At 30.7% G+C, this 56,101-nt stretch carries 63 protein-coding genes and 1 pseudogene; 34 read left to right on the forward strand and 30 right to left on the reverse strand.

The window, feature by feature from the left end:
* Positions 1-915 (forward strand): methyl-accepting chemotaxis protein (locus AJ886_RS00725; protein ID WP_002934477.1); only part of this gene is annotated, 915 nt, incomplete at its 5' end.
* 120 nt (positions 916-1,035) lie between these two features.
* Here the strand turns inward: AJ886_RS00725 and AJ886_RS00730 are convergent.
* Genes AJ886_RS00730 through ilvE form a run of 4 tightly spaced genes read right to left on the reverse strand, consistent with a single transcriptional unit; the run spans position 1,036 to position 4,100 of the window.
* The gene (locus AJ886_RS00730) at positions 1,036-1,545 is read right to left on the reverse strand and encodes a DUF2393 family protein (protein WP_002861050.1); all 510 of its coding nucleotides are present in this window, start codon (positions 1,543-1,545) and stop codon (positions 1,036-1,038) included.
* Positions 1,545-2,075: a DUF2393 domain-containing protein gene (locus AJ886_RS00735; protein WP_002861051.1), complete on the reverse strand. Its 531-nt coding sequence runs from the start codon at positions 2,073-2,075 to the stop codon at positions 1,545-1,547. Before AJ886_RS00735 ends, AJ886_RS00730 begins: the two co-directional genes overlap by 1 nt.
* A 12-nt stretch (positions 2,076-2,087) precedes the next feature.
* A complete protein-coding gene (locus AJ886_RS00740; protein WP_044780358.1) occupies positions 2,088-3,173 on the reverse strand; it encodes a prohibitin family protein in 1,086 nt (361 codons plus the stop codon).
* Between the two features lie 12 nt (positions 3,174-3,185).
* Positions 3,186-4,100 carry a branched-chain-amino-acid transaminase gene (ilvE, locus tag AJ886_RS00745; RefSeq protein WP_044780359.1) on the reverse strand — a complete coding sequence of 305 codons (915 nt, stop codon included), beginning with the start codon at positions 4,098-4,100 and terminating at the stop codon, positions 3,186-3,188.
* A gap of 175 nt (positions 4,101-4,275) precedes the next feature.
* On the opposite strand from ilvE, the gene AJ886_RS00750 reads away from it, so the two are divergent.
* The 12 genes from AJ886_RS00750 to AJ886_RS00805 all read left to right on the forward strand — a co-directional run bounded on the left by AJ886_RS00750 (position 4,276) and on the right by AJ886_RS00805 (position 15,672).
* Positions 4,276-4,482 carry a 4-oxalocrotonate tautomerase family protein gene (locus tag AJ886_RS00750; RefSeq protein ID WP_044779567.1) on the forward strand — a complete coding sequence of 69 codons (207 nt, stop codon included), beginning with the start codon at positions 4,276-4,278 and terminating at the stop codon, positions 4,480-4,482.
* Positions 4,479-4,934 carry a thioredoxin-dependent thiol peroxidase gene (gene bcp, locus AJ886_RS00755; protein WP_052858462.1) on the forward strand — a complete coding sequence of 152 codons (456 nt, stop codon included), beginning with the start codon at positions 4,479-4,481 and terminating at the stop codon, positions 4,932-4,934. Before AJ886_RS00750 ends, bcp begins: the two co-directional genes overlap by 4 nt.
* Positions 4,934-6,025 carry an epoxyqueuosine reductase QueH gene (locus AJ886_RS00760; protein ID WP_070233695.1) on the forward strand — a complete coding sequence of 364 codons (1,092 nt, stop codon included), beginning with the start codon at positions 4,934-4,936 and terminating at the stop codon, positions 6,023-6,025. Before bcp ends, AJ886_RS00760 begins: the two co-directional genes overlap by 1 nt.
* A 94-nt stretch (positions 6,026-6,119) precedes the next feature.
* The gene (gene fabZ / locus AJ886_RS00765) at positions 6,120-6,560 is read left to right on the forward strand and encodes a 3-hydroxyacyl-ACP dehydratase FabZ (RefSeq protein ID WP_002851782.1); all 441 of its coding nucleotides are present in this window, start codon (positions 6,120-6,122) and stop codon (positions 6,558-6,560) included.
* Positions 6,560-7,351 (forward strand): acyl-ACP--UDP-N-acetylglucosamine O-acyltransferase, encoded by a 792-nt coding sequence (gene lpxA, locus AJ886_RS00770; RefSeq protein WP_002861057.1) that lies wholly within the window; start codon positions 6,560-6,562, stop codon positions 7,349-7,351. Before fabZ ends, lpxA begins: the two co-directional genes overlap by 1 nt.
* On the forward strand, positions 7,344-8,567 hold the full coding sequence (gene clpX, locus AJ886_RS00775) for an ATP-dependent Clp protease ATP-binding subunit ClpX (protein ID WP_032582598.1): 1,224 nt from the start codon (positions 7,344-7,346) through the stop codon (positions 8,565-8,567). Before lpxA ends, clpX begins: the two co-directional genes overlap by 8 nt.
* Before the next feature lie 10 nt (positions 8,568-8,577).
* Entirely contained in the window at positions 8,578-9,618 is a 1,041-nt protein-coding gene (locus tag AJ886_RS00780) for a rod shape-determining protein (protein WP_002861059.1), read from the forward strand.
* Complete coding sequence (gene mreC, locus AJ886_RS00785; RefSeq protein ID WP_002864583.1) at positions 9,608-10,357, forward strand: rod shape-determining protein MreC; 750 nt, start codon at positions 9,608-9,610, stop codon at positions 10,355-10,357. The genes AJ886_RS00780 and mreC overlap by 11 nt, the downstream gene beginning before the upstream one ends.
* Positions 10,358-10,617: 260 nt before the next feature.
* Complete coding sequence (carB, locus tag AJ886_RS00790) at positions 10,618-13,884, forward strand: carbamoyl-phosphate synthase large subunit (protein ID WP_070278330.1); 3,267 nt, start codon at positions 10,618-10,620, stop codon at positions 13,882-13,884.
* The gene (locus AJ886_RS00795; protein ID WP_070278328.1) at positions 13,881-14,732 is read left to right on the forward strand and encodes a DNA-methyltransferase; all 852 of its coding nucleotides are present in this window, start codon (positions 13,881-13,883) and stop codon (positions 14,730-14,732) included. The genes carB and AJ886_RS00795 overlap by 4 nt, the downstream gene beginning before the upstream one ends.
* Positions 14,729-15,250, forward strand: a complete 522-nt coding sequence (locus AJ886_RS00800; RefSeq protein WP_070233690.1) for a PD-(D/E)XK nuclease superfamily protein — start codon at positions 14,729-14,731, stop codon at positions 15,248-15,250. Before AJ886_RS00795 ends, AJ886_RS00800 begins: the two co-directional genes overlap by 4 nt.
* A complete protein-coding gene (locus AJ886_RS00805) occupies positions 15,250-15,672 on the forward strand; it encodes a hypothetical protein (protein WP_002861062.1) in 423 nt (140 codons plus the stop codon). Before AJ886_RS00800 ends, AJ886_RS00805 begins: the two co-directional genes overlap by 1 nt.
* Here the strand turns inward: AJ886_RS00805 and AJ886_RS00810 are convergent, their stop codons facing one another.
* The 11 genes from AJ886_RS00810 to AJ886_RS00860 all read right to left on the reverse strand — a co-directional run bounded on the left by AJ886_RS00810 (position 15,673) and on the right by AJ886_RS00860 (position 25,856).
* Positions 15,673-16,650: a transaldolase gene (locus AJ886_RS00810; protein ID WP_070233689.1), complete on the reverse strand. Its 978-nt coding sequence runs from the start codon at positions 16,648-16,650 to the stop codon at positions 15,673-15,675.
* Complete coding sequence (gene serB, locus AJ886_RS00815) at positions 16,650-17,273, reverse strand: phosphoserine phosphatase SerB (protein WP_070233688.1); 624 nt, start codon at positions 17,271-17,273, stop codon at positions 16,650-16,652. Before serB ends, AJ886_RS00810 begins: the two co-directional genes overlap by 1 nt.
* A complete protein-coding gene (locus AJ886_RS00820) occupies positions 17,273-17,794 on the reverse strand; it encodes a chemotaxis protein CheW (RefSeq protein WP_002826355.1) in 522 nt (173 codons plus the stop codon). Before AJ886_RS00820 ends, serB begins: the two co-directional genes overlap by 1 nt.
* Before the next feature lie 4 nt (positions 17,795-17,798).
* Complete coding sequence (locus AJ886_RS00825; RefSeq protein WP_070233687.1) at positions 17,799-20,108, reverse strand: chemotaxis protein CheW; 2,310 nt, start codon at positions 20,106-20,108, stop codon at positions 17,799-17,801.
* A 3-nt stretch (positions 20,109-20,111) separates the two neighbouring features.
* On the reverse strand, positions 20,112-21,068 hold the full coding sequence (locus tag AJ886_RS00830) for a chemotaxis protein (RefSeq protein ID WP_002934096.1): 957 nt from the start codon (positions 21,066-21,068) through the stop codon (positions 20,112-20,114).
* Positions 21,061-21,819 (reverse strand): UDP-2,3-diacylglucosamine diphosphatase, encoded by a 759-nt coding sequence (locus tag AJ886_RS00835; RefSeq protein WP_350223087.1) that lies wholly within the window; start codon positions 21,817-21,819, stop codon positions 21,061-21,063. The genes AJ886_RS00830 and AJ886_RS00835 overlap by 8 nt, the downstream gene beginning before the upstream one ends.
* A 9-nt stretch (positions 21,820-21,828) precedes the next feature.
* Positions 21,829-22,314, reverse strand: coding sequence for a transcription elongation factor GreA (gene greA, locus AJ886_RS00840; protein WP_070233686.1), 486 nt, complete (start codon positions 22,312-22,314; stop codon positions 21,829-21,831).
* Between the two features lie 11 nt (positions 22,315-22,325).
* A complete protein-coding gene (gene lpxB / locus AJ886_RS00845) occupies positions 22,326-23,420 on the reverse strand; it encodes a lipid-A-disaccharide synthase (protein ID WP_070287015.1) in 1,095 nt (364 codons plus the stop codon).
* 226 nt (positions 23,421-23,646) lie between these two features.
* Positions 23,647-24,219, reverse strand: coding sequence for a cytochrome c oxidase subunit IV (locus AJ886_RS00850; RefSeq protein ID WP_044779556.1), 573 nt, complete (start codon positions 24,217-24,219; stop codon positions 23,647-23,649).
* A gap of 14 nt (positions 24,220-24,233) precedes the next feature.
* Positions 24,234-25,040 carry a cytolethal distending toxin subunit B family protein gene (locus tag AJ886_RS00855; protein ID WP_070239959.1) on the reverse strand — a complete coding sequence of 269 codons (807 nt, stop codon included), beginning with the start codon at positions 25,038-25,040 and terminating at the stop codon, positions 24,234-24,236.
* Between the two features lie 15 nt (positions 25,041-25,055).
* The gene (locus AJ886_RS00860) at positions 25,056-25,856 is read right to left on the reverse strand and encodes an RICIN domain-containing protein (RefSeq protein WP_070233683.1); all 801 of its coding nucleotides are present in this window, start codon (positions 25,854-25,856) and stop codon (positions 25,056-25,058) included.
* 481 nt (positions 25,857-26,337) lie between these two features.
* Here AJ886_RS00860 and surE point away from each other — a divergent pair, with 481 nt between their 5' ends.
* From surE to blaOXA, 3 genes are read left to right on the forward strand one after another with little or no spacing between them, the layout of a single operon-like run.
* Positions 26,338-27,114, forward strand: a complete 777-nt coding sequence (gene surE / locus AJ886_RS00865; RefSeq protein ID WP_070239961.1) for a 5'/3'-nucleotidase SurE — start codon at positions 26,338-26,340, stop codon at positions 27,112-27,114.
* Positions 27,104-27,769, forward strand: a complete 666-nt coding sequence (locus tag AJ886_RS00870; protein ID WP_074470129.1) for a ThiF family adenylyltransferase — start codon at positions 27,104-27,106, stop codon at positions 27,767-27,769. Before surE ends, AJ886_RS00870 begins: the two co-directional genes overlap by 11 nt.
* Positions 27,766-28,539, forward strand: a complete 774-nt coding sequence (gene blaOXA, locus AJ886_RS00875) for an OXA-184 family class D beta-lactamase (protein ID WP_070287016.1) — start codon at positions 27,766-27,768, stop codon at positions 28,537-28,539. Before AJ886_RS00870 ends, blaOXA begins: the two co-directional genes overlap by 4 nt.
* Here the strand turns inward: blaOXA and AJ886_RS00880 are convergent.
* Genes AJ886_RS00880 through AJ886_RS00910 form a run of 7 tightly spaced genes read right to left on the reverse strand, consistent with a single transcriptional unit; the run spans position 28,495 to position 33,671 of the window.
* Positions 28,495-29,376 carry a sulfate/molybdate ABC transporter ATP-binding protein gene (locus AJ886_RS00880; RefSeq protein WP_070282942.1) on the reverse strand — a complete coding sequence of 294 codons (882 nt, stop codon included), beginning with the start codon at positions 29,374-29,376 and terminating at the stop codon, positions 28,495-28,497. The genes blaOXA and AJ886_RS00880 overlap by 45 nt on opposite strands.
* A complete protein-coding gene (gene modB / locus AJ886_RS00885) occupies positions 29,373-30,047 on the reverse strand; it encodes a molybdate ABC transporter permease subunit (RefSeq protein ID WP_044793916.1) in 675 nt (224 codons plus the stop codon). The genes AJ886_RS00880 and modB overlap by 4 nt, the downstream gene beginning before the upstream one ends.
* Entirely contained in the window at positions 30,040-30,441 is a 402-nt protein-coding gene (locus AJ886_RS00890) for a molybdopterin-binding protein (RefSeq protein WP_002861084.1), read from the reverse strand. The genes modB and AJ886_RS00890 overlap by 8 nt, the downstream gene beginning before the upstream one ends.
* Entirely contained in the window at positions 30,438-31,187 is a 750-nt protein-coding gene (gene modA, locus AJ886_RS00895; protein WP_070287017.1) for a molybdate ABC transporter substrate-binding protein, read from the reverse strand. Before modA ends, AJ886_RS00890 begins: the two co-directional genes overlap by 4 nt.
* A gap of 50 nt (positions 31,188-31,237) precedes the next feature.
* A complete protein-coding gene (gene bioC, locus AJ886_RS00900) occupies positions 31,238-31,924 on the reverse strand; it encodes a malonyl-ACP O-methyltransferase BioC (protein WP_070287018.1) in 687 nt (228 codons plus the stop codon).
* Positions 31,921-32,532 carry a pimeloyl-ACP methyl esterase BioG family protein gene (locus tag AJ886_RS00905; RefSeq protein ID WP_070287019.1) on the reverse strand — a complete coding sequence of 204 codons (612 nt, stop codon included), beginning with the start codon at positions 32,530-32,532 and terminating at the stop codon, positions 31,921-31,923. The genes bioC and AJ886_RS00905 overlap by 4 nt, the downstream gene beginning before the upstream one ends.
* Positions 32,529-33,671, reverse strand: coding sequence for an aminotransferase class I/II-fold pyridoxal phosphate-dependent enzyme (locus AJ886_RS00910; RefSeq protein WP_070283898.1), 1,143 nt, complete (start codon positions 33,669-33,671; stop codon positions 32,529-32,531). Before AJ886_RS00910 ends, AJ886_RS00905 begins: the two co-directional genes overlap by 4 nt.
* Positions 33,672-33,738: 67 nt before the next feature.
* Here AJ886_RS00910 and AJ886_RS00915 point away from each other — a divergent pair, with 67 nt between their 5' ends.
* Complete coding sequence (locus AJ886_RS00915; protein ID WP_070283896.1) at positions 33,739-35,022, forward strand: adenosylmethionine--8-amino-7-oxononanoate transaminase; 1,284 nt, start codon at positions 33,739-33,741, stop codon at positions 35,020-35,022.
* On the opposite strand, the gene AJ886_RS00920 is transcribed toward AJ886_RS00915, so the two are convergent.
* From AJ886_RS00920 to AJ886_RS00930, 3 genes are read right to left on the reverse strand one after another with little or no spacing between them, the layout of a single operon-like run.
* Positions 35,009-35,614 (reverse strand): dethiobiotin synthase, encoded by a 606-nt coding sequence (locus AJ886_RS00920; RefSeq protein ID WP_070287020.1) that lies wholly within the window; start codon positions 35,612-35,614, stop codon positions 35,009-35,011. The genes AJ886_RS00915 and AJ886_RS00920 overlap by 14 nt on opposite strands.
* A gap of 9 nt (positions 35,615-35,623) precedes the next feature.
* A complete protein-coding gene (locus AJ886_RS00925; RefSeq protein WP_052949496.1) occupies positions 35,624-35,938 on the reverse strand; it encodes a DMT family transporter in 315 nt (104 codons plus the stop codon).
* Positions 35,939-35,940: 2 nt separating this feature from the next.
* A complete protein-coding gene (locus AJ886_RS00930) occupies positions 35,941-36,279 on the reverse strand; it encodes a DMT family transporter (RefSeq protein ID WP_002880510.1) in 339 nt (112 codons plus the stop codon).
* A 133-nt stretch (positions 36,280-36,412) separates the two neighbouring features.
* Here AJ886_RS00930 and AJ886_RS00935 point away from each other — a divergent pair, with 133 nt between their 5' ends.
* The 17 genes and pseudogenes from AJ886_RS00935 to AJ886_RS01015 all read left to right on the forward strand — a co-directional run bounded on the left by AJ886_RS00935 (position 36,413) and on the right by AJ886_RS01015 (position 53,201).
* On the forward strand, positions 36,413-36,949 hold the full coding sequence (locus AJ886_RS00935; RefSeq protein WP_002791314.1) for a 50S ribosomal protein L25/general stress protein Ctc: 537 nt from the start codon (positions 36,413-36,415) through the stop codon (positions 36,947-36,949).
* Positions 36,946-37,491, forward strand: coding sequence for an aminoacyl-tRNA hydrolase (gene pth, locus AJ886_RS00940; RefSeq protein WP_002854409.1), 546 nt, complete (start codon positions 36,946-36,948; stop codon positions 37,489-37,491). Before AJ886_RS00935 ends, pth begins: the two co-directional genes overlap by 4 nt.
* A 1-nt stretch (position 37,492) precedes the next feature.
* Positions 37,493-38,551: an LptF/LptG family permease gene (locus AJ886_RS00945; RefSeq protein ID WP_070287021.1), complete on the forward strand. Its 1,059-nt coding sequence runs from the start codon at positions 37,493-37,495 to the stop codon at positions 38,549-38,551.
* A 43-nt stretch (positions 38,552-38,594) separates the two neighbouring features.
* Entirely contained in the window at positions 38,595-39,803 is a 1,209-nt protein-coding gene (gene lysA, locus AJ886_RS00950) for a diaminopimelate decarboxylase (protein ID WP_070287022.1), read from the forward strand.
* Position 39,804: 1 nt separating this feature from the next.
* Positions 39,805-40,566, forward strand: coding sequence for an HAD-IIA family hydrolase (locus AJ886_RS00955; protein WP_070239980.1), 762 nt, complete (start codon positions 39,805-39,807; stop codon positions 40,564-40,566).
* Positions 40,560-41,633, forward strand: a complete 1,074-nt coding sequence (gene pheA / locus AJ886_RS00960) for a prephenate dehydratase (protein ID WP_070239982.1) — start codon at positions 40,560-40,562, stop codon at positions 41,631-41,633. The genes AJ886_RS00955 and pheA overlap by 7 nt, the downstream gene beginning before the upstream one ends.
* On the forward strand, positions 41,623-42,717 hold the full coding sequence (gene hisC, locus AJ886_RS00965) for a histidinol-phosphate transaminase (RefSeq protein ID WP_070287023.1): 1,095 nt from the start codon (positions 41,623-41,625) through the stop codon (positions 42,715-42,717). Before pheA ends, hisC begins: the two co-directional genes overlap by 11 nt.
* Positions 42,718-42,770: 53 nt before the next feature.
* Entirely contained in the window at positions 42,771-44,453 is a 1,683-nt protein-coding gene (gene fliF, locus AJ886_RS00970) for a flagellar basal-body MS-ring/collar protein FliF (protein WP_002861099.1), read from the forward strand.
* Positions 44,453-45,481 (forward strand): flagellar motor switch protein FliG, encoded by a 1,029-nt coding sequence (gene fliG, locus AJ886_RS00975; protein ID WP_002854670.1) that lies wholly within the window; start codon positions 44,453-44,455, stop codon positions 45,479-45,481. The genes fliF and fliG overlap by 1 nt, the downstream gene beginning before the upstream one ends.
* A gap of 7 nt (positions 45,482-45,488) precedes the next feature.
* Complete coding sequence (fliH, locus tag AJ886_RS00980; protein ID WP_002880502.1) at positions 45,489-46,319, forward strand: flagellar assembly protein FliH; 831 nt, start codon at positions 45,489-45,491, stop codon at positions 46,317-46,319.
* Positions 46,312-48,159 carry a 1-deoxy-D-xylulose-5-phosphate synthase gene (gene dxs / locus AJ886_RS00985; RefSeq protein ID WP_044779538.1) on the forward strand — a complete coding sequence of 616 codons (1,848 nt, stop codon included), beginning with the start codon at positions 46,312-46,314 and terminating at the stop codon, positions 48,157-48,159. The genes fliH and dxs overlap by 8 nt, the downstream gene beginning before the upstream one ends.
* A gap of 85 nt (positions 48,160-48,244) precedes the next feature.
* On the forward strand, positions 48,245-48,655 hold the full coding sequence (gene perR, locus AJ886_RS00990; RefSeq protein WP_002861102.1) for a peroxide-responsive transcriptional repressor PerR: 411 nt from the start codon (positions 48,245-48,247) through the stop codon (positions 48,653-48,655).
* A gap of 45 nt (positions 48,656-48,700) precedes the next feature.
* Entirely contained in the window at positions 48,701-49,897 is a 1,197-nt protein-coding gene (locus AJ886_RS00995) for a hypothetical protein (RefSeq protein ID WP_002870744.1), read from the forward strand.
* A 2-nt stretch (positions 49,898-49,899) separates the two neighbouring features.
* A complete protein-coding gene (ubiE, locus tag AJ886_RS01000; protein WP_002870745.1) occupies positions 49,900-50,607 on the forward strand; it encodes a bifunctional demethylmenaquinone methyltransferase/2-methoxy-6-polyprenyl-1,4-benzoquinol methylase UbiE in 708 nt (235 codons plus the stop codon).
* On the forward strand, positions 50,604-51,767 hold the full coding sequence (xseA, locus tag AJ886_RS01005; RefSeq protein WP_002870746.1) for an exodeoxyribonuclease VII large subunit: 1,164 nt from the start codon (positions 50,604-50,606) through the stop codon (positions 51,765-51,767). Before ubiE ends, xseA begins: the two co-directional genes overlap by 4 nt.
* 9 nt (positions 51,768-51,776) lie before the next feature.
* On the forward strand, positions 51,777-52,853 hold the full coding sequence (serC, locus tag AJ886_RS01010) for a phosphoserine transaminase (protein WP_070287024.1): 1,077 nt from the start codon (positions 51,777-51,779) through the stop codon (positions 52,851-52,853).
* Positions 52,850-53,201, forward strand: a pseudogene (locus AJ886_RS01015) (RidA family protein). Before serC ends, AJ886_RS01015 begins: the two are co-directional and overlap by 4 nt.
* Here the strand turns inward: AJ886_RS01015 and AJ886_RS01020 are convergent.
* The 5 genes from AJ886_RS01020 to ndk are packed head-to-tail and all read right to left on the reverse strand — an operon-like array spanning position 53,198 to position 56,094.
* Positions 53,198-54,172 (reverse strand): beta-ketoacyl-ACP synthase III, encoded by a 975-nt coding sequence (locus AJ886_RS01020; RefSeq protein ID WP_052949500.1) that lies wholly within the window; start codon positions 54,170-54,172, stop codon positions 53,198-53,200. The pseudogene AJ886_RS01015 and the gene AJ886_RS01020 overlap by 4 nt on opposite strands.
* On the reverse strand, positions 54,165-55,151 hold the full coding sequence (gene plsX, locus AJ886_RS01025; RefSeq protein WP_070287025.1) for a phosphate acyltransferase PlsX: 987 nt from the start codon (positions 55,149-55,151) through the stop codon (positions 54,165-54,167). The genes AJ886_RS01020 and plsX overlap by 8 nt, the downstream gene beginning before the upstream one ends.
* A gap of 5 nt (positions 55,152-55,156) precedes the next feature.
* On the reverse strand, positions 55,157-55,303 hold the full coding sequence (gene rpmF / locus AJ886_RS01030) for a 50S ribosomal protein L32 (protein WP_002862578.1): 147 nt from the start codon (positions 55,301-55,303) through the stop codon (positions 55,157-55,159).
* Between the two features lie 23 nt (positions 55,304-55,326).
* Entirely contained in the window at positions 55,327-55,680 is a 354-nt protein-coding gene (locus AJ886_RS01035) for a hypothetical protein (RefSeq protein WP_070287026.1), read from the reverse strand.
* Positions 55,681-56,094 carry a nucleoside-diphosphate kinase gene (gene ndk, locus AJ886_RS01040; protein ID WP_002870750.1) on the reverse strand — a complete coding sequence of 138 codons (414 nt, stop codon included), beginning with the start codon at positions 56,092-56,094 and terminating at the stop codon, positions 55,681-55,683.
* Positions 56,095-56,101 lie beyond the last annotated feature (7 nt).

Consider the following 56,101-nt stretch of genomic DNA (forward strand, 5'->3'; position numbering starts at 1 on the left):
ATCAACGAAAACATCCTTGCTACTAAAAAAGGTTTAGAACAAGACAATCAAGCTGTTAAAGAATCAGTTCAAACCGTATCAGTTGTAGAAGGTGGTAATTTAACAGCAAGAATTACTGCTAATCCAAGAAACCCACAACTTATTGAACTTAAAAATGTTCTAAATAAACTTCTTGATGTTTTACAAGCTAGAGTAGGTTCTGATATGAATGTTATTCATAAAATATTTGAAGAATACAAAAGCTTAGATTTTAGAAATAAAATCTCTAATGCTTCAGGAAGTGTTGAATTAACTACTAATGCTTTAGGTGATGAAATAGTTAAAATGCTAAAACAAAGTTCAGACTTTGCTAATGCTTTAGCTAATGAAAGTGGAAAATTACAAACTGCTGTTCAAAGCTTAACCACTTCTTCAAATTCTCAAGCTCAATCTTTAGAAGAAACTGCAGCAGCTTTAGAAGAGATCACTTCTTCTATGCAAAATGTTTCAGTTAAAACTAGTGATGTTATCACTCAATCTGAAGAGATTAAAAATGTTACAGGTATCATAGGTGATATTGCAGATCAAATCAATCTTTTAGCTTTAAATGCAGCTATTGAAGCGGCTCGTGCTGGAGAACATGGTAGAGGCTTTGCTGTTGTGGCTGATGAAGTTAGAAAGCTAGCTGAGAGAACTCAAAAGTCTTTATCTGAAATAGAAGCTAATACTAATTTACTTGTTCAATCTATCAATGATATGGCAGAAAGTATTAAAGAACAAACTGCAGGTATTACTCAAATCAATGATAGCGTAGCACAAATTGATCAAACTACTAAAGATAATGTTGAAATTGCTAATGAATCAGCTATTATTTCTAGTACAGTAAGTGATATAGCTAATAATATCTTAGAAGATGTTAAGAAGAAGAGGTTTTAATCTTAGATGACTAGCTAAAAAGCTAGTTATCTCTATAAAATAATATATGTTTAATTCTTTAAGATTTAATGAAATGTGATATAGACAAATTCTAATTATTAATATTAAGTATTTTCTAAATCAAATACATTTTAGAGTGTGATAAAATTCAGGGTTATCAAAACTTGGAGGAAAAGGAACACTGGCTCTAAATTCTTTATAAGTATTACCCGGAAGTTTGTCTATAATTTCTATAGTGTAAGAAACACTTGTATTTTGCATTTTGGCATTGCGAATATTTTTATCATTGAAAATTTCTCCCCCTACTTTTTTTTGGTTTAATATGCTAAGTATCAAATAGCATTTTCTGATTTCAAATTTAGTAAGATTTTGAACCTTTCCGCTCACGATAACACTTTCATGTCTTAGATCTCTTGTATAGGTTAGTTTGCTAAGATCGGCTTGAGTGGTGAATTGATTGATTGTTAGAAAAATAGAATATATCAAAAGTGCGGTAAAAATAGTAGCTATGGTATAAGAAATTAAAGCCATTTCTTTCTGTTTGACTTTTAGAAAGATTAAAATACAAATCAAGGCAAAGCAAATAAGTAAAATGATAAAAGCTATAATATGGAAAATCGTAAAATGCATTAAAAACACTCCGAAACTAAGCGTATGGTATAGTTATTTTCATAGTTAAAATTTTCAAAAGCAATTCTTTGAACTTGGGTTGCGTTTTTCTTTAGATCTTTAATTTCTCTACTTTTTTGTCTAAAAGGGATAAATTTCTTTTTATATTCTTCTATGATATTATCATTAGGTATTTTATCCGCAAAAATTTTAGCTGTAATTTTACATTCTTTAAAATTATTTTTTGAATTATTTGTAATGTTAAAATCAACAATTAAATCATTTGAGCTTTGTATTATTTTTTGATCCGTAATAGCGGTTTTTCGAGTTCTTACTTCATTGTCTATTAGTTTATACCCATAGATATAAACTAAAAAACAAATAATAATATCAAATGCAATAATAAAAAGTGCTGCTATAGGTCTATGGCGTAAAAATACACAAAGAAGTAAAACACAAGTGAAGAGAAAAAAAACTAATAAAATCAGCATATAATCCACTAAATATAAATGAGTAGTGTAAAAAAGCACGATTTCTCTTAGTTTTTCCACTTGCGTATCCTTTTAGTTCATGTTGGCAGAACTTTGCTTTTTAGCATCTTTGGTATCAACCCAAATGTTTGGTACTGCTCCACCTGGAGTTAAGAAAATTTTAGCATCTTGATTGACTTTTAAAGCTTCATTAAATTCTTTTTGAGTTTCAATTTGCTTTAAATTTAGTAAAGGAGTGTTTAAGCTGTTTGCGATTTCTTTATTAGAATAAGCTTGTGCATCTGCTTCTATTTTAACAGCCATAGCTTTACCTTTAGCACTAATTATGGTTGCGTTTGCTTCCCCTTCAGCTAAGGCGGCTTTTTTTAAGGCTTCTTGATTAGCTCTTTCTACTTCATACTTAGTTCTTTCAGCTTCTTGTTTTGCAATTTGTACGCGTTCGATTTGCTCTTTTACTTTTGAAGGTAAAATAATTTCTCTAAGTTGTACAGCACGAAGTTCTACAGGTTCATTTGGTTGAGCTTCTATAGTTTTTCTTATGCCTTCTTCTATTTGAGCGGCTATTGTATTACGATTAGTAGGAAGTTCCTCGGCTGTATATTTTCCTACAACACTTCGCACTACATCACGAACAACTGGATCGATAATTTTATTTTCCCAATTTAAGCTCCAAGTAGCTATGGTTTGAGGAACTTGCAAAGGATTTAAACGGTATTGCACTGTAACATCAATAGATACAGGCAATCCACGAGAGTCAAGTACAGAAATACTATTTTTATTAATAACACCTGAACCTGAAGATAAATTTTCATTACTTCCCTCTATAGAAGCATAGTTGATTTGTCTTACTCTAGTATCGATTATGGTTATTTTTTGTACAAAAGGCAAGAAAAAGTGAAGTCCTGGTTCTAATGGATTTGGGTCATATTTACCTGTTGTTGATTTAATACCCATTTCTCCAGAATTTATTACCATAAAAGGTTTTGCAACGATTAAAAATAAGATAATAATAATCACCCCATAAATAAGCGGAGAAAATTTTCCAAAACCTTTAAAATTAAATTCTGGTGCTTTGAAATTGAAATTTTGACGGTTGTTTCCGTTATTATTAGAATTTCCATTTTTTTTATTGAAATAATCATTCAAATCAGCTGGCATTTATTTCCTTTTTTAAATATAAGTTAGCATAGATGCGTATTTTTGATTGCGTCCATAAACTACATCAAAATAAGCATCTTGAAGTTTTTTAGTTACAGATCCTCTTAAACCATTTCCTATTATTCTTGCATCAATATTGTTAATAGGTGTGATTTCAGCGGCTGTTCCGGTAAAAAATGCTTCATCAGCAGTATAAACTTCATCTCTTGAAATTCTTTGGCGAAGCACAGTGACACCAAGATCATGAGCGATTTTAAGCACTGTATCTTGAGTAATGCTTTTTAAAGAAAAATCATTTGGAGGTGTGATTAAAACCCCATCTTTTACAATAAAGAAACATTCTCCTGTTCCTTCTGCGATAAAACCTTCTTCATCAAGCATTAAAGCTTCTTCATAACCTGCTTCAATAGCTTCAAATTTTGCAATTTGAGAGTTAAGGTAATTCGCGCTTGCTTTAGCTTTTCCCATGCATGATTTAACACTATTTCTTGCAAAAGACGAAATTTTTACTTTTATGCCTTTTTCTAAGCCTTCTTCTCCAAGGTAAGCGCCCCATTCCCAAGCTGCAATTCCAACTCTTACAGGAGCTTTTATATGATAAAGTCCCATAACTCCATCGCCTAAAAAAATCAAAGGGCGGATATAGACATTGCTTTTAAAATTGTTTGCTTTTAAGAGTTCAATTTGTGCATTTTCAAGCTCTTTTTGAGAAAAAGGACAATTTAAAAGAGTAATTTTTGCAGACTCTAAAAGTCTTTTGGTGTGATCTTCAAGTCTGAAAATTGCTAAGCCTTTATCTGTTTTATAGGCTCTAGTTCCTTCAAAAACAGCATTGCCATAATGTAAAGAATGGGTTAAAAAGTGCAAAGTTGCATCTTTAAAATCAACTAATTTTCCATCCATCCAAATTTTATCTGCTGAGATCATTTTTTTACCTTTTATAGTTGTTTATTTCTTAAAAAATATTATTTTAAGAATAAATCGGGATTTTATCAAAAATATACTAACAATAAGCTTTTATTAAATTAAGGTTTTTTGTTAAAAAAAATATTAGGTATTTTTTGAAATAATTATGAAAAATTATCGTTAAAAAGGAGAAATTATGCCATTGGTAAATATTAAATTAGCAAAGCCGTCTTTAAGCAAGGAACAAAAAGCGGAGCTTATAGCTGATATTACCAAACTTTTAAGCACGAAATATAATAAAAGTAAAGAAAGAGTTGTGGTGGTTTTAGAAGATGTAGAAAGTTATGACATAGGCTTTGGCGGAGAAAGTGTAGAAGCTATCAAAGCAAAGGCAAACAAATGAGTTTAAATATAGGAGATAAAGCGCCTCAGTTTGAGCTTTTAAATCAAGATGGGGTAAAAATAGCATTAAAAGATTTTATTGGTAAAAAGGTGATTTTGTATTTTTATCCAAAAGATAATACTCCAGGTTGCACTACAGAAGCTTGTGATTTTAGTTTAAATTATGATAAATTTGGTGATAAAAATGCAGTGATTATCGGTATCAGTCCTGATAGCGTGGCAAGTCATGAAAAATTTATCTCTAAATTTGATTTAAAGCATATTTTACTTAGTGATAGCGAAAAAGAAGTTGCTAAAGCTTATGGAGCTTGGGGGATTAAGAAAAATTACGGAAAAGAATACGAAGGTCTTATCCGATCTACTTTTGTTATCGATGAAACAGGTAAGATTGCTCAAATTTATAGTAATGTTCGTGTAAAAGATCATGCTTTAAAAGTACTTGAAAGTCTTTAATGTTAGTGCATATTTGTTGTAGTGTGGATAGTCATTATTTTGTTGAAGAACTTAGAAAGACCTATCCTGATGAAAAAATCATAGGGTATTTTTATGATCCAAATATCCATCCTTTAAGCGAATACGAACTAAGATTTTTAGATGTAAAAAGATCTTGTGATAAACTTGGTATTAAGTTATATAAGGGCGAGTATGAGTATGAAAAATGGCTTAATGCTGTGCGTGGTTATGAAGATGAGCCTGAAAAAGGTGCAAGGTGTGAAATTTGTTTTGATGTAAGAATGGGATCTAGTGTTAAATTTGCTGCTAAAATAGGAGAAAAAAAGCTTACTACTACGCTTTTAACCAGTCCTAAAAAAGATTTAGAACAGTTAAAAAATGCTTTGCAAAAAGAATGTGAGCCTTATGGAGTAGAGTTTTTAGCTCCTGATTTTCGTAAAAATGGCGGCACTCAAAGGCAGTTTGCTTTAGCAAAAAAAGAAATGCTTTATCATCAAAACTATTGTGGTTGTATTTATGGGCTTAAAAAACAAAAACAAGATAAGAATTTTATTGATGAGTTAATATCTCCTGTAAATAAGCAAATTTTACCTGCAAGTATAGAAGCAAGAATAGCTTTTTATAAAAAAGTAGTTTTATGGGAAAAAAAGGGTATAAAATTTGAAATTTTAAGAGAGAAATTTTTAAATTATCGTCTTTTAAGCGCTTTGATAAAATTAGACAAAAAGCCTGTTAAATCTCATATTTTATTTTATTCGCATTTTAAAAACGTTTATACAAGATTTTCTTTGGATGAGGAAAAATTAAAACAAAATTTAAAAGAAGGCTTTTATAGAAGTACTAAAGATGAAATGGTTTTTGTGGAATTTTGGCGTTTTAATGCATTTTTTAAAAACAAATGGAAAAATTTTGAAGATTTTTTAAAAAGACCTTTGAGTGTTCAAGCAGAAATTAAATGGCGTAATAAATTGTTTGGAGCTTATAATCTTAGCCCTATTATCATCCTTGAAAATATTTTACCTTCAAGATATGAAGTGATAGCAAAAAGTGAAATTTATCATGATAATCAAGAGATACTTGTAGAAATTTAAGAAATTTATTAAGAAAAACTTTTTTTGTTAATATAATTTTTAATGATTTTTTTATATAATAAAATTTTTAATTGTTTTCAAGGTTAATTTAATAATGATAGATGTAATGCAAATTCAAGAAATCTTACCACACCGTTACCCTTTTTTACTAGTAGATAAAATTACAGAATTAAAAGTTAAAGAAGTGGTTCGAGGATATAAAAACATCAGTATAAGTGACCATGTTTTTATGGGACATTTTCCAGGGCATCCTATTTATCCTGGAGTTTTGATTTTAGAAGGTATGGCTCAAACAGGCGGAGTTTTAGCTTTTGAAAGTATGGAAGATAAAGTGGATCCAAAAAGTAAAGTAGTTTATTTCACAGGCATAGATGGAGCAAAATTTAGAAATCCTGTGCGTCCTGGAGATAGGCTTGATTATGAAATGAGCGTGGTTAAAAATCGTGGTAATATGTGGATTTTTAAAGGGCAAGCTTTTGTAGATGGAAATTTAGTTGCAGAGGCTGAGCTTAAAGCTATGATAGTGGATAAATAATGAAAAAAATTCATCCAAGTGCGGTGATTGAAGAGGGTGCACAACTTGGTGACGATGTTGTAATAGAAGCTTATGCTTATGTAGGTAAAGATACTAAAATAGGTAATGATGTTGTCATCAAACAAGGTGCTCGAATTCTTTCAGATACAACTATAGGTGATCATTCTCGTGTATTTTCTTATGCTATAGTAGGCGATATTCCTCAGGATATATCTTATAAAGAAGAGCAAAAAAGCGGTGTTGTTATAGGAAAAAATGCAACTATTAGAGAATTTGCAACGATAAATTCAGGTACAGCTAAAGGAGATGGTTTTACTCGTATAGGCGATAATGCTTTTATTATGGCTTACTGTCATATTGCTCATGATTGTCTTTTAGGTAATAATATTATTTTAGCTAATAATGCAACTTTAGCAGGACATGTAGAGCTTGGAGATTTTACGGTTGTAGGCGGGCTTACACCTATTCATCAATTTGTCAAAGTAGGTGAGGGTTGTATGATAGCAGGAGCTAGTGCACTCTCTCAGGATATAGTACCGTTTTGTTTAGCAGAAGGAAATCGTGCAAGTATTAGAAGTTTAAATTTAGTAGGTATTCGTCGTCGTTTTGATAAAGATGAAGTAGATAGACTTAGCAGAGCTTTTAAAACTTTATTTAGACAAGGAGATTTAAAAGAAAATGCTAAAAATTTGCTTGAAAATCAAGAAAGTGAAAATGTTAAAAAAATGTGCCATTTTATATTAGAAACAAAGCGCGGAATTCCTGTCTATAGGGGTAAAAATAATGCCTAGAAAATGTAGTTTTTGCAATGAAGTGGAGAATCCACAAAGAAGAATTTTAGCAAATGAAAATGATGATGCTTTTATTTGTGAATATTGCGTTGAAGGTGCTTATAGTATTATTTATGGAGAAGAAAAAGAATTTAAAGAACCTAAACAAAGCCATAATACAGAATTTAAAGATATCACTCCAAAAGAATTAAAAGCTTATCTAGATCGTTATGTCATAGGACAAGATAGAGCTAAAAAAGTTTTTAGTGTTGGAGTATACAATCATTATAAAAGACTTTTTAAAGCCGAACTTCAAGATGATGATACAGAGCTTTTTAAGTCAAATATTTTACTTGTTGGGCCAACAGGAAGTGGAAAAACTTTATTGGCGCAAACTTTAGCTAAATTTTTAGATGTACCTATAGCAATTTGTGATGCAACTTCTTTAACTGAAGCAGGATATGTAGGTGAGGATGTGGAAAATATTTTAACACGTCTTTTGCAAGCTGCAGATGGAGATGTGCAAAGAGCTCAAAAAGGTATAGTGTTTATTGATGAGATTGATAAAATTGCTAGAATGAGTGAAAATCGTTCTATTACTCGTGATGTAAGTGGAGAGGGTGTGCAACAAGCTTTACTTAAGATTATCGAAGGAAGTTTGGTAAATATTCCACCAAAAGGGGGAAGAAAACATCCAAATCAAGAGTTTATACAAATTGACACTTCAAATATTTTATTTGTTTGTGGTGGAGCTTTTGATGGTTTGGAAACTATCTTAAAAAGAAAACTTGGCGATAAAGTTGTGGGCTTTTTTGATGATGCAAAAGAAGAAAATAAAGCTTTGCTTGAGAAAATCGAACCTGATGATTTGGTGCATTTTGGTTTGATTCCTGAGCTTATAGGTCGTTTGCATGTGATTGCATCTTTAAATGAGCTTAATGAAGAGGATATGGTAAGAATTTTAACTGAGCCTAAAAATGCCATTATTAAACAATATCAAAAGCTTTTTGCTATTGATGAGGTAAATTTAAAATTTGAAGAAGATGCTCTAAGAGCTATCGCGCAACTTGCATTGGAGAGAAAAACAGGAGCTAGGGGACTTAGAAGTATTATAGAAGAAATGATGGTAGATTTAATGTTTGAGTTACCAGAGTATAAAAATTATGATATTGTAATAACTAAAGAAGTTGTTAAAGACAATGCAAAAGCATTATTAATAAAAAGAAAAATAAGTTAAAAGGATAGAAATGATATTAGATCAACTTATAGGATTTTTTTCTAGTGATATGGGGATTGATTTAGGAACAGCTAATACGCTAGTTTTGATAAAAGATAAGGGTATAGTGATAAATGAGCCTTCTGTTGTGGCAGTTGAAAGAGAAAGGTATGGTTCCAAAGCAAAAATTTTAGCCGTAGGTAAAGAAGCTAAAGATATGGTGGGAAAAACTCCAGGCAATATCGAAGCTATTCGTCCTATGAAAGATGGCGTGATTGCAGATTTTGATATGACTGAAAAAATGATCCGCTATTTTATAGAAAAAACACACCGTAGAAAAAGTTTTTTACGCCCTAGAATTATCATTTCTGTTCCTTATGGTTTAACTCAAGTAGAAAGAAAAGCGGTAAGAGAAAGTGCTTTAAGCGCAGGTGCAAGAGAGGTATTTTTGATTGAAGAGCCTATGGCAGCAGCTATTGGTGCAAGTTTACCTATACAAGAGCCTAAAGGAAATTTGGTAGTAGATATAGGGGGCGGAACTACTGAAATTGGAGTGATTTCTTTGGGTGGACTTGTGATTTCAAAGTCTATTCGTACGGCTGGAGATAAGCTTGATATGAGTATAGTTAATTATGTAAAAGAAAAATACAATCTTATCATAGGTGAAAGAACAGGCGAAGAGATCAAAATCACTATAGGTTCAGCAATACAACTTCCAAAAGAGCTTTCTATGGTGGTAAAAGGACGCGATCAAGTAAGTGGACTTTTAAGTCGTATTGAACTTACAAGCGAAGATGTAAGAGAAGCGATGCGTGAGTATTTAAAAGAAATTGCTGATGCTTTAAAAATGGTTCTTGAAATGATGCCGCCTGATTTAGCAAGTGATATAGTAGAAAATGGTGTAGTTTTAACAGGTGGCGGAGCATTGATTCGTGGTCTTGATAAATACTTAAGTGAAATTGTACGTTTGCCAGTTTATATCGCAGATGAACCGCTTTTAGCTGTAGCAAAAGGAACAGGTAAAGCTTTAGAGGAAATTTCATTATTGCAACAATTAACCAATGAAGAATAAGATTTTTTATGTTCTTGTCTTAGCCTTTTTGGTTTTTATATCTTTTTATTATGGAGGACTTATTAAGCAAAATGTTCTCCGTGTTAATGATTTTGTTATAGGTAATTTTTATAATATTAAAGATTATTTGGGAGAAAAAATTTCAGAACACTTTAATCAAGCAAATCAAATTCAGCAACTAAAAGCTAGAAATAAAGAATTAGAAGATATTGCTGTAAAGGTAACTAGTTTTGCAAATCAATTAAATCGTATTTTAGAGGATCAAAATTCTACAAAATATTTACCTCAAGTTTCTTTAACTAGAGTTATTTCTTATGTTCAATTGAATGATTATAAAAAATTATGGTTAGATTGGAGCAAAATTCCCGTTGGTAAAAACCGTGGTTTGATATATCAAGGATATACTGCAGGTATAGCTATTAATAAAAATGGTAGAGCAATGGCTCTTTTACAAGGTGATGATCAGTGTGTTTTTTCTGTTTATATAGGAAAATCCAAAGCTCCAGGTTTAATCCAGGGTGAAGATGGCAGGATTGTGGTTAAATTTATTCCAAAATGGGCAAAAATTAATACCGGAGATGAAATTTTAACAAGTGGACTTGATAATATTTTCTTTTCAGATATACCTGTCGGTATTGTGAATAGAGTTAATGATGAAGATATGTATCAAAGTGTAGAAGTAAAGCCTTATGTTAAGATTAGTATTCCTGCTTATTTATATGTAGTTGATAATTTATAAGTCAAGGATTAGACTTTTTAAAAATTTTCTATATTTTTGCTAATTATTATAACTTTGTTTAATGCTAAAAATTTTGTTAAATTATCAAATAAATGTTTATAATTGAATGAGAATTTTATAAAAAATCTTAAATTTCTTTATGTATTATTTCCTAGATTAAAAGCAGAGTGTTTATTTTTTAAAATTATATCGATAATTTCAAAGTTTATAAAACTAATTTTTGTTATAATCAGCCCAAATTTATGCTCTTAGGAAAATTTATGCCAAAACGAACAGATATTAAAAGCATTTTACTTATAGGAAGTGGTCCTATTGTGATAGGACAAGCTTGTGAATTTGATTATTCTGGAACTCAAGCCGCAAAGACTTTAAAAGAATTAGGATATCGTGTAGTATTAATCAACTCAAATCCTGCAACCATCATGACAGATCCCGAATTTGCAGATGCGACTTATATAGAACCCATAACAAAAGAAAGTATTTTAAGTATTATTAAAAAAGAAAAAATTGATGCAATTTTACCAACCATGGGTGGACAAGTAGCGTTAAATGTTGCTATGGAAGTTTATGAAAGTGGACTTTTAGGAGATGTGAAATTTTTAGGTGCAAACCCTGAGGCGATTAAAAAAGGTGAAGATCGTCAGGTCTTTAAAGAATGCATGAAAAAAATCGGCATGGATTTACCAAAATCGATGTATGCGTATAATTATGATGAAGCTTTAAAAGCTGTAGATGAAATTGGCTTTCCTTTGATGATCCGTGCTTCTTATACTTTAGGAGGTGCTGGAAGTGGTGTGGTTTATAATATGGACGAATTTAAAGAACTTGCCAATACTGCTTTAGCTTTATCGCCTATCCATGAAATTTTGATTGAAGAAAGTTTGTTGGGTTGGAAAGAATATGAAATGGAAGTTATGCGTGATAGAGCGGATAATTGTATCATAGTTTGTAGTATAGAAAATATCGATCCTATGGGAGTTCATACAGGAGATAGTATTACAATAGCTCCAGCATTAACTTTGACGGATAAAGAATATCAAGTTATGCGTAATGCTTCTTTTGCTATTTTGCGTGAAATTGGCGTAGATACAGGCGGAAGTAATGTGCAGTTTGCTATCAACCCAAAAAATGGAAGAATGATAGTTATAGAAATGAATCCAAGAGTTTCAAGATCAAGTGCTTTAGCTTCTAAGGCAACGGGCTATCCTATAGCAAAGGTTGCGACACTTTTGGCAGTAGGCTTTAGTTTAGATGAGATTAAAAATGATATTACAGGAACTCCTGCATCTTTTGAGCCTGTGATTGATTATATTGTAACAAAAATTCCTCGCTTTACTTTTGAAAAATTTCCAGGGGCAAACACAACTTTAGGTACAGCTATGAAAAGTGTGGGTGAGGTGATGGCTATAGGACGTACTTTTAAAGAAAGTATACAAAAAGCACTTTGTTCTCTTGAGCGCTCTTTGAGTGGTTTTGATAGAGTAAAATTTGAAGATAGAAATGATCTTGTTTTTAAAATTCGCAATGCCAATGAAAAGCGTTTACTTTATATTGCTCAGGCTTTTAGGGAAGGTTTTAGTGTAGAAGAACTTCATGAGCTTTGCAAAATAGATCCTTGGTTTTTAACACAGATTAAAGAAATTGTAGATTTTGAAGAGCAAATTGATATGGATATTTTAAACAATAAAGCTCTTTTGAGAAAAGCAAAAACTATGGGCTTTTCAGATAAAATGATAGCCTTGCTTGTAAATTTGAAAGATAATTTAGAATTAAGCCAAAATGATATTTATTATGCAAGAATGAAGCAAAAAATCATCGCAGAATTTAGTGAAGTGGATACTTGTGCGGGTGAATTTGAAGCCTTAACTCCTTATCTTTATTCAAGTATCAATGTAAGCGAACTCACTCAAAGTAAGAGTGAAACTAGGGATAAAAAAGAAAAAAAAGTGATGATTATAGGTGGGGGGCCAAACCGCATAGGACAAGGTATAGAATTTGACTATGCTTGCGTACATGCTTCTTTTGCGCTTAAAGATATGGGTATTAAAACCATTATGTATAATTGTAATCCTGAAACCGTTTCGACTGACTATGATACAAGTGATATTTTGTATTTTGAACCTATTGATTTCGAACATTTAAGAGCGGTGATTGAGCGTGAAAAACCTGATGGAGTGATTGTGCATTTTGGTGGACAAACTCCTTTGAAATTTGCTAAGCGTTTGAGTGCTTTTGGAGCTAAGATTATAGGTACTAGTGCAAGAGTAATTGATATGGCAGAAGATAGAAAGAAATTTGCCGAATTTATTACAAAGCTAGGTATTAATCAGCCAAAAAATTCTACCGCGACAAGCGTAGAAGAAGCGGTGCTTAAGGCTAGTGATATAGGATATCCTGTGCTTGTAAGACCAAGTTATGTTTTAGGTGGGCGTGCGATGCGTGTGGTAAATGATGAGTCTGAACTTAGACTCTATATGCAAGAAGCTGTGGATGTGAGTGATAAAAGTCCTGTTTTGATCGATCAGTTTTTAGACAATGCTACAGAAATTGATGTTGATGCGATTTGTGATGGCAAAGATGTTTATATGGCAGGAATTATGGAGCATATAGAAGAAGCAGGAATTCATTCAGGCGATAGTGCTTGTTCTTTACCACCTTGTAATATCGATGAAAAAATGCAAGAATTTATTGCACAAAAAACCGCAGATATTGCTTTAAATTTAGGAGTTGTAGGGCTTTTAAATATACAATTTGCTTTACATAATAATGAGCTTTATATGATAGAAGTAAATCCTAGAGCTAGTCGTACTGTGCCTTTTGTTAGTAAAGCTACGGGTATTCCTTTAGCAAAAGTGGCAACGCGTGTGATGTGGCAAGGAAATTTAAAAGAAGCTTTAAAATTTTATGATACTTTCAAAGTGGTTAATTTTGATACTAAAATTTTACGCCCTAAAACTCCAAAATATATGAGTGTAAAAGAAGCAGTATTTCCATTTGCAAAACTTAGCGGAAGTGATTTAGAATTAGGCCCTGAAATGCGTTCAACGGGTGAAGTTATGGGTATAAGCAAGGATTTTGCAAATTCTTATGCAAAAAGTCAAATCGCATCGTTTAATCATCTTCCAGAGCAAGGCGTGGTATTTATCTCCTTAAAAGATAAGGATAAAAAATATACCAAAAAAATCGCCGCAGAATATGTAAAGCTTGGCTTTAAACTTATGGCAACTGGGGGAACTTGTAAGGAAATTTTAGAAAGTGGTTTTGAGTGCGAACTTGTACATAAAATTTCAGAAGGACGCCCCAATGTTGAAGATAAATTGAAAAATGGGGAAATTCATTTAGTTATCAATACAAGCGATAGTCACAGTTTTAAAGGTGATACGAAAAAAATTCGTGAAAATATCATTCGTTTTAAAATACCTTATTTCACAAATTTACGTTCGGCTTTAGCAGGTGCAAAATCGATTAAAGCTATACAAAACGAAAGTTATTTAGAAGTAAAAAGCTTGCAGGAGTATCTTAAGTGAATTTAAAAGAAAAGTTTATTTTCGCTAGCAAAGATAAAAATTTTACCCTTTATCAAAATGATTGTAATAAATTATTGCCCAAATTTGAAAAACAATTTGATTTGATTTTTGCTGATCCGCCTTATTTTCTTTCAAATGATGGTTTAAGTATTCAAAATGGTAAAATAGTTAGTGTAAATAAAGGAAACTGGGATAGGGGTGATGATATTGAAAAAATAGATAAGTTTAATTTAAAATGGCTATCTAATGCAAAAATAGCACTTAAAGATACTGGAAGTATTTTAATTAGCGGGACTTACCATAATATTTTCTCACTTGGTAGAATTTTGCAAAAACTTGATTTTAAAATTTTAAATATCATTACTTGGCAAAAAACAAATCCTCCGCCAAATTTTAGCTGTCGCTATCTTACGCATTCGACAGAGCAAATTATTTGGGCTAGAAAAAGTCATAAACATAAGCATATTTTTAATTATGAAATTTTAAGATTTTTAAACAAGAATAAACAAATGCGTGATGTTTGGGCTTTTAATGCTATTGCCCCTTGGGAAAAAACAAATGGAAAACATCCCACACAAAAACCTTTAGCCTTGCTTGCTAGACTTATTTTAATGGCAAGCAATGAAAGCTCATTAATCTGCGATCCTTTTAGTGGGAGTTCAACTACGGGCATTGCGGCGAATTTATTAAATAGAAAATTTATAGGTTTTGAGAAAGAAAGTGAATTTATTGAAATATCAATAGCTAGAAAAAAAGAATTAGAAAATAATTTTAATACTATTAAAAATAAAATTAATGATTTACGATTATTGGAAAAAAATAATTTATTTCAAGGAGATTATTTATGATTACAGGTGGAATTGGCGGAAGTAATACTCAAACTGGATTAGTATTTGAGGGAAGAGTGGATTTAGCAACCTTTTTGTCGCAACAAAATGGTTATACTCTTAATGAAAAACAAGAAGTCTTTTTTAATAATAAAAAAGTAGCAAGAATTTTTAAAAAACACAAGCTTTATGAATTTTTAGAAGAATTGAAAATTAATTGGAAAGAGTGCATTTCTAAAAAACTTTTGCCAGATGATAGTATTTATGTGATTATTAACAATACTTTGCATATTATTGAGTGTAAATTTCAAAGTGTGCCTGGATCTGTAGATGAGAAACTGCAGACTTGTGATTTTAAGAAAAAGCAATATCAAAAACTATTTTCTAGGGCAAATATCGAAGTAGAATATATTTATCTTTTAAATGATTGGTTTATGAAGCCTGAATATAAAGATGTTCTAGACTATATTATTAGTGTACGTTGTCAATATTATTTTGAGTATATTCCTTTGCAAAAATTAGGCTTACCAGTTCCTTGATGATTTATTTAGCTCAAACAGATACTACGGTAGGATTTTTAAGTAAAAATTTAGAAGAGATTAATGCTTTAAAAGGTAGAGGTAAAAATCAACCTTGCTTAATCACTTCTGCGAAATTTTGCGAGTTAAAAAGTTTAGCAAGAATTCCAAAATCTTTTAAAAATTTAGTACGTCGTTCTAAAAAAACAACTTTTATCTATCCAAATAATCAGGCCATTCGTATTGTGAAAGAGTGTAAACATGCGAATTTTTTAAGTAAAAATGGCTATTTTTATTCATCTTCGGCAAACAAGCATGGAAAAGAATTTGATGAAGAATGGGCTAGAAGTGTTGCTGATATAATACTTGATGAGAAATTTTTCGAAAATATCCCATCAAAAATATTAAAACTTTCAAAGAATAAAATGATAAAAATACGTTAATTAAAGAGCTTTTAAAATATCTTCAAAAGCAATACAAAATTGCTCTAGGCCATCACTTAATAAATCATTGCAAGCTTTTTCTCGTTCACTTTGAGAAATGATTTGATTAAGTTCTGTATAAATTTCAAAATTCATTAAAGGTTTTTTAAAATCCATTTTTCCTTTAAATACCTCTATTGCATCAAGAGGAGCAGTATTAACAGAATTCTCAAAAAGAAGTTCTTTGATATAATAGTCTTTTGGCAGATCATCTCCTTTAACTCCAGTGCTTGCAAACAAGGCGCGAATATTAGGTTCATTTTTTGAGTAGATATTGTTATAAGCTAAATTTGCATTTAAAATTCCAATACGATTTTGCTCTTTGGCTTTAGGATTTAAAAGTCTATCAAAACGACTTACAAAAATACTTATAACAGCTTGTGGTGTTCTAGTATTTTGTTCTTTTAAGGCTATATTGTTTTTTCTAAATTCGACTAAACCTGCATTTAAAGCTTCAAAACATTTTTGACTTTGTTCAAGAGAAAAAATTAAGGTAGCATTGACGCTAATACCATTTTTCATAAGTTCATACATTACTTCATAAGAAGCTTTTGTAGCTGGAATTTTAATCATTACATTTTCTTTGCTAATAGCACTATAAAGTCTTTTAGCTTCGCCTAAACTAAGAGTCGTGTTATCATGAAGTCTTGGATCTATTTCAATACTTATAAATCCATCGTTTTTTTGATAAAAAAGAGGAGCTAATTTATCGGCTGTTTTTTGAATATCGGAAATTGCTAATTCTTCATAAATATCTTTTGTTTTTTTTCCTTTTAATTTAAGAATTTTATCTTTATAAATCGGAGAATTTAAAATAGCATTTTTAAAAATAGCAGGATTTGAAGTAGCACCATTAATTCCATGTGATAATAAATTTAAAAATTCATTATCTAAAAAACTATTTTCTATAAAATCACACCAAAGAGAAAAATTTTTCATTATATTACCTTTATTATTTCTTTTAAGTCTTTTATATCTATGCAAATATCAGCTTGAGAACGTAAAATTTCTTTAGCACAAAATGCAATCTTTAATCCACTTTCATTAAACATTGCCAAATCATTTGCCCCATCGCCAACACACATCACTTCATCTGTTTTCAAATTTAAAAAGCTTTTTAATCGTTGTAGCATTAAGCCTTTTGAATTTGAAAACATCATTTCTCCACCAACTAGCCCTGTTAAAATGTCATTTTTATGATGCAGATAATTTGCAAAACCAAGGTTAATTCCAAGTTTTTGCATAGCAGGATCTATGCCTTCATGAAAACCACCGCTAAAAATAACAATTTGTATATTTTTAGATTTTAAATATTGGATAAGTTCATGTGCTCCATGCATTAGTGGAAATGTGCTACTTAATTCTAAAACTTTTTTATAAGACATACCTTTTAAAAGGCTTGCTCGTTTTTGAAGACTTTCGAAAAAATCAAGTTCTCCAGTCATAGCATGGCGGGTAATTTCGCTTGTTTGATCACCCTTGCCATGCGCTGTAGCTAAAATATCGATGGTTTCACCATCCATTAAAGTAGCGTCAAAGTCAAAAACACAAAGTTTAATCATTAAAATTCGCGTTTAAGTAAAGCTTCTACTTTGAGTATAGTTAAGATATTTTCATCTCTTTTTCCTATACCATAAATCATACCTTTGTCTTTAACTAAAGTTTCAGGTGGTGGATCGATTCTGTTTCTGTGAATTTTAATTGCTTCAGTTAATCTATCTATAACAAAACCAGCATTTCCTCCAACTCCAGTTCCATTTGTCTCACCCCTTAAAACAATATATCTTGTTTGAGGTGTCATTTTAGAACTCCCTAAATGAAAGCGTTGAGCTAGATCAATGAGTGGCATAACATTACCACGCATATTAAAAACCCCTAGAACATAATCAGGTACACTAGGAACTCTAGTATATTCTATAGGTTTGATGATTTCTTGTATATTAAGAATTGGAATCGCATACTCCTCATCTCCAACTACAAAGCCGACAAGTTGGATGATATCATCTTCTCTTTGATCGACATCAGGACCAGCCATCTGAGTTTGCTGTTTTTGCAAAATTTGCTCTAATTTTTCATTACTCATATTCTTATCCTAGTTTCAAATTTTTTCTAACCACATTTTCCAAGTATTCTGGAGAATAAGGTTTAGTGATATATTCAGTCATACCCACTTCAACACCTCTTAAGCGGTCAGTTTTACTTGTTCTTGAAGTAACTGCAATGAGTGGTAAGTTACGATATTTAGAATACTTTCTAATTTCACCAGCTAAGGTGTATCCATCCATTCTTGGCATTTCGATATCTATAAGCATTGCATCAATATCATGTTCGCCAGATTTTATAATATTCAATGCTTCAACACCATTTGTTGCTTCAACTAAACTAACTCCTAGTGGTTCTAAAGCTTTTTGCATTAAAGTTCTATCCATTTTAGAATCATCTACAATTAAGACTTTATAGTCACTTGGTTGTTCTTTGGGTTTTTTTGCACTTGATTCTAATTGCGCTTTAATATCAACTTTAATTTCTTTGGCCATATCCATCATAGCACCTACATCAATGATTAATGTCACTCTACCATCGCCACGGATTGTAGCTCCTGCTATACCTTGGATATTTTGTAAATAATCACCCATAGATTTAATAACTATCTCTTCTTGTCCTACAAGAGTATCTACTATAATACCAAGCTTGCTTTCTGCTACCCCTATAACAACGACATAAGTTTGATCGCCGCTTTCAAGGACTTGTTTAACTCCAAATACATCTGAAAGTCTCACAAGAGAAAGCACTTCATCTCTTAAGCGTAATACATTTTTACCTTCGATAGTATAGATATCATCAATTGGCACTCTAACTGTTTCAAGAACGCTTGCAAGTGGAATTGCATAGAATTCCTCTTGAGTTCCTACAAGTAAAGATTGAATGATTGCCAAGGTAAGAGGAATTTTAAGTTTAAACGAACTTCCTTTACCTAACTCACTATCAATTTCAATTACCCCATTTAGTTTTTCGATGTTGGTTTTAACAACATCCATTCCTACGCCACGACCTGAAACATTTGTTACTTTAGCCGCAGTTGAAAAACCAGGTTTGAAAATCAAAGCAAAAGCTTCTTTGTCTGTCATTTGATCTGCTTCTCTTTCGGTAATCAAATTTTTCTCTATAGCTTTTGCTTTTAAACCATTTGGATCAAGTCCTTTACCATCATCTGTAATTTCTACAACGATGTGATTGCCTTCATTATAAGCTTTAAGTTGAACTATACCTTTTTCAGGTTTTCCATTCGCTGCACGAGTTGCTGGATCCTCAACACCATGGTCACATGAATTTCTAATCATATGCATGATAGGATCGCCAATTTCCTCTACGATAGATTTATCAAGTTCAGTTTCTTCACCTGTAATTTCAAGTTCTATTTGCTTTCCTAATTCACGACTCAAATCACGAACAACTCTTGGAAATTTATTGAAAACTTTTGCTATAGGCTGCATTCTTGTTTTCATTACAGCAAGTTGAACATCGGTTGTAATGATACTTAGCTGACTTACGACTTGATTAAGCTCTTCAAGGAATTTTTCTCCTTCATAACGCTCTTCAACATCATCATAAATTTTAAGCAAACGGTTTTTGCCTAAAACAAGCTCCCCAATTAGATTCATTAAGTGATCTAATCTTTTTACTTCCACGCGTATGGTTTGATCCATACTGCTAGCATTGCTACCTGAAGCAGGAACCTTTTTCTCTCCACTTTCTGCAGGTTTATTTGCTGTATTGTTAGTCGGTTTAGGTGCTGCATTTGTTGTTTGTTTCTTTTGTGCACGACGAGCTTGATCTTCAGCTTTTCTAACTTTTAAAAGTCTTTCTATTTCAGCTTCAACTTCAGAATCACTTAATTGATTAACATCTACTTCAGGTTCAGGAGTAGTTGTTTCTTGTTTTGGTGCTTCTGGTTCTGCTTGTGGAGTAGATTTTTCATTTAAATCTGTTGCCTCAACAGGAGACTCTCCCTCTGAAATAGCTGTTAATCTTGCGCAAATTGGTTCTATGTCCATACCAATAGCAGTATCGTTGCCATTATCGCGAATAGAATTAAGTAGAGTTTTCATTCTATCAATAGACTCTAAAACTACATCCATGATATCTGGAGTTATTTTTAACTCGCCATGTCTTGCTTTGTTTAAAACATCTTCCATGTGGTGAGTTAACTTTGTTAAAACATCAAAATTTAAGAAACTTGATGATCCTTTAACCGTATGTGCAACACGGAAAATTCTATTTAATAATTCTAAGTCTTCTGGATTTGATTCAAGCTCTACTAAATCATGGTCGATTTGCTCAACAAGCTCAAAAGCTTCAACCAAAAAGTCTTCAAGTATTTCTTGCATATCTTCCATATTTTACCCCTGTTCTTGAGATTGATGTTTTTTAATAACCTTTGCAATTTCATTGAAGAAATCGCTAGCGTTAAATTTGACAAGATAGCCTTCTCCACCAGCTTCTTGAACACCTTTCTCATTCATAAATTCATTTGATAAAGACGAGTTAAAGACTATAGGAATATCTTTAAATCTTGGATCTTCTTTAATGCGTGCAGCAAAGTGGAAACCATCCATTTGTGGCATTTCGACATCGCTTACTATAATTTTTAAAGTATCATTTAAACTTTCACCATAAACTTGGCTTAATTCTTCTAATTTGTTTATGCCCTCTACGCCGTCTTTAGCTTCAACAACTTGAAAGCCCATCTGTTGCATCATTTCTTTGACGCGTTTTCTAGCAGTCATGCTGTCATCAAGTATAAGTGCTGTTCCAGTAAATTTTTCTATTTTTCCAAAATCTATATCTGTTTTTGGAGCGTAAATTCCTAAATCTTCAACAACACTTTCAAGATCTAAAATTAGCAACACTTCATCATTTTCAATGCGTGTTACACCTGTGATTTTACCTTTATCTAAAGCACCTGATCCTGTAGAAAAAGTTGCTGGTTCTATATCCTTCCAGTTTATTCTACGAATTCTTTTTGCTTCGTGAACTATAAAACCAATAAGAATATTGCTAAATTCAGTGATAATAACTCTAGGTTTTAGCATAGCGCTTTCTGGCTCAGTGATTTGCATCCATTTGGCAAGATTGACTACAGGTATAACCACTCCACGAAGATCAAAGATACCTTCGATGTAATCAGGTACACCTGGAAGTTCTGTAAGGCTTGGGATTTTTATAATTTCCCTTACCTTAGAAACATTTACACCATAAATTCCTTCATAGACTTTATCGTGTCCTTGCTTAAAGATACGGAAATCGACAAGCTCCATTTCATTTGAACCCGTTTTCACGATATTTTCATCAAACATTTTGACCCCTCAATTTCTGTTCTCGAAATTTGATTTCTTGTTGATATTCTACTACAAAAAAACTTCTCTCATATGCAAAACTAGCTAAGTTAAGATATTTAATGTTTTCTTTGTTGATTTGATGATTTTGATGATAGTGTCCTTCACATACCCAAAATCCTAAATTTTCATATCTTTCATATCTTTTTTTTGCTAAATTTTCAAAATCTTTTATTTGATAAAAAAGGTTTTTTTTGTTTTGATTTTGAAGAATTTTATTTGAAATAAAATTACAAGTAATAATATTTAAAAAATTCAAAAATATAAGCAAATAATGATTTCTTAATGTTTTAAGAGTAAATTGTAAAAGAGGTGGTAAAAAAATATCTCCGTGAGCTAATTTTATAAAAGCGTTATTTAAAACAAGATTATTACCTTTACTTGTATGCAAATTAAGCTTTATGGGTTGCTTTTGTAAGTTAAAAATTTTTACCCTTTTAAAAAAACAAGAAAGATTAAAATCATGATTGCCTTCTAAGTAGATAATTTCAATCTTTAAGGCCAATTCTTCTAAAAGTTCTATGTAAGGTTTAGCAAATTCATGCGTAGCAGAGATTTCACCTATAAGTAAATCAAAAATATCACCCATAAGTATGAGTTGAGGGGTGGAAATTTTACCTTTTTTTAAGATTTGTAAAAATTCCCAAAATCCCTTTCTCTGTTCATTTTCATGAGCATCCGCGATTAAAATCGCTCCATTTTGTAGTAAAATTTTTTATCCTTAAAATTTCAAAGGCTCATAATTTATAGAAAGGATTTCAAATTCACTCTCACCTTTTGGCAAACGCACTTTAAAATCATCTCCTTCTTTTTTCCCAAGCATAGCTTTTGCTATTGGAGATGCGATGGAAATATAACCCTTATCTAAATCTCCTTCGCAAATTCCTACTAGAGTATATTTGCTTTCTTTTTCTGTATCCAAATCCATGATCACAACACTTGAGCCAAATTTCACACTATCATGTTCATAGCTTGAAGGATCGATCACTTGAGCTCTTGCTAGCAAGTCACTAAGCTCTGCCATACGACTTTCTATCAAAGCTTGCTTTTCTCTTGCAGCATGGTATTCCGCATTTTCTTTCAAATCCCCGTGACTTCTTGCTGTATCGATTTCTATTACAACAGCAGGGCGTTGATTGTCTTTTAAATCTTTTAATTCTGCGGCTAACTTATCATAGCCAAATTGACTCATTGGTTCTTTTTGCATGATTTATCCTTTTATATTTCGTTTAGGATTTTTGCTAAATTTTTAGCACTTCCAAATTGTAAATATTCTTTTAAAAAATCAACTTTAGCAAAAAATGCCTTATAATCATATTTATTGTAAGCTTCATATAAATTTAAAACATTGACTTTATCTTGTAAAAATTCAGGATTTAAAGCTTCTTTTCCAGCAAAATCACAAAAAATATTTGCAAGTCCTATGTGTTTTAATTTTACAAAAAGTTTTGCGATAAAAATATCAATCGCTTTTGCTTTGTAAGTAAGGACAAAAGGAGTTCCCACTAAAGCCGCCTCTAAAGTAGCCGTTCCACTACAAATAAAAGCAAAATCAGCTTTTTTAAGCACTTTTGGAGTGTTACTTTCTATTTTAAATTCACTAATATCACCATAAATTTCTAATTTTTCAAGATTAAATGGGGGAACGCAAAGAATTTTTTCACCCTTAAATTTTTGCGAGAGTTCTTTAAAAATAGGCATTAAACGCCTAATTTCACTACGCCTTGAACCTGGTAAAAAGGCTATAGTTTTTTCATCATCTTTTTTTGAAAGTGCATGATTAATGTCTTCTTTATTTTTAAATTCTTTTATCTCATCTAAAAGCGGATGGCCTACATAAGTGCTTTTGTTAAAAAACTGATTATCAAAGGGTAAAATAGAAGCTAAAATATCAAAATGACTTTCTATGATAGGTATGCGACCTTTTTTCCACGCCCAAACTTGAGGCAAAATATAATAAATGCGTGGAATTTTACTACCTGCTTTTTTTAAAGCCTTTGCAAAAGGTATGTTAAAAGCGGGCGAATCTATACATAAAATCCCATCTATTTTTTGAGTAAAACTTAAATTTACAAGTTCTTTTATAGCTTTTTTTGCTTTAAAAATCAAAGGTAAAACTTCTATAAAACCCATAGCACTAAATTCATGTGAGCTATAAAGTGGCTTAGAATTTAGATCAAATTCTTTACATAAGCTCTCATCATAAATCCCATGAATTTCAAATTCGCCAAAATCTTTTTTATAAGCTTTTAAAACTTCTTTTAAATGCAAATTTGCTGAAGGTTCTAAGGCGCAAACTAAAAAGGTTTTCAAAAAAATTTCCTTATAAATATTTTAAATATTTTATCTTATTTTGGCTTAATTAAAAGAAGTTGTGGAAAAATACACGCTAAAAGTGTATATGAAGGTTTATTTTCTCCAGTAGTATTTTTTGAAAATTTTCTTAAGATTTATAAACATAATATATTTATTTTTTGCATCGATTTATTCAATATTTTAATTACTCACAAGCTTATTATTTTAGCTTGCTTGCAAGTAATTAATAAATAGGGGTTGCTTCTATAATGGCTGGGGTAAAAAACATTAATTCATTTAAATCTAAAAATAAAGCTGGATCTAAAGTACATGGTTGTATACCAAAACGTTTTTCTATTGGAACATTTGGATTATAAAATATTTTCATACATTCTCTTCCACCTTCAACTAAAGATCTTATTTGAACTGCTGAGCTAGTTGTTGGCATAATAGAAAATATAGTTTCTAACTTTCCATCTTTTAAATCTTGTTTGCATGATTTCCCTCCAAAAAAACCACTTTCTAGTATCGCCAAACAAATATCATCATCGTTTGGATTTACAAATTGCACATAACCAAAGTGTAACAATTCTCCTAATTCATCTTTTTGTTTTAATTCATCGCTAAGTATAATTTCTCTTAAGATCCAATTTTGGTCTTTTAAATCTTCCGAAGTCTCTCTAAAAGGGCTTAAACTAATTCCTGTCTGTAAGGATCTAATAGCAAACATTGGTGTAAAGTCAGATAAATCGCCAGGTTCTTCGATAGATTTAGATAAGCTTAATAAAACTAATATTAAAATAACAATTTTTTTCATAACAACACCTTATATTAAAAAAATTTTCTAAAATTCACAGGAAAATGATCTGAAGCTAAAAATGTTCTAAGTCCAGCAGCAGCTAGTATGGCTAGTATAGCTGGGGGAGTATATCTTCTGGTTGTATCAGAATTTCCTGTAATAGCGTAATCAAGAACACCACCACTTGCTTGAGTATAAGAAGCAGGAGAAACAAAATATATACGATCCCTTAATCCTCGATCTAATAAAGATGCTAATGAGCCTGGATTTCTATTAAAATCTCCCAAGATCATCCAATTAATTTGAGGCATGTTTCTAAAATGCATATCAACAGCAGTAACTATAGCACCTGCATCATTTCCTCCTCTTGCTAAAGCATGTGCGTTGAAAAATACATCATTGCCAATACGGATTCCTATGATAGGTCTTGAAGCAACGGTTGGAGGAGGTAATACAATTACTTCATCTGCCTGTCTTCTGCTTACTATTGCCATATTAACTCTATTTGCTCCTACATCAACTCTTGAATAATATATAAAAACTGAATTAGGACGAGATAAGGTTCCTAGATTCCATTCGTATTCATGGATAGGAATACCCACCCCAACAGGTTGAACTTGTCTTTGTGTCATTACTGCAGTGGATGGTAAAACACCTGCTTCTTGAATAGCTAAGACATCCATAGGATTGCTTCCCGTAACAAGTTGTCTAATACTAATATTCCATTTACTTTCTGTTGATGCTGAAGAACCTTGTAAATTCCATGTTCCAACATTATAATCTTCTAAAGAAGCAAAGCTTAAATTTATACTTAAAATGATTAATAATATTTTTTTCATAATTAACTCCAAAATTTATCTATAGGGACTATGAGTAGCATAAGTAGGCGGTGCTATATACCACTGTCTATCTAAATTTTTTTCTCCTGATTTTAAACAATCAGTAAGAAATATTTTATAATAACTAAAATCAAATTCTTTCATTACATCATTTATAGGTGTTTGAATGCATTTTTGAGTTGCGTAATTATAAATTTGGTAAGCACCATTACTCATAGGAAATAATATCCAAAATTGAGCAAAATTGCTTTGATCGCAAGGGTAATGGACAATCCCTTCGCCATAAGCATTGAGACATGTAAGCGTCTTAACGTTTTTAATCATAACTTTGTTTTGAGGAAATTCTATGATTTGCCAGACATTTGCATCGCCAAAAGGTATACTTGAATATAAAGTATAGCCCCATATCCAATTTCCCGGTCTTAAAGCCCATACAGTTAAAGCAGCTCCTGATGGACCCATTATGGTTACAAAATCACTAGGATATCCTCTATTTTCATATACAGATGCATCATTAAATTTTCCATTTGATTGTAATCTAGGCGAAGGTCCTTTAACAAAATCATTACCTTTAAAAGTATTTGTTTTTATTACAGGTGGTTCTAAAGGAACATCTTTTGGTATCAAATCTGAACCATCAACTAAAGCAGGAGTTTCTTGTTTGGCTGGTATTGTAGGTGTTTTTCCTATTTTAAGTGGATCGCTATCATGTAAATCACCATAAGATCGTCCCAGAGGATTAAGCTCTTTAGAAGAGCATCCGATAAAAAATATCAATAATAAGCTTAATACTATCATAGAATGAAATTTTTGCATTTTTTCTCCTTAAGTGAATTAAGATTTCGATAAGTATAATAATATAATTTTAAAAATATATAAAAAATTATAATTTAAGATTAAATAATTGTCTTCTATAAAAGAATAAAATTTTAATTTTTTGGAAAAATTCATAGTTATAAAAAAAATATATTAACATCAATAATGAAAATTAATTTTAATAATAAAAAAGTTTTTTTATTATTAAAATTTAAACTATGGAATTTTAAGTTTTTAAGAATAAAAATATAAATGAGTATGGAATTCAAAATATTTGAACACTAGAAGAGTTACGATTAAAATCGTGATTCTAAAGTGTAGATTGGACTAAATAATAAAAATTAAGTTAATTTTGAGTTAATTGTGAATTACTTTATTGAGTTGAGAATAAAAGAATTAATTATAAAGAACATTTCTATATAGCTTTATTTGTATTTATTCTTAAAGCTTTTTATGTTAAAATATCCAATAAGGAAAAGCAATGAAAGAAATTCTTATCACTAATGATGATGGCTATGAGAGCAAAGGACTTAAAAAACTCATTAAAATGTTAAAAAAAGAATTTAAAGCCAAGATCACCATAGTAGCTCCTGCTAGTGAAAAATCAGCTTGTTCACACTCCATAACCCTAACCAAACCTTTGCGTTTTGTTAAAGTAGGAAAAAGATTTTACAAGCTTGATGATGGTACTCCAGCAGATTGTATTTATCTTGCACTTCACGCACTTTATAAAACACGCTTGCCTGATCTTGTAATCAGTGGGATTAACAAAGGAGCAAACGTAGGTGAAGATATTACCTACTCAGGAACTTGTGCAGGAGCTATGGAGGCGGTTTTACAAGGAATTCCTGCTATCGCTCTTTCTCAATTTTATAAAAAAAGCGAAAAAGAACTAGACTATAAAAATGCTTTAAAAATTACCAAAAAAATCATTCAAAATATTTTTGATAAAGGTTTTCCTTTGGAAAAAAAAGAATTTTTAAATATCAATTTTCCTGCAAAATCAAAAATCAAAGGCATTAAAATTTGTAAAGCAGGCAAAAGGGTTTATAATTTTGAAGCCCACTCAAATGTCAATCCAAGAGGAGTTGAGTATTATTGGCTTGCAGCAGCGAATTTAGACTTTGAAGATGAGAAAAATAGCGATATTGTCTTACTTAAAAAAGGCTACGCTACAATAACCCCTATAATGCTGGATCTTACAGCTTATGAAAAAATGAAAAAAGTTAAAAAATGGTTAAAGGCAAATGATGAATGATAGATTTACACGTATAAAATGGCTAGTTGGAGAAGAAAAATTTCAAAAAATTTCACAAACAAAAGTTTTGGTTTGCGGACTTGGTGGAGTGGGTGGAATTTGCGTTGATGCACTTTATCGTAGTGGTTTTAAAAACCTTACTTTAATCGATGCGGATAAATTTGAAATCACCAATCAAAATCGCCAAATTCATAGCGAAAATATAGGCGAAGAAAAAGCTAAAGTATTTGAAAGAATTTATAAGGCTAAAGGTATAGTCAGCAAAATCGATGAAGATTTTTTAGAAAAATTTGATTTAAGCGAGTTTGATCTTATCATAGATGCCATTGATGATATCCCTGCAAAAGTAGCTTTGGCTCATCTTATAGATTTTAAAAAACAAATTTTTATCTCTTCAACAGGTGGAGCTAGAAAGCTTGATCCAACACGCATTAAAACTACAAGTATTTTTAATACTCACGGCGATGCTTTAGCGAAAAAATTTCGTTATGAACTTAGAAAATCAGGCTTTAAGGGAAATTTTGATGTGGTATTTTCTGATGAAGAAGCACATTGTAAAGATTTAGGTTCTTTTATGGGTGTAACAGCTTCTTTTGGTTTGGCTTTAGCAAGTTTAGCAATGAGAAAAGTCTTATCAAAATATAAAGAGCAATGAGAAATTTTATTGTATTTATATTGTTTTTGAATATAGCCATTGGAGAGGATAAAATACTTGGTAATTTTTTTAAAGATTGTAATACAAGTGGGACTTTTATAGTCTTTGATGGAAAAAATTATGCAAGTAATGATTTTCAAAGAGCTAAACAAACCTTTTCTCCTGCTTCAACTTTTAAAATTTTTAATGCTTTAATTGCACTTGATAATGGTGTAGTTAGAGATACAAAGGAAATTTTCTATCATTATAAGGGTGAAAAAGTATTTTTGCCCTCTTGGAAACAAGATGCTAGTTTAAGCTCAGCCATAAAACGCTCTCAAGTGCCTGCTTTTAAAGAATTGGCAAGAAAAATAGGACTTAAAACCATGCAAGAAGGCTTAAATAAACTTTCTTATGGAAATGCAAAAATTTCAAAAATCGATACCTTTTGGCTCGATAATTCTTTACAAATTTCTGCAAAAAATCAAGCTGATTTACTTTTTAAACTTTCGCAAAATTCTTTACCTTTTTCTAAAAAAATTCAAGAAGAAGTTAAAGAAATTATTCTTTTTAAGGAAGATAAAATCCAAAAAATTTATGCTAAAACAGGTTTTAATGATAATATCAATTTAGCTTGGATTGTTGGATTTATAAAGACTGAAAACAAAATTTTATCTTTTGCTTTAAATGTTGATATAAAGGACATTAAAAATATTAAAATAAGGGAAGAATTATTAAATAAGTATTTAGCTAATTTTTCCAACAATAATAGGATTAAAAGCTTTTACTGAAAGTATGAGAGTATCGCCTATTTTTATATCTTGATAAGCTTTTAAAAATTCCTCTTCACTAAGAGTGATTTTAATAATATCTTGATTTAAAAGCAAGGTTAAAACCACTAAAATATCACTTTTTTTAATTTCTAGCAAAGTTGCACTCAAACGCAATTTTGCACTAATACTTGAATGAGTAAAAAATTCATTTTTAGGAAAATCCTTAATGATTTTTCCATTTTTAAGTTCTAAAATTCTATGACTTAACTTATAAATTTCAGTTAGATCGTGACTGACTAATAAAGTGCTTATCTTAAAATATTCTAAAATTTTAGCCAATTCATCTTGTAAATTGGCACGCATTTTAAAATCCAAAGCACTCAAAGGCTCGTCTAAAAGCAAAATTTTTGGTTCCCTTGCTAAAGCTCTTGCTAAGGCCACTCTTTGCGCTTGTCCTCCGCTTAAATGTTTAGGATAAATTTTAGCCAAATTTTCAAGACCCATTAAGGCTAAAAGCTCACTAATCTTTGTCTTAGAACTAGTGGCATAGGCGATATTTTCTTTTACATTCATATTTGGAAAAAGCGCATAATCTTGAAAAACAAAACCGATTTTTCTTTTTTGCAAAGCTAAACTAAAATTTTTTGAAGAATCAAACCAAAGTTCATTATCTACTTCTATACGCCCCAATTTAGGCTCTATAAGTCCTGCTATGATTTTTAAAAGAGTGGTTTTTCCTGCTCCGCTTTCACCAAAAAGTGCGGTAATTTTTCCTGATTCTATATCTTTTTTAAAATTTAAATCCAGTCTTCCTTTGGCGGTATTCATAGGATGATTGATATCAATTTTTATCATTGAAAACTCATTTTTTTATTGACAAAATAAAGACTAAAAAGCACTAAAAAAGAAAAAATAAACAATATAAAAGCATATTGATGGGCTAAGCTATAGTTTAAGATTTCAAGTTCATCATAAATAGCTATACTAGCTACTAAAGTTTCACCTTGTTTATGTCCTCCTATCATCATCACGACTCCAAATTCACCCACAGTATGGGCAAAACTCATCGCACAAGCACTAAAAATTCCTGCTTTAGAATTAGGCAAAATCACTCTAAAAAGAGTGTAAATTTTACTTTTACCTAAACTATAAGAAGCATCGAGTAAATTTGGATTGATCGATGAAAAGGCACTTTGCAAAGGATTTACCATAAAAGGCAAAGAAAAAATCAAAGAAGCAAAAACAAGACCTTCAAAAGTAAAAACCAAAGAAAGATTAAAATATTCTTTTAAAACTTGCCCTAAAAAACTATTAGCCGAAAAAGTTACAAGCAAATAAAATCCCAAAACACTAGGAGGTAAAATCAAAGGCAAAGAAATAAAGCTTTGAAGGATTGTTTTAAAAGGAAAACGCACAAAACTTAACAAATAAGCTAAAAATACACCAATAAAAAAAAGAATAAAAGTCGTGATAAAAGCAAGTTTAAAAGTAAGATAAAGGGTTTGTAAAAAAGCTGGATCAAGCACTGTGACTCCTTAATACAATATCGTTTGCTTTTACAAAACAAAGCCATTCTTGATTTTCACAAAGTTCAAGTTCTAAGGCTTTTTCTTTGGTGATGATGCTAGAAAGCTCATTACCTTTAAAATCAAAAAATACCTGATACAAAAGTTCGCCTTTTTTAATTTTTGTAATTTTAGCTAAAAAAGAATTTTCAACACTTAAAAGAGTTTTACTTGTGCTAAAACAAAGCTCATGCTCTTTAAAAAGAAGTTCTACACTCGCACCAATTTTTAAATTTTCTAAAGATTTTAATTCAAGCATTAAAACACTAAAAATCACTTCTTTAGAAAGTATTTTAACAATAACTATATCCTCTTGATTTAAAAGCTCACAAATTTGTCCTTTTATAAGGTTCATGGTGTGCTAAATCCGTATTTTTTAAAAATTTCTTTTGCTTTTGAAGAGCCAATAAATTCGCTAAATTCAAAGGCTAATTTTTTATCCTTAGCGTATTTTGTGATAACATAACTTTGCTCTAAAGGGCTAAAATACTTTGGATTAATAATACTTGTTTTACCTTTAGGATGATTGATAGGAGAAACTAAAGAATAAGCCACTATAGCTATATCTGCATTTTTACTATCTACATGTAAAACAGGCACTGAGATATTTTCACCTAAAACGATTTTATCCTTAAAAAGCTCATTTAAATCCAAATTTTCAAGCACTTCTTTAGCCGCTACTCCATAAGGAGCTACTTTAGGATTGGCTATGCTTAGATGCGTGATTTTACCTGCCTTTTCTTTTAAATTTTCAACGCCTCCTTCGAGTAAATTTTCATCCAAACTATACAAAGCCAAAACTCCTAAAACATAAACTTTTGGCTTTATTAAGGCATTTTTATCATCATAAATAGCCTTAGCATATTTAGTATCCGCTGAAAAAAAAAGATCAAATTCTCTTCCTTGTTTTAAAAGTTCATAATATTTTCCAGAAGCACCAAAAACCAATTCTATTTTATCTTCTGGATGTGTTTTCAAAAACTCATCTTTAACTTCACTCATTGCCTTTGAAGCTGAAGAAGCTACAAAAATGCTTAAATTTTGTGCATTTAGATGTAAGGTAAAAAACAAAATCCCAAAAAATACTATAAACTTTTTCATTTAGTTTTCCTTGTGTAAAAATTTAATTTTTGGATTATAACACAAAAAATTCATTTTATATCATTTTTGCATAAAATAAATACAGGATGATAAGTGAGTTTGTTTTGAAATTTTTCTTCAAATTCTTTTAAAAAACCTTTATTTAAAGGATAAAATCCTAAAGAATTTACACCGCTAAATTTTAAATGTCTAAAAACATCTAAAGCATTATTAAAACTTAACTTTATGAGTTCTTGAGTGATTTCTACTTCATCAAAATAGATTTTAAAAATTTGCTCTAATTCATTTAAGCTAAAATAATTTAAACCAAAACCCGTGCTTTGTTTGATTTCTTTTAAATTTTGTTTTGCAAAAGTAGAAAGAAGTAAAATCCCATTTTGATTTAGCATATCCCTAAGACTTGGTAAAATGCGTTTTAAATCAAGCCATTGCAAAGTTGCATTTGAAACAATAAGATCAAATTTCTCTTTACTTAAATCTTGTTTTGCAATTTCGTTCATATCAAAAATTAAAATATTAGAATTTTCTTTAAAATCTAAAATATCGTTTTTTAAATATTCATCAAAAGTAATGAAATTTTGAAGTTTTTTGCTCAATTCACCTCTACCGCAACCAAATTCAAACACTTTTTCAAAATGTGAAATTTTTAAATCTTTTAAAATTTCACAAAGTTTTAAACCCATAAAATCTTGCACTTTTGCATGTTTTTCATAATCTTTTGCTTTTAAAAAATTCAAATTTCATCCCAAGTTTTAAAATCAAAAAAAGCAAAATGCGGTTCATCTAAAAAAATAAGTTTTGAAAAAGCATTTTTTAAAGTATTTGGTGGAAAAATTTTATCTTCTTTACTTGAATAAACCTTATCCCAAAGCAAATTTTCTTCTTGTTTTGTTAAAGCAAAGTCAAAAAGTTTTTCAAGTTCTATTTTTAAAGCTTTTTCATCTTTAAAAATAAAATCTTTGACTAAGCTTTTGCGTTCTTCAAATAAAACTTCTTTGAAATTTTCTAATTTAAAATTTTGCAGGGTTTTTTTAAAAATTGTAGGATGAATTCCTTTTGATTTATCTATACCTAAATTTGTGCCATTTATGGCTATTTTTTGTTTAAAATTAAGCTCTTTTAAAAGTCTATTTGCCACACAAACCCCCATAGAAAAAGCGATTAAAAAAAGCTCATCAAAAGCTTTGAAATTAAAATTTAAATCAAAATTTTCATAATCATAAAATAAAATCACATTTTTATCGCTTTTTAAATGCGAAAAATGACTAGGATGTGAAGCAAACCCTCCAAATACCACTATAAGTTTTTTTGAATCAGGATTTTTGCATAAAAATTCATATTTCATAAAAGCTCTATTATCCTTTCAAGTTCTTCTGTGTTAAGTCCTGCGTGCAAAGAAAAACGAATTCTAGCTGTATTTTTTGGCACAGTAGGTTCTTTAATCGCAGGAGCAAAAAATCCAGCTTTTTGAAGTTTTTGTGAAATTTCTAAGGCTTTTTTATTTTCACCTAAAAGTAAGCAAATAATATAAGCATCGCCTAAAACAGTGTGATTTTTTTCTTGCAATTTACTTTTAAAAAAAGTGCTTAAAAGCTCTAATTTTTCTCTTTCTTTCCTAAAATAAGGCATTTTTTTAAAAATAAATTGCGTCCAAGCTACATTAATAGGTGGTAAGGCTGTAGAATAAATAAAAGCTCTAGCTTTGTTGATGAAAAATTTTTTATATTTTTCATCACATATCATACAAGCACCCATGGAAGCAATGGCTTTACCAAAGGTAAAAACCAAAAAATCCACTTCATTTTCTAAGGCTAGTTTTTTAACAAGCCCCAAACCCTCCTCATCGAAACAACCCACGCTGTGTGCTTCATCTATATAAAGCTTAATTTTATCATAACGCTTTTTAAGCTCACACAAAGTTTTAAAATCGCTAAAATCTCCATCCATACTAAACAAAGCTTCGCTTAAAACGATGATATTTTCATAATTTTCATAATGTTTTTGGATTAAACTCTCTAAATGATTCATATCTTTATGATGAAAACGAAAAAAATCAGCCCCGCCAAGTCTTAAGCCATCAATCATACTTGCATGAATAAATTTATCGGCTAAAAAAAGCGTTTTAGAAACGCTAGAAAGTGCTGCTATACAAGAGATATTTAGATGATAACCACTATTAAAATGTAAAATTTCCTTATCTTTAAATTTAGTCTTTAAAAAACTTTCTAATTCTTCATAAATTTCAAAATTTCCACTCAAACTTCTTGAACTAGAACTTGAAAAAAACAAATCTTGCTCTTTTAAGGTATTTAAAAACTCAGCTTTTAACTCTTTAGAAGACGCCAAATAAAGATAATCATTTCCTGCTAAATTTAAAAGTTTTTGATTTTGCTTATGAACAAATTTATTTTCATGTTTTAAAGGCGTTAGAGTTCTTAGATTGTGATTTTGCTCTAGATCTTGCAAAATTTTTTCAAGCTTCATTTTTTTCCTGTAAATTTAAAAATTTAAAGTATTATTTTGCCAAAATATTTTTAAAAAAGAAGTTATAATGCAAAATCAAATCTTAAAAAATCTCGATTTAAAACACATTTGGCACCCTTGCACACAAATGAAAGATCACGAAACCCTACCTTTAATCCCTATAAAAACAGCAAAAGGCGTGTGGCTTTATGATTTTGATGATAAGGCTTATATGGATTGTGTGAGTTCTTGGTGGGTAAATCTTTTTGGTCATTGTAATGAAAAAATCGCAAATGCCATCAAAAAACAAGTTGATGAGCTTGAACATGTGATTTTAGCAGGTTTTACACATGAGCCTATCATCAAGCTTTCTACGAGACTTTGTGAAAAAGTGGGGCATGATTTTAATAAATGTTTTTATGCGGATAATGGATCAAGTGCCATTGAAGTAGCACTTAAAATGAGTTTTCATTATCATTTAAATAAAGGTTTGAAAAAAAATAAATTTTTATCCCTAAGCAATTCCTATCATGGTGAAACCTTAGGGGCTTTAAGCGTGGGCGATGTTGCGCTATATAAAGATACTTACAAAGCCTTGCTTTTAGAGTGTTTAAGCACTCCTGTGCCACAAGGTAAAGACTATACTAAAGAGCTTGAAATTTTAAAAGATATTTTAGAAAAACACTCGAGTGAAATTTGTGCTTTTATTCTTGAACCCTTGGTGCAATGTGCGGGAAATATGCACATGTATGAAGCTAGCTTTATCGATGAAGCGATCAAGCTTTGCCATGCTTTTAATGTGCAAGTGATTTTTGATGAAATTGCAGTGGGTTTTGGACGCACAGGAACTTTGTTTGCTTTACATCAATGCAAACAAAGCCCCGATTTTATCTGTCTTTCAAAGGGAATTACAGGAGGATTTATGCCTCTTTCTGTAGTGCTTACAAAGGATGAAATTTATAATGCCTTTTATGCACCCTATAGTGAGCAAAAAGCCTTTTTACATTCTCATAGTTATACAGGAAATACTCTAGCTTGTGTAGCAGCTAATACGGTTTTAGATATCTTTGAAAATGAAAATATTTTAGAAAAAAATCAAATTTTAAGTACCTTTATCCAGCAAGAATTTTCCAAACTTAAAAAATTTGATTTTTTAGGAAATTTTAGAACTTGTGGAATGATTAGTGCTTTTGATATTTTAAGCCATAAACACGAACGCGTTGGACTTTTTGTATTTCAAAAAGCCTTAGAAAAAGGCTTGCTTTTAAGACCTTTAGCAAATACGATTTATTTTATGCCTCCTTACATCATCACAAAAGAACAAATCGTTTATGTGGTGGAAAGTTTAGAGCAGATTTTTAAGGAATTTTAAGTTGTAAAATTTCTTGCATTTGTTCCTTAAAATCTTTATTTAAAATACTATTTTCATCAAAAAAATCAAGATTGATTATAGGAATTTTTGCATAATTTTTTATAAATTCATCTTGCAAGGTATCTTTTTTGCCCATCATTATAAGGGCTAAAAGATTGATATTTCTTTGCTTTAAAGCTTCAATGCTAAGCAAGATATGATTAATACTTCCAAGATAGTATTTTGCTACTAAAATCGTAGGGTGTTTAAAAATATTCATAAAATCAATCATAGTGTAATTTTCATCCATAGGAGAAAAAAGCCCACCCGCAAGCTCAATAAGTAGGTTCTCACTTTTTGGTAAAATGATATCTAAGGCTTTATAATCAAGCTTTTCTTTGATTTTTCCAAGATGAGGAGAAGCAGGAGTTTGTAAAAAAACACCCTCTTTAAAAATCTTTGTTTTTGGGCTAAATTTTGCAATAAACTCGCTATCTGTTGGAGTTCCTGCTTGAATGAGTTTAAAATAATCATAGTTAAAATTCGCACAAAAAGCTGCACTAAAATGTGTTTTTCCTACATCAGTATGTATTCCACTTACATAAATTTGCACAAAAAATCCTTAAGAAAGAAATTTTAAACCTACTGTACAAGCAATAATCACAGCGATTAAAAAAAGTTTTAAAAAACTTTTACTTTCTTTATAAAAAAGTACTCCTATCATTACCCCACCAGCAGTTCCAGCTCCTGTCCATATAGCATAAGCAACACTCATAGCGATATTTTGCATACTTAAGCTTAAAAAAGTAAAAGAAAATCCAAAACACACTATCAAAGCCAAAAGGTAAAGCTTGTTTTTAGTGCTTACAAGTTCTTTCATGATCAGCACACCAAAAATTTCACAAGCAGTAGCTAAAAACAAATAAAACCATTCCATAACTAAGCTTCCTTGCTTACCCGTTTAAGGGCTATAATGCTTAAAAGTAAAATCGCTATAAGCACAAGTTTAATTACAGAAACAGCCTCGTTAAAAATAAACATTTCATTTAAAACCACTCCTATAGTGCCAATGCCTACAAAAACACTATAAGTAATGCTTACTTCAAGTCTTTCACAAGCTTTTAAAAAACAAGTAAAAGAAATACAAACTCCAATGGCTGTTAAAATATAATGCCAAATTTCTGTAGAATATTTAAGTCCGCTTACCCAAAAGCATTCTATAATCCCACCTAAGATTATTAAAAACCAAGCTATATTGATATTGAATTTTTCATTCACATGAAGCCTTAAATTAACATAATATTTGTAAAACAAATTATATCTTAAAGAAATTAAAAGAAGCTATAAATTTACTTTTCCATAAGCCAAAATTAGATATAATCAAAGCTCATTTTTTAAGAAAGGACAAAAGATGTTAGAAGGTATCGTTAGAGAGAGTATCGGTAGAAAAGCTGCTAAAGCTTTAAAAAGAGATGGTTATCTAATCGCAAACATCTATGGAAAAGGATTAGAAAATATCAATGCCGCTTTTAAAGTAAATGAGTTTATTAAAGAAGTTCGTAAAAAAACTACTTTAATTTTTGATGTAAAAGTAGGTTCTCAAACTTTAAGTGTTGTAGTTGTGGATTATCAAAAAGATCCTGTAACTGCAGAACTTAAACATGTGGATTTAAAAGTTGCACAAAAAGGTGTGATTTCTAAATACATGGTTCCAGTTAAAATCACAGGAACAGCTATAGGTCTTAAAAATAAAGGTGTTTTAATCCAATCAAAAAGAAGATTAAAAGTAAAATGTGCAGCTGAAAATTTACCAAATTTTTTCGAACTTGATGTAAGTAAACTTGATGTGGGTGATGCTTTACTTGTTCGTGATATTGTAGTTCCTGCGGGAGTAACTATGATTGATGCTGATAGAGTAGCGGTTGTAGGTGTAGAAAAAGCTAGATGATTTTAGTCGTAGGGCTTGGCAATATAGGCGTAGAGTATGAAAATACCCGTCATAATGTCGGTTTTATGCTAATTGATTTGCTTTTAAAAGAAAGCAATTTTACAAATCTTACAAACTCTAAATTTAAAGGAGAACTTTTTAAAATAGGTTCTTCTTTACTTCTTCTTAAACCTAGCACTTATATGAATAATTCAGGACTTAGTGTAAAAGCAGTGAATGATTTTTATAAATGCGAAAGAATGATAGTTATCCATGATGATATAGATATAAATTTAGGAGCCTTGCGCTTTAAAAAAGGCGGTTCAAGTGGTGGACATAATGGGCTTAAAAGCATAGATACTTTATGTGGAAATGATTATGAAAGAGTGCGTATAGGAGTGGGAAAGGGTGAAAATGTGATTTCCCATGTTTTAGGTAAATTTAAACCCGAAGAAGAAATAACCTTAAGCAAAGTTTTAGAGCATACAAAAAAAGCTTTGCTTGAGCTTATTGAAAATGATGATTTGTCTGCTATATCATCCAAATACAGCCTAAAGGCTTAAGATGTGGATATTTTTTCGTTTTATTTCAGGGATTTATCTAAAAAATTTTTTTATCATATTTTTTTCTTTACTTGGTTTTTATTGCGGTATTGATTTGCTCTTAAATTTTAAAGATCTACCAAAAGCCGCAAATCTTGATTTGCTTTATGTTATGTTTTTATCTTTCTCGGCAGTGCCTTATGTATTACCCATTTCTTTGATTTTTGCCTTGGTAGTTTCTTTGATTTCTATGATCAGAGCAAATGAATTTGTAAGTCTTTATGCGTTAGGACTGAGCAGAAATTATGTTATTTTATTTCCTTTTTTATGGGCTTTATTTTTTTGTTGTGTTTATATAGGATTGAATTTTACTTCTTTTGCTTATGCAAATGATTATAAGAGAAATATTTTAAAAAATGGCACTATTATGAATCAAAGTGGAGAAGTGTTTTTGAAATTTAACAATAATTTTGTTTATATTTCAAAGATAAACAATGGACAAAATAGTGCTCAAAATATAAAAATTTTTAATATCAATGATTTAAATTTAAGTTCTTTTGTAAGTGCTAAAAATGCTCATTTTGAAGGTGAAAGTTGGATTTTGCGAGATGGTAATATTACATTATTACCTAAAAATTATGAACTTGCTAATGATGGTTTAAAAATACAAGATTTCTCCGAGCTTAAATCACTTGAGGGTTTTAAACCAAAGATTATAGAAGGGGTTGCTAGTAATAGTGATTATTCAATATCTGACGCACTTGAAAGTTTTGAGCTTTTTAAGGCGCAAAATGTCAATACAGATGCTCTTAAAATCAATCTTTATAAATTTGTTTTTACTCCTTTTTTTGCACCATTTTTAATGCTTATTATGTATTATTTTTTTCCTGTAATAGCAAGATTTTTTAATCTTGCTTTTGTAACTTTTATAGCTTTTGTAGTGACTTTGATGATTTGGGGAGTCTTGTTTTTGCTTACTAGATTAAGCGAAAATAGTGTGATTGCAAGTGAAATTGGCATTGTAGTGCCTATTATAATTTTGGGTTGTTTAAGTGCTTATATGTATTATAAGCATCGATAAATTAAGCTTTGTGTAGTAAAATTATAAAAATTAAAGGTTAAATATGGATTATAAACAATTAAAGCAAGAATTTAATACTCCTTTTTATATTTACAATTTTGATTTCATAAAAGAGCGTTTTTTAAATCTCAAAGAGGCTTTTAAGGCTAGAAAATCTCAAATTTTTTATGCTGTAAAAGCCAATTCAAATTTAAGTTTGTTGCAAATGCTTGCAAATTTAGATAGTGGATTTGATTGTGTGAGTATAGGCGAGGTAAAGCGTGCCTTAAAAGCAGGGGCAAAAGCTTATAAGATTATTTTTAGTGGAGTAGGAAAAACCAAAGAAGAGTTAAGACAAGCTTTAGAATATGATATTTTATATATTAACCTTGAAAGCGAAGCTGAAATGATGCTTTTAGAAAGTGTGGCTAAAGAACTTAATCTAAAGGCAAGAATTAGTATTCGTGTTAATCCAAATGTTGATGCAAAAACCCATCCTTATATTTCTACAGGATTAAATGAAAATAAATTTGGTGTTGAAATTGATACAGCAAGAAAAATGTATCTTTATGCAAAAAATTCATCTTTTTTAGAGCCTGTTGGAGTGCATTTTCATATAGGTTCGCAACTTTTAGATATTTCTCCCATTCATGAAGCAGCAGGCATCGTTGCAAAACTTGTAAGAGAGTTAAAAGCCTTGCAAATCGATCTTAAATTTTTTGATATAGGCGGTGGTTTGGGTGTGGCTTATGAAAAAGATGAGTGTGAAGTTGATCTTTATAATTATACACAAGGTATATTAGCACAACTTCATGGGCTTGATTTAACTATAGGAATGGAGCCTGGAAGGTATTTAGTTGCTAAAAGTGGAGAATTTGTTTGTTCGGTGCTTTATGAAAAACAAAATAAAACCAAGCGTTTTGTTGTAGTAGATGGAGCGATGAATGATCTTATACGCCCAAGTTTATACGAGGCTTATCATGAAATAATCTTACCTTATAATCAAGCTCAAGAGAGTTTATGTGATGTTGTGGGCGGAATTTGTGAGAGTGGAGACTTTTTTGCTAAAGCAAGGTCTTTACCTAGCACTCAAAGTGGTGATATAATGGTTATTAAAAATACTGGAGCTTATGGTTTTAGCATGAGTAGTAACTACAATACTCGTAATAAAGTTTGCGAATTAGCCCTTGAAGAAGGACAGGTAAGATTGATCCGTCAAAGAGAAAATTTTGAAAATCAAATCGTTTTAGAAGAGAAATTTTTAAAGGCTTAAAATGTTTTTTTTAGATGTTCAAGGGACTTTAATTTCTGATCATGATAAGAGTTTAATCCATGGTGCTAAAGAATTGATCGATTTTTTAAATGCAAAAAATCTTCCTTATGTTATTATTACTAACAATACAAAAAAACTTGATTTTTTAGAAAAATTACAGCAAAAAGGATTGGCTATAAAAGAAAATGCTTATATTGATCCTTTTAGCGTTTTAAAACACCTTTTAAAACCTTGTAAAGTTGTGGCTTTTGGTGCAGATGAGTTTGTAAAAAGTCTTGAAAATCTTGGTTTTGAACTTGATTTTGTAAATCCTAGTGCTGTGCTTGTAGCTAGTTATGATGATTTTAAATTTAAAGATTTTGCTAGTATGATAGAATTTGCTAGAAGAGAAGTTAGGTTTATAGCTATGCACGAAACTAGCATTTATAAAAAAGATGGCAGGCCTTATCCTGGTGTAGGTAGCATTATGGCTATGCTTAAAAATGCTATTGATTTTAAATACGAGGTTGTGGGTAAGCCTAGCATTGCTTTTTATAAAGAAGCTTTAAATTTGATAAGAAGACAAAATTCAAAAATCGATTTTGAAGATATTAAAATCATTAGTGATGATTTTAGAGGAGATTTGCTTAAGGCAAAAGAACTCGGCATGAAAACCTTGTTAGTTTTAAGCGGCAAAATAAGCGACACAAAAGGGCTTGATACGGATTTGCTTGATGGAGTTTATCCTAGTGTTTTTGAGTTTTTAAAGGAGCTAAAATGCTAAATTTAGAAGAATTTAGAAATAAAATCGATGCGGTTGATGATAAAATTTTAGAACTTTTAAACGAAAGAATGACTTATGTTAAAAGCATAGGCGAGCTTAAACAAAGTAGCGGGGGAAGTATTTATCGTCCTGAGCGCGAAAGAGCCATTATCAATCGTTTAAAAAATGCAAATTTAGGACTTTTAGATCAAAATGCCATAGAGGCAATTTATCAAGAAATTTTTGCAGTTTCAAGAAATTTAGAAATGCCTCAAACTATAGCTTATTTAGGGCCTGAAGGAACTTATACTCATCAAGCAGCAAGAAGTCGTTTTGGAGCGATGAGTCGTTATATAGCCTTGGCTAATATCGAAGATGTTTTTAAAGAGTTAAGCAACAAAGAAGCAAAATACGGTGTTGTGCCTATAGAAAATAATACCGAAGGTGCAGTAGGTATTACTTTAGATTGTCTAGGTAGGTATAATGAGCTTAAAATTTTTGGTGAAATTTATATGGATATTCATCATTCTTTTGTGGGAATTAATGAAAATTTAAAAGAAATCAAACGTATTTATTCGCATCCACAAGGTTATAATCAATGTCGTAAATTTTTAGAAAGTCATGAACTTAGTGCTATAGAATTTGTTCCTTCAAAATCTACAGCTAATGCGGCTTATCTAGCTTCGCAAGATAAATATGCAGCAGCAATTTGCTCTAAAATAGCGGCTAAGCTTTATAATGTGCCTGTGCTTTTTGATAAAATAGAAGATAATGCAGCCAATAAAACAAGATTTTTAATTTTAAGCGATATTAAAAATCCTAAAATGCCAAATTGTAAAACTTCTATTTTAGCACACACAGCACATAAACCTGGGGGGCTTAGCTTTTTATTAGAGCAGTTTAAAAAAGAAAATATCAATCTTACCAAGCTTGAATCTCGTCCTGTAAAATCAAAAGAATTTTTACACAGTTTTTATATAGATTTTGAAGGGCATATTGATGATGAAAATGTAAAAAAAGCTTTAAAAGATATACAAGAGATTGTTTGGCTTGGATCTTATTTATCAGGAGAGAAAGATGAAATTTAATGAATTTTTAAATCATTTAAGCAATTATGAACCCGGCAAAGATATAGAAGTTATTGCTAAAGAATATGGCGTTAAAGAAGTGATAAAATTAGCAAGTAATGAAAATCCTTTTGGCACGCCACCAAAAGCTATAGAATGTTTAAGACAAAATGCAAACAAAGCCCATCTTTACCCTGATGATAGTATGATAGAACTTAAAAGCACATTGGCTCAAAAATACAAAGTTCAAAATGAAAATATTATTATCGGTGCAGGCAGTGATCAAGTGATTGAATTTGCTATACATGCTAAGTTAAATTCTAAAAATGCTTTTTTGCAAGCTGGAGTTACCTTTGCTATGTATGAAATTTACGCCAAACAATGCGGTGCAAAGTGCTATAAAACTCAAAGCATTACTCATAATTTAGATGAGTTTAAAAAGCTTTATGAAACGCACAAAGATGAAATTAAACTCATTTTCTTATGCTTGCCAAACAATCCTTTAGGCGAGTGTTTGGATGCAAGTGAAGTGACCAAATTTATTAAAGGTGTGGAGGAGGATTGTTTAGTTGTGATTGATGCAGCTTATAATGAATTTGCAAGTTTTAAAGATAGCAAAAAACATTTAGAACCTTGTGAATTGATTAAAGAATTTGACAATGTACTTTATTTGGGAACTTTTTCTAAGCTTTATGGATTAGGAGGCTTACGCATTGGTTATGGCATAGCTGATGCTAGTATTATTAGTGCATTTTACAAGCTTCGTGCGCCTTTTAATGTGAGCAATCTTGCTTTAAAAGCAGCAGTTGCAGCAATAAATGATGATGAATTTACTGAAAAAACTTTAGAGAATAATTTTTCTCAAATGGAGCTTTATAAAGAATTTGCTAAAAAACATAATATCAAAATCATTGATAGTTATACAAATTTCATCACTTATTTTTTTGATGAAAAAAATAGTACAGATTTGTCTGAAAAATTGCTTAAAAAGGGTATAATAATAAGAAATTTAAAAAGCTATGGTTTAAATGCTATACGCATTACTATAGGAACATCTTATGAAAATGAAAGATTTTTTACAGAATTTGATAAGATTTTAAGATAGATATAAATCAAATAAAAATATGTAAAATTCGCCAAACTAAGGGATGAGAATTAATGGATTTTAAAAATATGTTTCATCAAATTGGGCAACTTTATCAAAATTTAACTCGCAAGCAGCGTATAGTGATTGCTGCATCTATTGTAGTAGTGGTTGGGTTTTTGGTTTTTTTAGCTTTATTTCGCGGAAGTGGTAGTAATGCAAATAATGGATATGCAGTTTTAGTTGAAAATGTAAGTCCAAGTTCTTCTGCTGCAATTGTAGCTAAACTTGAACAAAATAATATTCCCTATAAATTAGAAAGTGAAAATAAAATTTTAGTTCCACAAGATCAGGTTTATCGTCAAAGAATGTTTATTGCAAGCGAAGGTCTTATAAAAGATAGTCGCGTGGGTTTTGAAGCTTTTGATACTCAAGCTTTTGGAGCTACAAATGAAGAACAAAAGGTAAAATACCAAAGAGCCATAGAAGGCGAACTTGCAAGAACTATTGAGACTTTAGAACCTATTCGTAGCGCTGTTGTACACATAGCATTTCCTAAAGATAGTGTTTTTACCGAAAGGCAAATTCCGCCTACAGCTTCAGTTGTTGTTAATGTTCGCGAAGGCTTAAAGCTTACTAGAAAACAAATTGATGGCATAAAAAATATTGTTTCAGCGGCGGTTCCAAAACTTACTAAAGAAAATGTTAAGATTAGTGATCAAAGTGGTGTGCCTTTAGATGAGCAAGAAGCATATGAAGATGATTTGGTTCGTGCGCAAATTAAATTTAAAAGTGATCAAGAAAAAGCTTTAGAAGATAAGATTATAGAAAATTTAGCTCCTTTTGCAGGTGGTATGGATAAAGTAAAAGTGAGTGTAAATATAGATTTTGATTTTTCCAAGCAAGAATCTCAAAGTGAAATTTATGATCCAAATCCTATAGTGCGTAGCGAGCAAACTTTAAACGAGGAAAGAACAGGTAGAAAAGATCCAGAAATTCAGGGTGTTCCAGGTGCTGTTTCTAATATAGGTCCTGTTGAAGGACTTGACAATAAGGGTCAAATTGACACTTATAAAAAAAATCAAGTTACTACGAATAATGAACTTTCTAAAACTATTACAAATACCAAAAAACAATTTGCAACAGTTTTACGCACTTCAGCAGCTGTTACTATAGATGGAAAATATCAAGATGTGGTTGATGAAAATGGGGATGTGAAAAGCGAATATGTTCCATTAACCAAAGAAGAGCTTGCAAGTGTTGAGAGTATAGTTAAAAATACTATTAATTTTAGTGCTACTAGAGGTGATAGTGTTGTAGTTCAAAATTTACCATTTCATCGTGAGTCGATTAGAGTTGAGAGTAAAGTTAAAACTTTTTATAATCGTTTTATTGAGCCGTTTATTCCACCGGTTAAGTATTTTATTGCAGCGATTTTACTTTTTATTTTTTACAAAAAAGTTATTACTCCATTTACTCAAAAAATGCTTGAAGATGTCGCAGCGCAAGAAGAAATGCAGCAAGGTCCAAATGCTGTTTTAGATGATGTTGAAGATACTTTGGAAAAAATGAATGCAGCAAGGAAAAAAGTTGAAGAACAACTTGGTTTTGGAGATAATTTCAATGAAGATTCTATCCAGTATGAGGTTTTGCTTGAAAAATTGCGTGGTTTGGTAAGTGATAAAAGCGAGGAAATTGCTGCACTTTTGCAAAATTTAATTCAAAACGATAGTGAATTTGGTGAAAAGGATATGTGATGATAAAGCTAAGTGAAGAACAAAAAATGGTCTATGATGATTTATCGATGCCTGAAAAGGTGGCGATATTTCTTATACAACTTGGCGAAGATGCAACAACTTCTGTGTTTTCACATATGGAAATTGATGTAATTACAGAAATTTCACGTTATATTGCTATGGCTAAAAATGTTGATAGATCCGTAGCTACTGCAGTTTTAGAAGAATTTTACACTCTGCTTCAATCAAATCAATATATTAAAAGTGGTGGTTTGGAATATGCTAAAGAAATACTTTTTCGTACTTTTGGGCCAGAGATTGCAAATAAAATTCTTGAAAAACTCACTAAAAGTATGGAGAATAATCAAAATTTTGCTTATTTGGCGCAAATTAAACCACAGCAACTTGCAGACTTTATTACTAAAGAGCACCCACAAACCATCGCTCTTATTTTGGCACATATGGATTCTATTCATGCGGCAGAAACTTTAGAGTATTTTAGTGATGAATTAAGGGCTGAGGTGGTTATAAGAATGGCAAATCTTGGCGATATTTCTCCAAGTATTATTAAAAGAGTTTCTGCAGTGCTAGAAAGCAAGCTTGAAAGTCTTACCTCTTATAAGGTTGAAGTGGGCGGCCCAAGAGCAGTAGCAGAAGTGCTTAATCGTTTGGGTCAAAAAGCAAGCAAATCAACCATTACTTATATTGAACAAAGTGATGAACGCTTAGCAGAGACTATTAAAGAGCTTATGTTCACTTTCGATGATATACAAAAACTTAGTACTCAAGCTATAAGAGAAATTTTAAAAGTAGCTGATAAGCGTGATTTAATGATAGGTTTAAAAGGCGCAAGTGAAGAGTTAAAGCAAAAATTCTTAGCCAATATGTCTACGCGTGCAAGCGAAGCTTTTCTTGAAGAAATGGGTTTTTTGGGTGCTGTGCGTGTTAAAGATGTTGAAGATGCACAAAGAAAGGTTGTTGAAGTGGTGCAAAAACTTGCAGAACAAGGTCTTGTTCAAACAGGCGATGCGGATGAAATGATAGAGTAGGTGAGAGATGGTTAATCGTAGCAATGTAATTTCTGGTGGGGCTTCTGATCAGCATGTTGTTGAAGGATATCGTTTTAAAGTTATTTCAGAATTTGATAATCATACAGGTGAAAAAAAACATACTCAAACTCCAGATGAAGAAAATGCTAATATATCTTTAAATGATGAAAAACCAGTCGAAGAAAATCATGCTATTGCCCCTACGCAAGCTGTTATGGAAACTCAAATTCCAACATTTCAACCAAGTTTTGTTGAAGATTTGCTTAAAAAAACAGATGAAATGTCAAGCAATATTATTAAACTTCAAATGCAAATAGAAAGTCAAGAGAATGAATTTAATAACCGCTTAAATTCAGAACTTGAAAATGCTAAAGAAAAATTTGCCAAAGAAGGTTATGAGAAAGCAAAAGAAGAATTTCAAAAGGAATTGAGTGATTTTAAAGATAAGTATTTAAAAAGTATAGCCAAGCTCGATAATGCTTGTGAAAATCTTGAAAATTTTATAGAAAAAAACGAGAAAGAATTAGCAGATACTGCTATAGATATCGCTAAAGAAGTAATCTTAAAAGAACTTGAACTAAATTCAAGTAAGATAGCTTATGCTTTGGCCAAAGATTTAATCGGCGAGCTTAAGGGTGCTAGTGCAATTGAGCTTAAGGTTAATGCAGAGGATTATGAGTATTTAAAAGAGCAATTTGATCAGAATGCTCATATTAAAATAAGTCTTGATGATGCAATTAGCAAAGGAAGTGTTATTATTATAAGTGACGCAGGCAATATAGAATCCAATCTTAACTCTCGTCTAACTAAAATTAAAAAAATGGTGAATAATGAGTAAAAAATTTGCCCATACTCAAGAAGAGTTAGAAAAGCTAAGTTTAAAAGAATTAGAAAATTTAGCAGCATCTATACGTGAAAAAATCATACAAGTTGTGAGTAAAAATGGTGGACATTTAAGTTCAAATTTGGGTGCTGTAGAACTTAGTATAGCAATGCATTTGGTTTTTGATGCAAAAAAAGATCCTTTTATTTTTGATGTGTCACATCAATCTTATACACACAAGCTTTTAAGCGGAAAAGAAGAAATATTTGATACTTTAAGACAAATCAATGGTTTGAGCGGTTATACAAAACCTAGCGAGGGAGATTATTTTGTAGCAGGGCATTCTAGCACCTCTATTTCTTTGGCAGTAGGTGCTTGTAAGGCCATTGCTTTAAAAGGTGAAAAGCGTATTCCTGTTGCTTTGATTGGAGATGGTGCTTTAAGTGCGGGTATGGCCTATGAGGCTTTAAATGAATTGGGTGATTCTAAATTTCCTTGCGTAATACTTTTAAATGATAATGAAATGAGTATTTCAAAACCAATTGGAGCAATTTCAAAGTATCTTTCTCAGGCTATGGCAACACAGCTTTATCAAAGTTTTAAAAAGCGTATTGCTAAAATGTTGGATATATTACCTGATAGTGCTACTTATATGGCTAAGCGTTTTGAAGAGAGTTTTAAACTTATTACTCCTGGGCTTTTGTTTGAAGAATTAGGGCTTGAATATATAGGGCCTATTGATGGACATAATTTAGGTGAAATTATTTCTGCATTAAAACAAGCAAAAGCTATGCAAAAACCTTGTGTGATACATGCTCAAACCATAAAGGGTAAAGGCTATGCTTTAGCTGAAGGAAAACATGCTAAATGGCACGGGGTAGGAGCTTTTGATATAGATAGTGGAGAGAGTGTTAAAAAAAGTGATACTAAAAAATCTGCTACTGAAATTTTTTCTAAGAATTTGCTTGATTTAGCCTCAAAATATGAAAATATTGTTGGGGTTACGGCGGCTATGCCAAGTGGAACAGGTCTTGATAAGCTTATAGAAAAATATCCAAATCGTTTTTGGGATGTGGCTATTGCAGAACAGCATGCAGTAACTTCTATGGCTGCTATGGCAAAAGAAGGATTTAAACCTTTTATTGCAATATATAGCACCTTTTTGCAGCGTGCTTATGATCAAGTGATCCATGATTGTGCAATTATGAATTTAAATGTGGTTTTTGCTATGGATAGAGCAGGGATAGTAGGCGAAGATGGGGAGACACATCAAGGTGTTTTTGATCTTAGTTTTTTAGCTCCTTTGCCAAATTTCACTCTTTTAGCCCCAAGAGATGAGCAAATGATGCAAAATATAATGGAGTACGCTTATTTACATCAAGGACCTATTGCTTTTCGTTATCCTAGAGGGAGTTTTATTTTGGATAAAGAATTTAATCCTTGTGAGATAAAACTTGGTAAGGCACAATGGCTTGTAAAAAATAATAGTGAAATTGCTTTTTTGGGTTATGGACAGGGTGTGGCAAAAGCGTGGCAAGTTTTAAGAGCCTTGCAAGAAATGAATAATAATGCTAATTTGATCGATTTAATTTTTGCTAAACCTTTAGATGAAGAGCTTTTGCGTGAGCTTGCTAAAAAAAGTAAAATTTGGTTTATTTTTAGTGAAAATGTTAAAATTGGCGGTATAGAAAGTTTAATTAATAATTTTTTACAAAAATATGATTTGCATGTAAAAGTTATTAGCTTTGAATATGAAGACAAATTTATTGAACATGGAAAAACAAGTGAGGTGGAAAAAAATCTAGAAAAAGATGTCAATAGTTTGTTGACGAAAGTTTTAAAATTTTATCATTAAATAATAAAAAATATTATTTAATATAAACTTCTTTTAATAAAAATTTTATTATTATTTCCACTTAAAAAAGCAAGGAATAAATACAATGGAATTACTACAAATGCTTAAAAAACATGAGTTAAAAGCTACTCCGCAAAGACTATGTGTTTTAAAAATTTTAAAAAGACATGAGCATCCTAATATTGATGAATTATATGCAGAAATTAAAAAAGAATACCCTTCAATCTCTTTAGCGACGGTTTATAAAAATCTTAATACTTTACAAGAACAAGGTTTAGTTGTTGAAATCAATGTTTTAAATCAAAAAACTTGTTACGATATTTATGAAGAAGAACATATTCATGTAGTTTGCGCCAAATGTGGTGGTATAGAGGATTTAAGTTTTAAAGATGCTAAGCTTTATGAATATCAAGAGCATTTAGAAAAAAAGATAGGCAATCTCGTCAATCATCTGTCCGTTTGTGCTTATGTTGATAGTTGTAAAAAGTGTCATTAAGCAAAATAAGGTTAAAATAGCCCATATATTTTAAGGGTTATTTTAATGGTTTATGAAATTCAAAAAAACTTTTTACTATCTGATTGCACTCTTTTAGAGAATTTAAAAAAAGATAATATACCTTTTCGAAATTCTAAATTTGAAACTTTTTATACTCAAATAACTTCAAATCATAGTGTTAAATTTCAAAGTTTTTGCAATGAATTTTATAAAATTACAAAATTTAATAATTCAATTTTAGAACAGAATCAAGAAGAGAAAATTTCTAAAAAAAAATTTGAAAAAGCTCGAAAAAAGATTATAGGAAAGAGCATTAAAAAAGAACGCTTCGAATTTAAATTGTGTTCTTTAAAAAGTTATATTGATATTTATGAAGAGCCTAAAATTTGTATTTTAAAAATATTTTTTCCAACGTTGGATAGTTCCAATGAATTTAAAATCCCTAAAGATTTTAAAATTCAAAAAGAATTACATCATGATTTAAATTCTAAACATATCGTTTTATATGGTTTTGAATATCAAAAGTTTGATATAGAGAAATGTTTTAAAATTATAGAAAAAAATCAGAATTTTAGCTTGGATTTTCCAAATTATATTAATGCTTATGATGGATTTAGGATTTTTTTATTTTATTTATTTAAAAAATTAAAATTTTATTGGACTTTATCTTTAGAGAGAAAAGATAAGCAAAGTTTATGTGAATTTTTATTTTATTCAAGAAGTTTGTATATAGTTTTATCAAGCATGAATACTATTTTAGATAAAAATTTGAGTAATATTTTGGCTTTAAAGTTTAAAGATATAACGAAAAAAACTCAAGATATTTTAGCAAGTGAAAATTCAAATCAAGATTTGTTGCTATTTTTAAGTGATGAAAAAATCCAAGATTTGTTTAATGACTTTGATTTTTTCATAAAGGAAAATTCTTTTTATGAAGGCGATTGCAAAGATAGGTTTTTTAAACAACTTATTGCGTTAGAACTTAGAAAAAAAATTATTTTATTTAGAAAAAATATACTAAAAAATTTTGATTTAGAGCTTTTTGAAAATAGTTTTTTTGAATTAGCAATATTTTTAGAATATTTTTACCGTTTTTTAGAGATAAAAAATTTAAACAAACTTTATGAAAAATATTGTAAAGATAGGGATAAAAATATTTTTTCCAAAATAATCAATAATAAAAATAAATTTTGCAAATTGCTTAAAAAATCAAGTAAAAATTTGAAAATTTACAAAGGATAAAAATGCAAAAACAAGAAAAAATTATAGAAATGTTTAATCAAATTGCACCTACTTATGATAAGGCGAATAGAATTTTAAGCTTTGGAGCTGATGTAGTGTGGCGCAAAAAAGCTTGTCAAAGAGTGATGAGTTTATATTTAAAAAAAGATTTAAAAATCGCTGATATTGCTTGTGGCACAGGGGATATGATAGAGATTTGGCAAGAGAGCGCTTTAAAAATGAAAAAAAATATTTTAAATATTAAAGGCATTGATCCAAGTAGTGGTATGCTAAATGTTGCAAAAGAAAAATTTCCAAATGTCGAATTTATAGAAGCAGGGGCGCAAAATTTACCTTTAGAAAGTCAAAGTTTAGATATTTTAAGCATTAGTTATGGCATTCGCAATGTTGTAGAAAGACAAAAAGCCTTAAGCGAATTTGCTAGAGTACTTCAAAAAGATGGTATTTTGGTAGTTTTGGAATTTACAAAAAGAGAAAAGGGTGGATTTATAGCAGCTTGTAGGGATTTTTATCTTAAAAATATTTTACCAAGTATAGGTGGGATAATCAGTAAAAATAAAAGTGCTTATGAGTATTTGCCAAACTCTATTGAAGGATTTTTAAGTAAGGAAGAATTCATCTTAGAACTTAAAAATGCTGGTTTTGAAATGCTTGATTATAAAAGTTTTAGCTTTGGCGTGAGTTCAATGTTTATAGCAAAAAAACTATGACACCAACAGAATTAAATCTTAAAGCAAAGGCTTTATTAGAAACACATTTTGATGATATAGTTTTAAGTGGAGAAATTTCAAAAATTACTTTGCATGGTTCAGGGCATTGGTATTTTGATTTAAAAGATGAAAGATCAAGCATTGCTTGTGCTATGTTTAAAGGAGCTAATTTAAAAGTCGGGTTTAAACCAGCGGTGGGGGATTTTTTAGAGCTTTGTGGAAGTGTGAGTTTATATCCTGAAAGCGGTCGTTATCAATTTATCGCTACTAGTATGAAAAAAGCAGGTTTTGGGGATTTGGAAGCACAGTTTTTGGCTTTAAAAGAGCGTTTGCAAAAAGAAGGACTTTTTGATCCACGCTTTAAAAAATCTTTGCCAAAATTTCCTAAAAAAGTAGGCATTATCACTTCAAAAACTTCTGCTGCTTTGCAAGATATGTTAAAACTTATTCATCAAAAAGAATATTTTTTGGCAAAAATTTATATTTTTGATGCTTTAACTCAAGGAAATAATGCTCCTTTTTCTCTTATACAAGCTTTAAAAAAAGCCGATGATATGGATTTAGATGTTCTTATTATAGCACGTGGTGGAGGAAGCAGGGAAGATCTTTTTTGTTTTAATGATGAAAATTTAGCAAGAGAGATTTTTAAAGCAAAAACTCCTATCATTTCAGCCATAGGACATGAGATTGATTATGTTATTAGTGATTTTGTTGCAGATTTTAGAGCTCCAACGCCCTCAGCTGCTATAGATGCTTTGTTTTATTCTAAGTTAGATATAGAACAAAGTTTAGATTTAATGGAAGAAAAATTAATGCAACTTTGGAATCATAAAATACAAAATTATGAAAATTTGCTTTTAAATTTAAGTAAATTTTTCAAATTTAATTCTTTACCAAAAATAATAGATGAAAAAATAAAACAAAGCTATAATATAGAAAAGCAATTAAATCATCTACTGGCAAATCAAATGCGTTATAATGAATTAAAATTAGATAAATTGCAAAATGCTTATTTGCAACATGAGAATTTTTTTAATAAAAGCAAAAAGTTTATTTGTATCAGAAAAAATGGTAAAATAGCAAATTTAGAAGATCTTAAGAGTGATGATATCGTTATTTTAAGTTCTCAAACTTCTCAAAAAGAAGCAAAAATTTTATAAGGATAGATTATGAGAAAAATCAATTTCAGCGCAGGGCCATCAACTTTACCTTTAGAAATTTTAGAGCAAGCTCAAAAAGAACTCTGTGATTATCAAGGTAGGGGTTATTCTATAATGGAAATTTCTCACCGCACAAAAGTATTTGAAGAAGTGCATTTTGGAGCACAAGAGAAAGCTAAAAAACTTTACGGGTTAAATGATGATTATGAAGTATTATTTTTACAAGGTGGAGCAAGTTTGCAATTTGCTATGATTCCTATGAATTTAGCTTTAAACGGGGTTTGTGAATATGCAAATACAGGAGTTTGGACAAAAAAAGCAATTAAAGAAGCACAAATTTTAGGTGTCAATGTTAAAACCGTAGCAAGTAGCGAGGAAAGTAATTTCGATCATATTCCTAGTGTGGAATTTAGTGATAATGCTGATTATGCTTATATTTGTTCTAATAATACTATTTACGGCACTCAATATCAAAATTATCCTAAAACTAAAGCTCCTTTGATTGTGGATGCATCGAGTGATTTTTTTTCTAGAAAAGTAGATTTTTCAAATATCGCTCTTTTTTATGGCGGAGTGCAAAAAAATGCTGGAATTTCGGGTTTAAGTTGTATTTTTATCCGTAAAGATATGTTAGAAAGATCTAAAAATAAACAAATTCCTAGTATGTTAAATTATTTGACTCATGCCGAGAATCAGTCCTTGTTTAACACGCCTCCAACCTTTGCCATTTATATGTTTAATCTTGAAATGGATTGGCTTTTAAATCAAGGTGGGCTTGATAAAGTGTATGAGAAAAATTCTCAAAAAGCTACTATGCTTTATGAATGTATTGATTTAAGCAATGGATTTTATAAAGGACATGCAGATAAAAAGAATAGATCTTTAATGAATGTGAGTTTTAATATTGCTAAAAATAAAGATTTAGAACCTCTTTTTGTAAAAGAAGCCGAAGAAGCTGGAATGATAGGACTTAAAGGACATAGAATTTTAGGAGGAATTCGTGCAAGTATTTATAATGCACTTAATTTGGATCAGGTAAAAACCTTGTGTGAATTTATGAAAGAATTTCAAGGAAAATATACATGATAAAGCGTTTTGATGAGTGCGATAGAATGTCGCAAATTATTGTTTTTGATAAATATTTTAAGACCGCAGGACAAGTGGCTTTTGAACCTAGCGGAGATATTAAAAAAACAAACCAAAGAAGCGCTTGCAGAACTTGATGCTTTGTTTGAAAAAATAGGCGCAAGCAAAGGAGATTTAATTCAAATTCAAATCTGGCTAGCTAATATGAAAGATTTTGATGCAATGAATGAAATTTATGATGCTTGGATTAAAAATTACCCTAAACCTGTTAGAGCTTGTGTGGGAAGTGCTTTAGCAGAGGGTTATTTGGTAGAAATTCAAGCTTTTGGAAAGTTAAGAGAGAATTAAAAATTCTCCCCTCCAAATTTTAAAAGCGCAGATCCCCAAGTAAAACCACCACCAAAAGCATCCAGTAAGATCAGACTTCCTTTTTTAAGTCGACCTTCTTCATAGGCATCATTCATTGCCATAGGTATAGAAGCAGCTGAAGTATTGCCATATTTTTGCACAGTGATCACACATTTTTCATCACTTAGATTGAGTTTTTCTTGGACGGCTTTAATGATGCGTAGATTAGCTTGATGAGGAATAAAAAGATCAATTTCTTGTGCTAAAATGTTATTTTTAGCTAAAATTTCTACAACATCATTGCTAAGCGTGTTTACTGCTATTTTAAAAACTTCATTGCCCCTCATTTGCATAGAAAGTGTTTGACATAGGCTTGATTTTTGCGATCTTTGAGTCATTAAAAGATCTCCATAATTACCATTGCTTGCAGTATGTACATCAAGGATATGATTTTCATTGTCCAAACTTACAACTCCAGCACCCGCACCATCTCCAAAGAGTATGCAAATGCTTCTGTCATTGTAATCCATAATTGAACTTGTTTTTTCAGCTCCTACGATTAAAACATTTTTTTTCAAACCACTTTCTATTAAGGCTTTAGCTTGTTCAAGCAAATAGATAAAACCAGAACAAGCTGCTGAAATATCAAAAGCACTAATATTTACAAGTCCTAAATTTGAAGCAATTTTACAAGCCGTTGAAGGCATAGTAAAATAATCAGGACTTAAAGTGGCTACAAGAATTGCATCAATATCTTCAGGTTTTAAATTTGCTCTTTCTATGGCTTTTAATGCAGCTTTTGTACCCAAATCGCTAGTATTCTCATTTTCACCAGCAATACGTCTTTCTTTAATGCCTGTGCGTCTAGTGATCCATTCATCGGTAGTATCTACCATCTTTTCAAGATCGGCATTGCTTAAAATTTTTTCTGGAATATAAGAAGCTATACTTTTAAGACTGGCTTTAAGCATTGTATTTCCCAAGTTCATTTTCTATAAGTTCATTGATATGAGATTGGCTAAAATTTATAGCTTGAAAAATTGCATTTTTAATGGCCCTAGAATCGCTTTTTCCATGACTTATGATCACGCAACCATTAACTCCAAGAAGGGGTGCTCCGCCATATTCTTGCCAATCAATATGTTTTTTTAATTTCTTAAAAGATGGCCTCATAAGTAAAGCACCTATTTTAGAAATAAAAGATTGTTTTACTTCATTTTTTAAAAGTTGAAAAATTGCTGTTGCTACACCCTCACAAGCTTTTAAAATCACATTTCCATTAAAACCATCACAGACTAAAACATCTATTTCGCCATTGAAAATATCTCTACCTTCAGCATTACCTATAAAATTTGGAATTTTTTTCATAAGTTGATGGCTTTCTTTGGTAAGTTCATTACCTTTGCATTCTTCTTCGCCATTAGAAAGCAAAGCAAGACGCGGTTTTTGAATTTGCATGATTTCTCTAGCATAAACTTCACCCATTACGGCAAATTGAAATAAATTTTCAGCTTTACAATCTGTATTAGCCCCAACATCTAAAAGTAAAGTTTTGTTAGTAATATTTGGCATTAAAGTAGCGATAGCAGGTCTTGAAATACCTTTGAGTCTCCCAAGTCTTAATGTGGCTAAGGACATGCTTGCTCCACTATGACCCGCTGAAACTACAGCATCTACTTTTTTTTCTTTTAATAGATTAATAGCTTTATAAATGGTTGTTTCTTTATTTTTTAAAGCATCAGTGGCACTTTCATTCATTGAAAAAATTTCACTAGCTTCTTCATATTGTATATATTGTTCTAATTTTTTTGGTATTAAAGGTTTTAGAATTTTAGAATCTCCCACCAAGATAGCGTTAAAAGGTTTTGCTTCTAGTGCCTTTAAAACGCCTTCTATAATGGGTTTTTCTCCAAAATCACCACCCATTGCATCGATGGCAATGTTAATCATTGATTTTAATATTCCTTAGTTGTTGGATTCGCACGGTGAGGCATTTTATAGCTTCCATCTTTGTCTTTTACAGGCATAGGAAGACTAACTTTATAGTGAGTTCTGCGTTTAGCTGCGCGAGTTTTGCTCACTCTTCTCTTTGGTACTGCCATTTTTTCTCCTTTATAAAATTTAATTAATTATTGCAATTTGCACAATAAAAATAATCACTCAAATAAGCTTCAAGCTCGCTGATAGCAACTTCTATTAAATCAATATGTCCATCGAAAAATTCTATAGTATTGCTCAATTCGTTTGCTTCATCTTTAAAAATACCATCACTTGCAAAAAGTTCTAAATTTTCTTTAATTTCAAGTTCAAACTCAGTTCCACAGCTATCACAAGGTCTATAGATAAAACCTTGCATAATAGCATTTATTTTAACAAGCTTAGGATTTATTTTTACTAAATTTCCCTCAAAAATCATATTTTCAAGATTAAGTTTAAAAGGATATTCCTTTATGTTAATCTTAGAAAAAGGGATTTTCATTTAGCAAATTTCGTTTGGTTTAAAGAAAAATTCAACTTCTATTTTTGCATTTTCCAAGCTGTCGCTTCCATGAACAGCATTAGCATCAATACTCTCAGCAAAATCGGCTCTAATTGTTCCTGCTTTAGCTTCTTTAGGATTTGTCGCTCCCATTAAATCTCTATTTTTTAATACGGCACCTTCTCCTTCTAGCACAGAAACAACAACAGGACCGCTAATCATAAATTCAACCAAGTCTTTAAAAAAAGGTCTTTCTTTATGAACAGCATAAAAATTTTCAGCTTGTTCTTTACTAAGTTGAACTTTTTTCATTGCAGCGATTCTTAATCCATTGCTTTCAAAACGATCTAAAATTTTTCCTATAACACCTTTTTTAACAGCATCAGGTTTAATTATAGATAAAGTTTTTTCCATCTTTGTA

The organism is Campylobacter sp. BCW_6465, assembly GCF_001762815.1.
Taxonomy (GTDB): domain Bacteria; phylum Campylobacterota; class Campylobacteria; order Campylobacterales; family Campylobacteraceae; genus Campylobacter_D; species Campylobacter_D jejuni.

What these genes read in the sequence shown, in the direction of transcription:
- AJ886_RS00730 (WP_002861050.1), bottom strand. Translation starts at nt 1,545, where the DNA reads ATGCATTTTACGATTTTCCATATTATAGCTTTTATCATTTTACTTATT.
- AJ886_RS00740 (WP_044780358.1), bottom strand. Translation starts at nt 3,173, where the DNA reads ATGCCAGCTGATTTGAATGATTATTTCAATAAAAAAAATGGAAATTCT.
- ilvE (WP_044780359.1), bottom strand. Translation starts at nt 4,100, where the DNA reads ATGATCTCAGCAGATAAAATTTGGATGGATGGAAAATTAGTTGATTTT.
- AJ886_RS00750 (WP_044779567.1), top strand. Translation starts at nt 4,276, where the DNA reads ATGCCATTGGTAAATATTAAATTAGCAAAGCCGTCTTTAAGCAAGGAA.
- bcp (WP_052858462.1), top strand. Translation starts at nt 4,479, where the DNA reads ATGAGTTTAAATATAGGAGATAAAGCGCCTCAGTTTGAGCTTTTAAAT.
- AJ886_RS00760 (WP_070233695.1), top strand. Translation starts at nt 4,934, where the DNA reads ATGTTAGTGCATATTTGTTGTAGTGTGGATAGTCATTATTTTGTTGAA.
- fabZ (WP_002851782.1), top strand. Translation starts at nt 6,120, where the DNA reads ATGATAGATGTAATGCAAATTCAAGAAATCTTACCACACCGTTACCCT.
- lpxA (WP_002861057.1), top strand. Translation starts at nt 6,560, where the DNA reads ATGAAAAAAATTCATCCAAGTGCGGTGATTGAAGAGGGTGCACAACTT.
- clpX (WP_032582598.1), top strand. Translation starts at nt 7,344, where the DNA reads ATGCCTAGAAAATGTAGTTTTTGCAATGAAGTGGAGAATCCACAAAGA.
- AJ886_RS00780 (WP_002861059.1), top strand. Translation starts at nt 8,578, where the DNA reads ATGATATTAGATCAACTTATAGGATTTTTTTCTAGTGATATGGGGATT.
- mreC (WP_002864583.1), top strand. Translation starts at nt 9,608, where the DNA reads ATGAAGAATAAGATTTTTTATGTTCTTGTCTTAGCCTTTTTGGTTTTT.
- carB (WP_070278330.1), top strand. Translation starts at nt 10,618, where the DNA reads ATGCCAAAACGAACAGATATTAAAAGCATTTTACTTATAGGAAGTGGT.
- AJ886_RS00800 (WP_070233690.1), top strand. Translation starts at nt 14,729, where the DNA reads ATGATTACAGGTGGAATTGGCGGAAGTAATACTCAAACTGGATTAGTA.
- AJ886_RS00805 (WP_002861062.1), top strand. Translation starts at nt 15,250, where the DNA reads ATGATTTATTTAGCTCAAACAGATACTACGGTAGGATTTTTAAGTAAA.
- AJ886_RS00810 (WP_070233689.1), bottom strand. Translation starts at nt 16,650, where the DNA reads ATGAAAAATTTTTCTCTTTGGTGTGATTTTATAGAAAATAGTTTTTTA.
- serB (WP_070233688.1), bottom strand. Translation starts at nt 17,273, where the DNA reads ATGATTAAACTTTGTGTTTTTGACTTTGACGCTACTTTAATGGATGGT.
- AJ886_RS00820 (WP_002826355.1), bottom strand. Translation starts at nt 17,794, where the DNA reads ATGAGTAATGAAAAATTAGAGCAAATTTTGCAAAAACAGCAAACTCAG.
- AJ886_RS00825 (WP_070233687.1), bottom strand. Translation starts at nt 20,108, where the DNA reads ATGGAAGATATGCAAGAAATACTTGAAGACTTTTTGGTTGAAGCTTTT.
- AJ886_RS00830 (WP_002934096.1), bottom strand. Translation starts at nt 21,068, where the DNA reads ATGTTTGATGAAAATATCGTGAAAACGGGTTCAAATGAAATGGAGCTT.
- greA (WP_070233686.1), bottom strand. Translation starts at nt 22,314, where the DNA reads ATGCAAAAAGAACCAATGAGTCAATTTGGCTATGATAAGTTAGCCGCA.
- AJ886_RS00850 (WP_044779556.1), bottom strand. Translation starts at nt 24,219, where the DNA reads ATGAAAAAAATTGTTATTTTAATATTAGTTTTATTAAGCTTATCTAAA.
- AJ886_RS00855 (WP_070239959.1), bottom strand. Translation starts at nt 25,040, where the DNA reads ATGAAAAAAATATTATTAATCATTTTAAGTATAAATTTAAGCTTTGCT.
- AJ886_RS00860 (WP_070233683.1), bottom strand. Translation starts at nt 25,856, where the DNA reads ATGCAAAAATTTCATTCTATGATAGTATTAAGCTTATTATTGATATTT.
- surE (WP_070239961.1), top strand. Translation starts at nt 26,338, where the DNA reads ATGAAAGAAATTCTTATCACTAATGATGATGGCTATGAGAGCAAAGGA.
- AJ886_RS00870 (WP_074470129.1), top strand. Translation starts at nt 27,104, where the DNA reads ATGATGAATGATAGATTTACACGTATAAAATGGCTAGTTGGAGAAGAA.
- blaOXA (WP_070287016.1), top strand. Translation starts at nt 27,766, where the DNA reads ATGAGAAATTTTATTGTATTTATATTGTTTTTGAATATAGCCATTGGA.
- AJ886_RS00880 (WP_070282942.1), bottom strand. Translation starts at nt 29,376, where the DNA reads ATGATAAAAATTGATATCAATCATCCTATGAATACCGCCAAAGGAAGA.
- AJ886_RS00890 (WP_002861084.1), bottom strand. Translation starts at nt 30,441, where the DNA reads ATGAACCTTATAAAAGGACAAATTTGTGAGCTTTTAAATCAAGAGGAT.
- modA (WP_070287017.1), bottom strand. Translation starts at nt 31,187, where the DNA reads ATGAAAAAGTTTATAGTATTTTTTGGGATTTTGTTTTTTACCTTACAT.
- AJ886_RS00905 (WP_070287019.1), bottom strand. Translation starts at nt 32,532, where the DNA reads ATGAAATATGAATTTTTATGCAAAAATCCTGATTCAAAAAAACTTATA.
- AJ886_RS00910 (WP_070283898.1), bottom strand. Translation starts at nt 33,671, where the DNA reads ATGAAGCTTGAAAAAATTTTGCAAGATCTAGAGCAAAATCACAATCTA.
- AJ886_RS00915 (WP_070283896.1), top strand. Translation starts at nt 33,739, where the DNA reads ATGCAAAATCAAATCTTAAAAAATCTCGATTTAAAACACATTTGGCAC.
- AJ886_RS00925 (WP_052949496.1), bottom strand. Translation starts at nt 35,938, where the DNA reads ATGGAATGGTTTTATTTGTTTTTAGCTACTGCTTGTGAAATTTTTGGT.
- AJ886_RS00935 (WP_002791314.1), top strand. Translation starts at nt 36,413, where the DNA reads ATGTTAGAAGGTATCGTTAGAGAGAGTATCGGTAGAAAAGCTGCTAAA.
- pth (WP_002854409.1), top strand. Translation starts at nt 36,946, where the DNA reads ATGATTTTAGTCGTAGGGCTTGGCAATATAGGCGTAGAGTATGAAAAT.
- AJ886_RS00945 (WP_070287021.1), top strand. Translation starts at nt 37,493, where the DNA reads ATGTGGATATTTTTTCGTTTTATTTCAGGGATTTATCTAAAAAATTTT.
- lysA (WP_070287022.1), top strand. Translation starts at nt 38,595, where the DNA reads ATGGATTATAAACAATTAAAGCAAGAATTTAATACTCCTTTTTATATT.
- AJ886_RS00955 (WP_070239980.1), top strand. Translation starts at nt 39,805, where the DNA reads ATGTTTTTTTTAGATGTTCAAGGGACTTTAATTTCTGATCATGATAAG.
- pheA (WP_070239982.1), top strand. Translation starts at nt 40,560, where the DNA reads ATGCTAAATTTAGAAGAATTTAGAAATAAAATCGATGCGGTTGATGAT.
- hisC (WP_070287023.1), top strand. Translation starts at nt 41,623, where the DNA reads ATGAAATTTAATGAATTTTTAAATCATTTAAGCAATTATGAACCCGGC.
- fliF (WP_002861099.1), top strand. Translation starts at nt 42,771, where the DNA reads ATGGATTTTAAAAATATGTTTCATCAAATTGGGCAACTTTATCAAAAT.
- fliG (WP_002854670.1), top strand. Translation starts at nt 44,453, where the DNA reads ATGATAAAGCTAAGTGAAGAACAAAAAATGGTCTATGATGATTTATCG.
- fliH (WP_002880502.1), top strand. Translation starts at nt 45,489, where the DNA reads ATGGTTAATCGTAGCAATGTAATTTCTGGTGGGGCTTCTGATCAGCAT.
- dxs (WP_044779538.1), top strand. Translation starts at nt 46,312, where the DNA reads ATGAGTAAAAAATTTGCCCATACTCAAGAAGAGTTAGAAAAGCTAAGT.
- perR (WP_002861102.1), top strand. Translation starts at nt 48,245, where the DNA reads ATGGAATTACTACAAATGCTTAAAAAACATGAGTTAAAAGCTACTCCG.
- AJ886_RS00995 (WP_002870744.1), top strand. Translation starts at nt 48,701, where the DNA reads ATGGTTTATGAAATTCAAAAAAACTTTTTACTATCTGATTGCACTCTT.
- ubiE (WP_002870745.1), top strand. Translation starts at nt 49,900, where the DNA reads ATGCAAAAACAAGAAAAAATTATAGAAATGTTTAATCAAATTGCACCT.
- xseA (WP_002870746.1), top strand. Translation starts at nt 50,604, where the DNA reads ATGACACCAACAGAATTAAATCTTAAAGCAAAGGCTTTATTAGAAACA.
- serC (WP_070287024.1), top strand. Translation starts at nt 51,777, where the DNA reads ATGAGAAAAATCAATTTCAGCGCAGGGCCATCAACTTTACCTTTAGAA.
- AJ886_RS01020 (WP_052949500.1), bottom strand. Translation starts at nt 54,172, where the DNA reads ATGCTTAAAGCCAGTCTTAAAAGTATAGCTTCTTATATTCCAGAAAAA.
- plsX (WP_070287025.1), bottom strand. Translation starts at nt 55,151, where the DNA reads ATGATTAACATTGCCATCGATGCAATGGGTGGTGATTTTGGAGAAAAA.
- rpmF (WP_002862578.1), bottom strand. Translation starts at nt 55,303, where the DNA reads ATGGCAGTACCAAAGAGAAGAGTGAGCAAAACTCGCGCAGCTAAACGC.
- AJ886_RS01035 (WP_070287026.1), bottom strand. Translation starts at nt 55,680, where the DNA reads ATGAAAATCCCTTTTTCTAAGATTAACATAAAGGAATATCCTTTTAAA.
- ndk (WP_002870750.1), bottom strand. Translation starts at nt 56,094, where the DNA reads ATGGAAAAAACTTTATCTATAATTAAACCTGATGCTGTTAAAAAAGGT.